The organism is Actinomadura hibisca NBRC 15177, from assembly GCF_001552635.1.
GTDB classification, from domain to species: domain Bacteria; phylum Actinomycetota; class Actinomycetes; order Streptosporangiales; family Streptosporangiaceae; genus Spirillospora; species Spirillospora hibisca.
In genome coordinates, this window is the sequence record NZ_BCRO01000037.1 from 1 (window position 1) to 56901 (window position 56901).

Below are 56901 nucleotides of genomic sequence, written 5' to 3' on the forward strand. Positions count from 1 at the left end.
GCCGGGACAGTTAGTCACTCGCGCGACGGCTGAGGTCTTTGAGACAGGCCCTAGACCTCCACAAGCAGGCCCTCCAGGCCGCGCAGGACGTAGCCGGGCTTCCACCTGGGCTCCTCGACCAGCCGCAGCGACGGGGCCTGGCGCAGCAGCGCGCCGTAGGACTCGGCCAGCTCGATGCGGGCCAGCGGCGCGCCCAGGCAGTAGTGGATGCCCAGGCCGAAGGTGATGTGCGGGTTGGGGTCGCGCGCCACGTCGAGCCGGTCGGGGTTCACGAAGATCTCCGGATCGCGGTTGGCCGAGGCGAACTGGAGCGCCACCTCCGCGCCCTTGGGGATGACCACGCCGCCGACCTCGATGTCGGCGAGCACCCAGCGCTCGAACATCGGGGCCGGGGTGTCGTAGCGCATCAGCTCCTCGGCGGCGGTGGGGATCAGCGCGTGGTCGGCGCGCAGGCGGGCCAGCTCGCCGGGGTTGCGGAACAACGACCACCAGCCGTTGCCGGTCGCGTTGACGGTGGCCTCGTGCCCGGCGTTCAGCAGCAGCACGCAGGTGCCGATCAGCTCGTCCTCGGTGAGCCGGTCCCCTTCGTCCATGACGTGGGCCAGCGCGCTGATCAGGTCGTCGCGCGGTTCGGCCCGGCGGGCGCGCGCCAGCCCGCGCAGGTAGTCGGAGAACTCGGTGGCCGCGCGGACGGCGGTGCGCTGCGCCTCCTGCGACGGGTTCAGCTCGTACATGCCGCAGATGTCGGCCGACCAGGGCCGCAGCAGGGGCCGGTCGGCGGCGGGCACGCCCAGCATCTCGGCGATCACGTTCACCGGCAGCGGCTCGGCGACCTCGGCCAGCAGGTCGCCGCCGCCCCGGGCCACCAGCCCCGCCACCAGCTCCCCGGCCAGCGAGGCGACCAGCGGGCGCAGGCCCTCGACCCGGCGCGCGGTGAACGCCCGCGACACCAGGCGGCGCAACCGGGTGTGGACCGGCGGCTCCACGTCCAGCATCCCGGCCCGGACCAGGTCCCAGAACGGCCGCAGGAACTCCGGCTCGGCCGCCTGCCCGAACTCCTCGTGGGTGGCCAGGTGCAGGTAGGAGCGGCCGAGACGGCGGTCTCGCAGCAGGGCGTCCACGTCGGCGTACCGCGACACCACCCACTGGCCGGTGGGCTCGTCGAAGAACACCGGACGCTCGGCCCGCAGCCGCACGAACGCCGGGTAGGGGTCGGCCACGAAGGCGGGGGACCAGGGGTCGTAGGTCACTTCACTCATGACCGGACGATATGCCCTGACCGGAATGCCCTGATCAGCGTGCCCAGCGCGCCTTGTCCCCGCCCCTGGCGCGGGCGGCCTGCGCGCGGTGCGCGGTGGACTCCAGGATCGCGCGCGCCTCGCCCAGCTCCCGGTCGGCGGCGGCGACGCGCACCACGCCGGGCGGCGCGTCCACGTGCACCGTCCCCAGCCTGAGGAAACGTTGCAACGGGTTGACGGTCAGGCGCACGCTCTGCGCGCGCGCGTGCGCGATCACGTCGGTGTTGCGGCAGAGCCAGCCGTGCCGGGACACGAACACCGTCTCGTCGGTGCCCGCACCGTCGGCGCGGTCGAGGGTGAGGCCCTTGGCCGACGCGGGGTGCAGCGCGACGGCGTCCACGTGGGCGCCGGGGAAGACCTGCGCCACCAGCATCATGCACACCTGGCGGGGCGCGGCCGGGAGCAGCACCGACGACAGCGCCTGCCGGTCCCCGGCGTACCCGGCGACGGTGACGTCCAGCCGGGCCCAGCCGAGCCCGCGCCAGATCGCGGGCTCCACGATCCGCACGGCCTGGACGCGGCCCGGCGGCAACGTCTGCATCCGGGTCTCCAGCAGGCCGTACCGCAGGCGCACGCCGTCCGGCGACGTCGCCACGCTGTACCCCGCGTACATCACCAGCGGCGCGACCACGCCCCGCAGCAGCCCCAGCAGCGCCGGGACGGCGACGGCGAGCATCGCGCCCTCGGCGTAGACCAGCAGGAACAGCAGCGAGGACAGGAACAGCAGGATCGTGCCGAGGACCGGCAGCTTCAGCACCAGCGAACCGAACAACATCCCGAACGAGACCCGCCAGAACGGGCGCTCCGGCGCTTCGGGGGTGTGGCCGGGCAGCCCGGCGGCGTGCGCGAGGAGTTCGGCGCGCAGTTGCTGGGCGCTCTGCCGTCCCAGGTAGCTCAGCGCGATCTCGCTGTGCGCGTCACCGGCCAGCTCGACGCGGACCTCGGCCAGCGCCAGCATCCGGGTGATCAGGGGGCGCACCACGTCGATGGCCTGGACGCGCGACAGCGGGATGCGGCGGACGTTCCTGCGCAGCACGCCACGCTCGACCACCAGGTCGTCGCCGTCGATGCGGAACCGCAACGACAACCAGCCCCACACCCCCGCGACGACCATGACGATGGCGGCGACCCCGCTGACCGCCATGAAGATCCCGATGACCTCGGGCGTCAGCCGGAACCCCTCGCCGCGCCTGCCCAGCGCGACCAGCAGCGGGAAGCCGAGCAGCACGAAGTAGACGACCATCCCGGCCATCGCGCGCAGCGGCGCGGTCGCCCAGTGCAAACGGTGCGTGCCCTGGGAGAAGCGGATGGGCGGGCTCTGCGGATAGGCGTAGGGCGGAGGGCCATAAGGGGGCCGAGGTCCGTAGGGGCCGGAAACGGGCGGCTGGCCGTATACGGGCGGCTGCCCCCTATAAGGAGAGCCGCCGTTCGGAGGCGGTCCTTGGGGCGGCCCGTAGGGACCGTAAGGGCCGCTCATAGGCCCATGCTCCGTTCCTCGCCCTTTTGGGCCAGACGGTCGCGCAGCAGCGCGGCTTCAGTCGCCGGTAGACCGGGGACGCGCGCGTCGGTAGCGGCAGCGGCGGTGTGCAGCCGTACGGTCGCGATCCCCATCCAGCGCTCCAGCAGACCCGCGCTCACGTCCACGAACTGCATCCGGCCGTAGGGGACGACGATGAGCCGCTTGACGAACACGCCGTAGGTGACGATGAAGTCGTCCGCACGTTCGGCGTAGCCGTAGGAGCGGTACGCGAGCTGCGCCACGACCCATCCCAGAACGGCCACGAGCAGCAGCGCCACCACCCACAGGATCGCGCTGAGCGTGCCGCCGCCGAACCACATCAGCAATCCGCCGCCCGCCGCGGCCACCACCGACCACACCACGGCCGTGACGCGGCGCTGCCAGACGTAGCGCGGCGAGATGGGCGCCCACGGCATCCCGCCGCCGGGGGCGAAGGCGTGGTCGGCGGGATAGCGGGCGTCCTGCGGGTAGGGCGCGGCGGCCTGCGGCGGCCCGCCCTGCGGCATTCCCGCGTGCGGCATCCCGGCGTCGCGGCCCGGCGCGTTGGGCGTCCCGTACCCCGGCACCCCCTGTCCGGGCCCGTGCCCGGACGCGGGGGGACCCGGCGGCGGCAGGTGACCGCCACCCGGCGACGACGGGCCCGGGACGCCGGCCGGCGGCTGGCCGGGCGGCGTCGACGGCTGGGGATGGGGCGGTTCGCCATGGGATGCGTTCATTGCCACCTAGTCAACCGGAAAAAGCGCGTCCTGCGCCATGCGGACCGCTACGGGCACCGGCCCGGACCGGCGCGCCCGCGCCATGGGAGCATGGGGGCGTGACCACCGAACGGATCGTCGGGATCGGGGCGGGGGCCAAGGAGCTGGCCACCGAGGACATGATCCTCAACATCGGCCCGCAACATCCGTCCACGCACGGCGTGCTGCGGCTGCGCCTCGCCCTGGACGGCGAGCGCATCACCTCCGCCGAGCCGATCGTCGGCTACATGCACCGCGGCGCGGAGAAGTTGTTCGAGGTGCGCGACTTCCGGCAGATCATCATGCTGGCCAACCGGCACGACTGGCTCTCGGCGTTCTCCAGCGAGCTCGGCGTCGTGCTGGCCGTCGAGCGCATGCTCGGCATGGAGGTGCCCGCCCGCGCGGTGTGGACGCGCACGCTGCTGGCCGAGCTGAACCGCGTGCTGAACCACCTGATGTTCCTGGGCTCCTACCCCCTCGAAGTCGGCGCGATCACGCCGATCTTCTACGCGTTCCGCGAGCGCGAGACCCTCCAGCGCGTCATGGAGGAGATCTCCGGCGGGCGCATGCACTACATGTTCAACCGCGTCGGCGGCCTCAAGGAGGAACTGCCCGCCGGGTGGACCGGCCGCGTCCGCGCCGCCGTCGCCGACGTGCGCGCCCGCGTGCCCGACCTCGCCGACCTCATCATGGGCAACGAGATCTTCCGCGCCCGCACCCGCGGCGTGGGCGTGCTGACCCGCGAGCAGATCACCCAGTACGGCGTGTCCGGCCCCATCGCCCGCGCCTCCGGCGTCGACTTCGACCTGCGCCGCGACGAGCCCTACCTCGCCTACGGCGAGCTGGACGTGCGCGTGGTCACCCGCGCCGAGGGCGACTGCCTGGCCCGCTTCGAGTGCCTGCTCGACCAGCTGCACGCCTCGCTGGACCTCGCCGACGCGTGCCTGGACCGCATGGCCGAGCTGCCGCCCGGCCCGATCAACCAGCGGCTGCCCAAGGTCCTGAAGGTGCCCGAGGGCCACACCTACGCCTGGACCGAGAACCCGCTCGGCATCAACGGCTACTACCTGGTGTCGCGCGGCGAGAAGACGCCGTGGCGGCTCAAGCTGCGCTCGGCGTCGTTCAACAACATCCAGGTCCTGGCCGAGATGTTGCCGGGCACGCTGGTCGCCGACATGGTGGCGATCCTGGGGTCGATGTTCTTCGTGGTCGGCGACATCGACAAATGATCTGCCATCATCGTCATGTGGCGGTCACCATCCGTGGTGGCCGAGGATCGTAACGTCGTCGGCGACATCGACAAGTAGCCGCCGGGCGGCCGGGGATCAGGCGCGCGACGCGCCCCGGTCGCGCGCCTCGTCCTCGGGGTTCCGGGGCACGCGGCAGGCGTACTCCAGGAAGAACGCGGCGCCGACCAGCACCACGGCCGCCACGAATGTCCCGCCGCTGACGAAGAAGTCCGCGCGCGGCGTCGGCTTGTCCAGGGCGTCGGCGAGGCTCGCGGCGAAGCCCGCGAACACGCCCGCCAGGACGGCGGCGGCGTGCGCGCTGGCCTTGCCGAAGGCGGCCATCCGGGCGACCACCAGCGGCTCCACCGGCTTGGTGTTCGGGCGGCGGCGGATCCGGCGCAGGATGTTCACGCCGGTGAACGCCTCGCCCAGCGCGAGGAGCAGCAGGGTCGGGACGGCCGTCCACGGCAAGGGCGGCAGCGACACGTAGGCGGTCCGCAGCACCGCCCACGTGATCAGCGCGATGACGACCACGAGGGCGAGCAGGGTGACCGGGCGGCTCGGTTTCATGCAGGCGGTTGCAGGGTCAGGTCGTCACGGCGGCGCACGGCGGAAGGGCCCCCTTCGGCGAGTTTGGCGGCGGCCAGGTCGCCGACCCGGCCGTGGCCGGCCAGCAGGACGTCCGGCTCGATGTCGGCCCACGGCACGAGCACGAACGCCCGCTCGTGCGCGCGGGGGTGCGGGAGGGTGAGGTCGGGGTCGTCGGACGAGACGTTGCCGAAGACGACGATGTCGATGTCGAGGGTGCGCGGGCCCCAGCGGACCTCGCGCACGCGGCGCAGGGAGTTCTCGATGTTGAGCACGCGCTCCAGCAGGTTCTCCGGGGGGAGCCGGGTGTCGGCGACCAGAACGATGTTCAGGTAGTCGCCCTGCTCGGGGAGGGACTCGCCGGGGGGCGCGTAGGGGGCGGTCTCGTAGACCGGGGAGAACGCCACGAACTGCAAGCCGGGCGCGTCGAACAGCGCGTCCACGGCCTCCTGGATGTTGTCCAGGCGGTCGCCGAGGTTGCTGCCGAGGGAGAACACGACGCGGTGCTGGACCAGCATGTGGCCACCGGTCGCGGTGCGGTCGGGCATGCGGTCGGACGCTGTCATGGGCGACTCCTCCTGATCTTCACGGCGACGTCCGTGAAGGGGTGCGGCACCGGGGCGGCCGGCTTGTGCACGGTGACCTCCACCGCCGCCACGGTCGGGTCTTCCAGACAGATCTTCGCGAGCCGGTCGGCCAGCGTTTCGATGAGGTTGACCGGTTCCCCCTCGATGACGGCGACCAGGCGGCTCGCGAGTGATCCGTAGTCGACGGTACGCGACAGATCATCTTCCGCGGCGGCGGGAGCGGTGTCGAGTCCGAGCGCGACGTCCACCACGAACTCCTGGCCCAGTTCGCGCTCGGCGGGCAGGCAGCCGTGCCGGCCGCGGGCCCGCAGCCCGCGCAGTTCGATCAGGTCGAGAGTCATTCTTCCTCTACGGGGTTGAGGATGGGCGAGCCGTGGTGGAGCAGCAGGCGCCACTCGCCGCCGTCCCGGACGAAGATCTTGGTCGCGACGATGCTGCCCGCGGCCAGGAAGCCGGTCTCGGTGTCCTCGTCGGCGGTGAGGACGTTCTCCTTGCACGTGACCACGGCGTGGTCGCCGTAAACGTCGGTTTCCACGTCGGTCAGGACGAACTGGATGTACGTCGTGTTCGCCATGATCAGGGCCCAGGAGCGCAACACCTCCTCGCGGCCGCGCAACATGTCCCAGCCCGGGTGCACGCAGCTCACCGCGGCGGCGTGCGGACCGCCGGCCCACACCGCCGACATCCGGTCCAGGTCCCCGGCCTCGAACGCGGCGTAGAACTCGGCGTGGGTCTCGTCCAGGTCCTTGCTCATGCACGCCCTTCCGGGGGGTCGGCTGCGGGGGTCGTCGGTCCGGCGGCCGGTCCGGCGGCGGCGGTCACCGCCGCCGCGACCCGGACGGCGTCGGCGTTGGGCCGCACCCGGTGCACCCGCGCGCACCACGCGCCCGCCGCGGCCGCCAGCGCGGTGATCGCCACGGTCGCGTCGTCGCTGCCGGCGAACGGCCGCGGCGTCCCGTCCGGGGCGGCCAGCAGCCGGCCCAGGAACCGCTTGCGGGACGCGCCCACCAGCACCGGGTACCCGGTCGCCGCGAACGCCGCCAGGTGCGCCAGCAGCGCCCAGTTGTGCCCGGCCTCGGGGCTCTTGGCGAAGCCCAGCCCGGGGTCCAGCACGATCATCGACGGGTCCACGCCCTCGGCCAGCACGGCGTCCACCCGGCGCAGCAGCTCCTCGCGGACCTCGGCGACGACGTCGGCGTAGACCGCGCGGCTGTGCATGTCGTGGCTGTGCCCGCGCCAGTGCATCACCACGTAGGGCACCCCGGCCGCCGCGACGACGCGGGGCATCCCGGGGTCGGCGAGCCCGCCGCTGACGTCGTTGACCAGCCGGGCCCCCGCCGCGACGGCGGCCTCGGCGACCTCGGCGCGCATGGTGTCGACGCTGACCGGCACCCCGCCGGCGGCCAGCGCCTCGATGACGGGCACGACCCGGCGCAGCTCCTCCTCGCGCGAGACGCGCTGCGCGCCGGGCCGGGTGGACTCCCCGCCCACGTCGACGATGTCGGCGCCCTCGGCGACCAGGTCGAAGCCGTGCCGGACGGCCTTCTCCGGGTCGAACCAGGCGCCCCCGTCGGAGAAGGAGTCGGGGGTCACGTTGACCACGCCCATGACGAGGCACCGCCCCGGCTGGGGCAGCCCCGGAACGACGGCACTGGTCATACGGACAACCCTATGCCTTGATCGCGCCGGCCCGTTCCAGCGGCCCCGTCGGCCCCTCAGGGCTCCTCAAGGCTCCTCAGGCCCCCGGAAACACCGAGACCGCCCCCGCCGGCCCTCTGCGGGCCGCCGGGGGCGGTCTCGTCGCGTGCGTGCGGGCGGGGTCAGCCGCCCAGGATCAGGCTCATCGCCTCCGCGCGGGTCTCCGGGTGCTCCCGGAAGTCGCCGCGGACGGCCGAGGTGACCGTCTTGGCGCCGGGCTTGCGCACCCCCCGCATCGTCATGCACAGGTGCTCGGCCTCGATCACCACGATCACCCCGCGCGGTTCCAGGATGCGCATCATGGCGTCGGCGACCTGGCTGGTCAGCCGCTCCTGCACCTGCGGACGCCGGGCGTACACGTCCACCAGCCGCGCCAGCTTGGACAGCCCGGTCACCTGGCCGGTCTTGTTCGGCGTGTAGCCGACGTGCGCCACGCCGTGGAAGGGGACCAGGTGGTGTTCGCAGACCGAGTAGACCTCGATGTCCTTGACCAGCACCATTTCGTCATGGTCGGCCTCGAACATCTTGTTGAGGACGTCCTCGGGCCGCTGGCGGAGGCCGGCGAACTGCTCGGCGTAGGCCCGCGCGACCCGGGCGGGGGTGTCGAGCAGCCCGTCGCGGTCGGGGTCCTCCCCGATCGCGAGCAGGATCTCGCGCACCGCCCGCTCGATCCGCGCGTGATCGAAGCGACCGCCGTACACCGACGGCTCCGCGGGGTCACCGGTCATCGGAGTGTCGGGGTACGGCGGGTCGTCGTCGTGGGGAAGAGCCAAGTCGATCAGCTCTTGCCCAGGTCCGGGTCGGTGGCCGGGTCGGCGGTCGCGCCGCTCTGGCCGTTGCCCTGCGGCAGGGCGTCCTTGGTCAGGTCGGCGACGTCCTGCGGCCCCATCAGCGCCAGCTCCTTGGGCGTCAGCACCGGCGGGCGGTCCGACGGGAGGCGCTTGCCGTACCCGGTGTAGGACTTCTGGAGCGGCCGCTTGGTGATCGGCGCGAAGATCTCCAGCACCTGGTCCTTGGACAGGGTCTCCTTCTCCATCAGGTTGACCACCAGGTCGTCCAGGACGTCCCGGTACTCGACCAGGATCTCCCAGGCGGCGTCGTGGGCGGCCTCGATGTAGCGGCGGACCTCGTCGTCGATCGCCGAGGCGATGTCCTCGGAGTAGTCGCGCTCGTGGCCCACGTCGCGGCCGAGGAAGACCTCGCCCGCGCCGGTCCCGAACTTGCGGGCGCCGAGGCGCTCGCTCATGCCGTACTCGGTGACCATGTTGCGCGCGATCGAGGTGGCCTTCTCGATGTCGTTGGCCGCGCCGGTGGTCGGCTCGTGGAACACCAGCTCCTCGGCGGTGCGCCCGCCCAGCAGCATGGCGAGCTGGTCGGTCATCTCCGAGCGGGTGGTGAGGAACTTGTCCTCCATCGGCAGGGTCATGGTGTAACCCAGGGCCCGGCCGCGCGGCAGGATCGTCACCTTGTGCACGGGGTCGGCGTTCGGCAGCGCGTGCGCCACCAGAGCGTGCCCGCCCTCGTGGTAGGCGATGATCTTCTTTTCCTTCTCCGACATCACCCGGGTCTTGCGCTCGGGGCCGGCCATCACGCGGTCGATGGACTCCTCAAGGGTGTCCATGTCGATCAGCTTGCGGTCGAACCGCGCGGTGAGCAGCGCCGCCTCGTTGATCACGTTGGCCAGGTCGGCGCCGGTGAAGCCGGGCGTGCGGCGGGCGATGACGTCGAGGTCGACGTCGGGCGCGAACGGCTTGCCGCGGCCGTGCACCCGGAGGATGCCCTTGCGGCCCTCCAGGTCCGGGCGGTCGACGGTGACCTGCCGGTCGAAGCGGCCCGGACGCAGCAGCGCCGGGTCCAGGATGTCGGGCCGGTTGGTGGCGGCGATCAGGATGACGCCGCCCTTGACGTCGAAGCCGTCCATCTCGACCAGCAGCTGGTTGAGCGTCTGCTCGCGCTCGTCGTGGCCGCCGCCGAGCCCCGCGCCGCGGTGCCGGCCGACGGCGTCGATCTCGTCGATGAAGATGATCGACGGGGCGTTGGCCTTGGCCTGCTCGAACAGGTCGCGGACGCGCGAGGCGCCCACGCCGACGAACATCTCGACGAAGTCGGAGCCGGAGATCGAGTAGAACGGCACCCCGGCCTCGCCGGCGACCGCGCGGGCCAGCAGCGTCTTGCCGGTGCCGGGCGGGCCGTACAGCAGCACGCCCTTGGGGATCTTGGCGCCGATCGACTGGAACTTGGCGGGGTTCTGCAGGAAGTCCTTGATCTCCTCAAGTTCCTCCAGCGCCTCGTCGGCGCCCGCCACGTCGGCGAAGGTGGTCTTGGGAGTGTCCTTGGTGATCAGCTTGGCCTTGGACTTCCCGAAGTTCATCACCCGCGAGCCGCCGCCCTGCATCTGGTTCATGATGAACAGGAAGATCAGCACGATGACCACGATGGGCAGCAGGCTGAACAGCAGGTTCATGAAGAGGCTCTGCTTGGGAACCTCGACGTTGTAGCCGCCGGGCAGCTTGCCGGCGGCGGCCTGCTGCTGGAGCTGGTTCTGAAGTTGGAGTCCCTGGCCGTCGACCCAGGAGGCCTGCTGCTGCTTGCCGTCGTTGAGGGTGACCTCGATCCGCTGATCCTTGTCGATGATCTTGGCGGACTTCACCTGGCCCGCGGCGATCTCCTGGACCACCTTGGAGGTGTCGGTCTTCTCAAAGGAACGACCGGGGTTGACGCCCCACATGACGAGGGCGACCAAGAGGCCGAACAGCAGGATCCACAGCAGCGGCCCGCGAAAATAGCGCTTCACGTCCATGTATGCGGTTACCCCTTCGGGGCCCGTCCCTCCCGACCTTGCGATCCTCGCCCGTCCCGGCGGGACGGGCGCCACTGTGAACCAGCACCGTGCCCGGCCGGGCCGGCGCCAGGGCGCTCGCACCGGCCGAGGCGGCCGCCGTCATGACTCCCGGTTCATGGCCCGGGATATCGAAGGTACACCGCAGGACACAGGGGACGCAGCCAGCGCCGATCCCCTGATCCTCCCGATGTACCCCTCGACGACCTTTGCAACGATCCGTGACGGGTCCTTGTTCCCATGTCAAGTGGCGACGCGCGGGAAAGGGCGGTGACCGGGGCGATCGCTCCGGTCCCGGCCGGGCCGGGCGGGCCGGGCGCCCCGCCGGATCAGGAGCCCCCGCCGCCGTACACGTGCGGCGCGAGCGTGCCCACGAACGGCAGGTTGCGGTACTTCTCCGCGTAGTCCAGGCCGTACCCGATCACGAACTCGTTGGGGATGTCGAAGCCCAGGTACCGGCAGTCGATCTCGGTCTTGACGGCCTCGGGCTTGCGCAGCAGCGCGCAGATCTCCAGCGACGCCGGGCCGCGCGAGCGCAGGTTGCTGATCAGCCAGGACAGCGTGAGGCCGGAGTCGATGATGTCCTCGACGATCAGCACGTGCTTGTCGAGGATGTCGGTGTCCAGGTCCTTCAGGATGCGCACCACGCCGGAGGACTTGGTGCCCGACCCGTAGGACGACACCGCCATCCAGTCCATGGACGCCGGCGTGTGCAGCGCGCGGGCCAGGTCCGCCATGATCATGACGGCGCCCTTGAGCACGCCCACCAGCAGCAGGTCCTTGCCCGCGTAGTCGGCGTCGATCTGCGCGGCCAGCTCGCGCACCTTGGCCTGCAGCCGGTCCTCGGGGACCAGTACCTTCGCCAGGTCGGCGCCCAGGTCCTTCTCGTCCACAACCCCACCCTTTGTGACGACACGCCTACGACCCGGGGTCGGCCGGGCCGAAGAGCAGCTTTTCATACCGCCGGAAGGCGCGGAGGCCCCCCGGCAGGTCCACGTGACGTTGTCCCCGCCAGGCCGTGACCAGCCGTTCCACTGCGTCGACGTGGACGGCCGCGAGCGTACCCGGTGGGCTGCCCGCTCTGATCGCCGCGGTGCGCAGGACGCGGGTGCGGACGGCGCGGGGCAGGTCGGCCAGGGCGGCGATCCGCAGCGCCACCAGCGCCGTAGGGGCGGCGTCCGCTCCGCTCTGCGCGCCGGTCGTCCCCGTGCTCGCGGCTTCCGTGCTTGTGGCACTTTCCACAGTCGGGCCTGAAGGGCTTGACGCGGGCGGGATTACGTGGCCTTCCGCTGCGTCGGGCGGAATCTCGGCGTCGCGGTAAGCACGCGCGGCGTACATCTCCAGGGCGTCACTGTCGTCGCGCAACAGCCGGGCCGTGCGCGCCAGCGCCTCCTTCACGCCGGGGCCGAGGGTGTGTTCCAGGACCGGCAACGCCTCGTGCCTCACGCGCACGCGCGTATAGGCCGGGTCGTCGTTGTGGGGGTCGTCCCACGGATCGAGCCCCATCACCAGGCAGGCGCGTCTCGTCGTGGCCCGGTCCAGTTCCAGCAGGGGGCGCGCGTAGTGCACCTTGACGGGATCGGCGACCTCGACGGCGTCGGTGGGGTCCAGCGCCTCGTGGTCCTCCAGCGAGATGACCTCCGACCCCGGCAGGTGGCGGGTGAACGTGGCGGGCATCCCGGCCAGCGACCGCGCGCCCGATCCGCGTGCCAGGCCCAGCAGGACGGTCTCCGCCTGGTCGTCGCGCGTGTGCCCGAGCAGCACCACGGCCGCGCCCAGCCGCACGGCCGCCTCGTCCAGCGCGGCGTACCGCGCCTGACGTGCGGCGTTCTCCGGCCCGCCGCTCTCCCCGACCGTGACGGCGATCGAGCCGACCGGGTCCAGGCCGAGGCCCGCCAGCACGCGAACGACGGCGTCGGCGCGTTCGGCCGAGCCCTCCTGCAACCCGTGGTCGATCGTCACCGCACCCGCCGGACGGCCACCGGCCGGGTCACCGGACGTGCCCTCCGCCGAACGTCCCGAGCGCGGCGCCTCGAACGCCAGCGCCCCCGCCAACGCCAGGGAGTCCGCACCGCCGCTGACCGCCGCCAGCACCATCGCACCCGGCGGCGACCCGGCGAGCACGCGCCGGACCGCCAGCCGCACCGCCGCCACGGCGGGATCAGGGCCCATGCGGTAACCCTTACCGCATGGATGCCCGCCCGGTCATGTCCCGGCGCCGTCGGTGCCCGTCGCCGTGCCCGGCGCGGGCCCCGGGCCGAGGCCCGGATCGGCCGGGGCGTCCAGGTGGCGCGGGCCGACCACGCGGTCGATCCACAACGCCGGTTCCTTGATCTCCGGCAGCGTGGGCAACGTCTCGGGCGACTGCCAGATCTTGTTGAAGTCGGCCATGCCGACCTCGGTGACGACCCGGCGCACGAACCGCGAGCCCTCGGCGTACTGCTTCATCTTCAGGTCGATGCCGAGCAGCCGCCGGATCGCCTTGTCCAGCCGCGACCCGCCCTCGCGCCGCCCCTGGAAGCGGGAGCGGATCTGCTGCACCGACGGCACGACCTCGGGGCCGACCGCGTCCATGACGTAGTCGCCGTGCCCCTCGGCCAGCGTCATCACGGCGGTGAGCCGGTCCAGGATGACGCGCTGCTCGGGGGTCTGGATGGCGTCGATCAGGTTGCCCTCGCCGCCGCGCACCGCGTCGGCGAGCACGTCGGCGGCGTCGCGCAGCCGGTCCATCAGCGCGCCCGGGTCGAGGTCGGAGGCCAGCAGGAACTGCGTCATCTGGTCCTGCACGTACTCGCGCAGCCACGGCACGCCGGTGAACTGGGCGCGGTGGGTCTCCTCGTGCAGGCACACCCACAGCCGGAAGTCGTGCGGGTCGACCTCCAGGTCCTGCTCGACGTGCACGATGTTGGGCGCGACCAGCGTCAGCCGCCCGGTGGGGGCGCGGCCGGACGGGTCGGGCGGCAGGAACAGCTCGTACTGGCCCAGCACCCGGCTGGCCATGTACGACAGGATCACGCCGACCTGCATCCCGGTGACGCGGGAGCCGACCGCCTGCACCATCACGCCGCCGGGCCCGCCGCCGAGCAGGCCGGGGCCGCGGCGCGCCTCCATCTGCTCCAGCAGCGGTTCGAGCACGACGCGGAAGCCGTCGACGTTGGCGCGGATCCAGCCGGGGCGGTCCACGATCGTGGCGGGCTCGGGGTCGGCCTCGATGGCCATCCCGGTGAAGTCGCGCACGTGCCCGTGCGCGATCTTCGACAGCTCGCGCAGCTCCGCCACGACCTCGCGGGCCTCGGCGTGGCTGATCTGGGGGCCGGGCCGCACGAGCCGGGTGCCCGCCTGGACCGCGACGTTCCAGTCGATCATTGAGGCGCTCATGTACTCCACCGTAGGTCTCGGCCGCGGCGCCGTGGCGCCCTGCACGATCGTTCAACGAACAACCGTTCTGGTTATCTCCCGTACGGCCACGGCCACACACCCGCGGCGGGACGCGCGGCCGGGTGGATCAGCAGCCGCAGGTCGCCACCAGCGCGGCGAGCTGGTCGAGCTTGGCGGGGTCGGCCGCGCTCTTGCCGTCGCCCATCATGAACGCGAACGCCAGCAGCCGCCCGTCGGCGTCGCGGGCGATCCCGGCGAGCGTGCTGACGCCCGACAACGTGCCGGTCTTGGCGCGGACCATGCCCGCGGCGGCCTGGCTGGACGGCACCGTGTAGCGCGGCGGGCGCAGCGTGCCGGAGAACCCGGCGACCGGCAGCCCGGTGATCGCCGCGCTCAGTTCCGGACGTTCGGGCGAGGCGGCCAGCGCCGCGATCCGGGCCAGCGCCAGCGGGGTGATGCGGTTGCGGGTGGACAGGCCGCTGCCGTCGTTGACCAGCAGGCCGTCGGCGGCGTCCAGCCCGCGCAGCGTCTCGGTCACCGCCTGCGCCGCGCCGGCGAACGACGGCTGCCGCCCCTTCCTGATCGCCACCTGGCGGGCGACGGCCTCGGCGACGTCGTTGTCGCTGGCGGTCATCAGGTGCTCGACCAGCGCCGACAGCGGCGGCGACCGCACCTCGGCGACCTGCGCGGACCCGTCGGCGGCGCGCACGGAGCGTCCGGCCGTGGCGGGCACGCCCGCGCGGGTCAGCGCCTGCGCGAACTTGGCGGCAGCGGCGGCGGGCGGGTCGGCGACGCGCGTCTTGCGCGTGGTGTCGAGCGGCGAGACGCGGCCGCTGTCCACGGCCAGGGCGCTGACCGGCGCGGCCTCGCCGTCGGGGACGTAGTTGGGCTTCCATCCGGCCGCCGTGCGCGGGCCCTGGTAGGCGGAGGCGTCGTAGTCCACGCGCGTCCGCCGCACCCCGGCGCTCCTGAGCGCGGCGGCGGTCCTGCGCGCGAGGTCGGCGAGCGACGCGTACGGCGGATGGCCGTCTTCGGGCCGCGCGGGAAGGGCCGTCAGTGTAGGATCCCCGCCTCCGACCAGCACCACCGCGCCGCCCGGACCCCGCACGACCCGGGTGGCGATCCGGTGTCCGGGCCCCAGCGCCGCCAGCGCCGCCACCGAGGTGGCCAGCTTGGTGGTGGAGGCGGGGGTGGCGGGCTGGTCGGCGCGCTGCTGGAACAGCGGCCGCCGGGTGACCGCGTCGATCACCACCGCGTTGATCTTCGCGCCGGCGCCGCCGGCCGGTCCCGCCAGCCGCCCCGCCAGGGCGGACGGGTCGGGCGCGCGGGCCGCGCCCGGATCGGCGGCCGGCACCGTCGCGGCGGTGCGCGCCAGGTCGCGCGCGGCCACGGTGGGGGGCTGCGGCATCAGATGACGTTCCGGTGTGAGTTTCGCCACTGCGGCCCCTGCCCCGGCGGCGAAGACACTAAGGAGGGACAGCACGATCACGGAGAGGCCGCCGGCGCGTCCGGGCACGCGACCGCCCCTCTCCTGCTCAGCACTCACCAACGTGCGACATCCTTATATAAGGGAACCCAACCCTGTGGGGGTCGGCCTCACCCGCACAGACTCCCGAAAGACTATTCACTGCGACCGCGCAGGGAGCGGAGGACATCTTGGAATTCGACGTCACCATTGAGATTCCGCGTGGCAGCCGGAACAAGTACGAGGTGGACCACGAGTCCGGCCGCATCCGGCTGGACCGCATGTTGTTCACCTCCACCCAGTACCCGGCCGACTACGGCTTCGTGGAGGACACCCTGGGCGAGGACGGCGACCCGCTCGACGCCCTGGTGATCCTCCAGGAGCCGACCTTCCCGGGGTGCCTGATCAGGTGCCGCGCCGTCGGCATGTTCCGGATGACCGACGAGGCCGGTGGCGACGACAAGCTCCTGTGCGTGCCCTCGACCGACCCGCGGATGGAGCACCTGCGCGACATCCACCACGTGCCGGAGTTCGACCGCCTGGAGATCCAGCACTTCTTCGAGGTCTACAAGGACCTGGAGCCGGGCAAGTCGGTGGAGGGCGCCAACTGGGTCGGCCGGGTCGAGGCCGAGGCCGAGGTCGAGCGTTCCCGCAAGCGCTTCGCCGACACCGGCGGCCACTGAGGCCGAGCACCCGGGACGGCGCAGATCCGCTCCCCGCCGTCCGCGGCGCGACCCGCGGGAACCCCTCCGCACGATGGCGTTCGTGCGGAGGGGTTCCTGTCTGTCCGCACCCTTTCCCGGCCCCGCCTCCGGTCGGCTTCGCGGCCCCGCCTCCCGTCAGCCCGCCGGGCGGGTCGCGCCGATGAGGCCGTTGCGGTAGATGCTGGAGATGCGCACCCGGGCCCCGGTGTAGGGCGCCTCCACCATGCGCCCCTTGCCGATGAAGATCCCCACGTGGTGGATCGTGTCGGGGTCCGCGGTGTTGTTCGCGAAGAACACCAGGTCACCGGCGCGGAGCTGGTTCAGCGGCACGTGCGGCCCCGACGTCCACTGCGTGCCGGTCCAGTGGTCGAGCCGCACGCCGACCTTGCTCCAGGCGTACAGCGCCAGACCCGAGCAGTCGAAGCCGTAGATGCCCGACCCGTGCTCGATGCCGTAGCTGGGACCGCCCGCCGTGCCGCCGCCCCAGGAGTAGGGCGTGCCGAGCCACTTCAGCGCGTACCGGACGACCGTCCCGCCGCGTCCGGACTCCGATCCCAGCAGGGCGGCCGAACGTCCCGAGCCCCGGAAGTTGCGCTGCGCGGCCAACGCCTCGGCGCGTTCGAGGGCGGCCTGCCGCTGCCGTGCCAGAGCCGCCGCGCGGGCGCGCTCGCTGCCGAGCCGCTCCTCCAGCTCCCGCTTCTCGGCCTCGATGCGCTGCACGGCCTCGCGCTGGTGCGCCACCGCGTCCTGCGCGGCGCGCTTGGCGTCGGCGGCGCGCCCGGTCGCGGCGTGCTGCTCCTCGTACGCCTCCCGCGCCTGCTTGCGGAACAGCTCGGCGACGGTGCGGGCCGCCTTGACGTGCTCGGCGATCCCGGCACGGCGCTGCGCCAGCATCTCCAGCAGCCCGGCGCGGTCCATCGACCCCTGCGGGCCGCCCTGCCCCGCGACCGTCGCCGCCCAGGAGTTGTAGCCGGTGCCCGCCTGGTAGGCGTCGGCGGCGAACGCGGCCAGCTCGGCCTGCGCCTCCTGGAACCGGCGCTGCGCCTCGGCCGCGCGCCGCTGGGTCTCCTGGTAGGTGCCGCGGGCGCGCTCCAGCTTCACCAGCTCGCCGTTGTAACGCTCCACGGCCGACGCGGCGGCGACGCCGAGGCGCTCCAGCTCGCCGTCGGCCCGCGCCAGCATGGCCTTGACCTTGCCGACCTCGGCGGCCCGGTCCTGGACGCGCCGCTCGCTCTCCTTCACGTCCTGCGCGCTCGGCGCGGGCTCGGCCGCCGGGCGCGCCGACGCCGCCGGGACCAGCAGGGTCAGGGTCAGGGCCGCGCCGGAGGACAGCGCGACCAGCCGCCGGGCGGGGCGGGACCCGGACCGCCGTCCCGCGGTGGTGCTCGGTGATGGAAACACGGTCCTCCCCTGCCGCGATTCACCCAACGCAAGCAATGAGATACCGAGAGTAGTTGACCGTGGTGACATTCTGAACTTCCGTCCCGCAGACCGCAGGAATTACTCACCGCCGCGGTGGTCCGGCAGTCCCAGCAATCGCGCTATCCAGGGGCGTATCGCCGTTCCGGACGGCAGCGCGGCCCGCGGATAAGTGAAAATCGGCACCGGCGCGCCGTAGGCCGACCGCAGTTCGGCGGCCTTGCACCAGTCGGAGGCCGTGCGGGTCGCCGCCCACGCCGCCGCGAGCGGGGGCCGCGTCTCCGGGCGGCGCTCCCACAGGCGCAGCAGCGCCATGGTCGCGTGCGCGGCGGAGTAGCCGTCCTCGGGGTAGGCGACGCCCGCCAGGAACGCGGCGGTGGCGGGGCCGCCGTGGGGCGAGCCGAGGGCCCAGGTCCAGTTGGCGACGACCAGTTCCCGCACGGGCGCGGGCAGGAGGGCGGCCGCGGCGTACATGCGCTCCTGGCGGGCGCCGGTCAGGCGGCCGGTGGCCAGGAGCCAGGCCAGGTCATCGGGCGGCCCGGCGTCCGCGCCACCGCCACCGTCCTGCGCGCCGAGCGCCAGCCAGGACAGGACGGTGAGGCCGCGGGCGGTCTGGAGGCGGCACAGTTCGGCGACCTCGCGGCGGGCGCGGGCGGCCGGTTCGAGCCAGAGCGGCCACGCGGCCCGCTGGACCTCGGTGACGAGGCGGAGCAGCGCGGCCGTGACCGGTGGCGGGGTCACCCGGGCGTCCGGCCGTGGCAGGAACGCGGGCTCGCCCACGCTCAGCCGCCCGGCCCCGGCGGCTCCGGGTCGTGCCGGTCGGCGGGCGGGCCGCCCGACGCGCCGGGAGACGTCCGGCTGGGCGAGGGGCCGCTGGGCGGATCGTTCGGCGACGGATCGACCGGGGGTTCGCTCGACGGCGGGGGCTCGCTCGGCGGCGGAGGCTCGCTGCTGGGCGGAGGCGGCGAAGAGGGCGGTTCAGAGCTGCCGGGCGGCGTACTGGGCGACGGCGGTTGCGACGTGGGCGGCTGAGATGTCGTGGGCTGTTCGGTGGGAGGCCGAGGCGTCGTAGGCCGTTCGGTGGGCGAGGCGCCAGGGGGCGGATTCGTCGGCGACACGCCAGAGGGCAGCGGCGCAACGGGACTTTCACCGGGAGCCGACTGGTAGTCCCGGCGAGGCGGCGGAGAGGACAGCGCCGTAGGCGGGGCGGCCGAGTTCGTCGCTCCCAACGGGTAGATGGCCGAAACCGGAACGGTGGCCTGGCTCTCGACGGTCCGCTCCCCCGCGTGCGCGGGAGGGGCGACCGAAGGCGGCACGGAGGGCCGACGCTGGTTGTCCGAGACCGGCCCACCGTCCTTGCTCTGCTGACCAGTCAGGTGGACGGCTCCCGCCCCGCCCATCAATAGAACACTGACACTGAGCGCGACACCGAGCCGCACCGTCGCCGCACCGTGCCTGTGGGAGTCCTTCCGTCCGCGCCATGTGAATTCGGCGCGCCGGGGCATCGCGGGAAACCCGTCCGGTCGGAAAGCGCTCAGCCGCGTCGCGACGAACAGCCGGTATCCCACCAGCTCGGGGTCCATGAAACAGGCGACGACCCGCGCGCGCAGAGCGTCGGGCGGAACGGCCTGCGGCAGCAGCCCGTACACCTTGGCGGGCGAGACGGGATCGGGCCGGAACGGGCCGCACTCAGGGCACATACGAGCGTGGCGCAACAGCCGGGCACTCGACTCCGGACACGGTCCGCCGCGCCGTTCGCGCAGCAGCACGCCGCGTTCGAGACACCCGTACGGCCCCTGCACGGCCAGCAGCTCGGAGGTCAACGCCGCCTCCAGACCGGTGTGCGCCTCCTCCAGGGCCGCCTGCGTCTCCCGTACCGTCAGCCCCAGCACGGCCGCCAGCTCGGGCACCGGCAGCCCGTGCCGCACCCACAGGTCGAGGATCTCCCGGCCGGCGGCGGGCATGCCGAGCACCGCCTGCCACGCCGTGATGCGCCGATCGACGTCGTCCTGGTCGTGGCGGGCCACGGCGATGTCGGGCGCCCGGTCGGTGGCGACGGGCCGGCGGGCGCACTCCAGCCGCGCGATGGCGTAGAGCCAGGGCCCGAACCGCGCGGGGTCGCGCAGCCGGTCGATGTGCGCCTCGGCCACGATGAACGTGTCGCGCAACGCCACCTGGGCCGCGTCCCGACCGCGCAGCCGGAACCAGCAGTACGCGTAGAGCCGGTCGGCATAGGCGGCGTACACCGCGTCCGGCGCACCGGGCTCCCGGGCGCGCAGAGCCGCGACCAGGTGATGGTCGTTCATGACGAGAAAGGTAAAGGCTCGGCGCGCGTCTCACCGCCGTTTTCCCAAGTTCGGGAGAAGCCGTTCGAGAGCCAATCCCGATGCTTCCCCATCATCACATTAGCCGGAAATGCCTAACTCGCCCCACTTGTTGAGCAGCGGCGCGAACAGGCACGAATCGCCTAACGCATCCGATCACACACCGTACGTAAACAGAATCGAGGCACCACGAAAAGCGGTCTCACTCGTCCGGCGATTCCTCCAGCATGGGCGGCAGGAGCCGTTCCGCAGCCGCCGCGATCGTGGCGACCTGGGCACTGGTGAAGATCACCGCGCGCGCCGTGATCACCTGCGGCACCTCCCGGACGGCGTGCACGAGCACCTCCCCGTGCGCCAGCCCGCCGCGCGGCACCCGCGCCCCGTGCACGGCGACCATCGGCGTGACCACGACCTGGTGGTCGAGCTCGGCCGACAGCAGCTCGGCGACCGTCCGGGCCGCCCGCCCGGCCGCGCCGACGCTCCCCACCGGACGCCGCCCCGTCCACAACCGCCGCCCCTCGACCCGGACGCGGGCGCCCCGCGCCCAGCGTCGGCTGGCGATCGCGTAGACCCCGGTCAGACCGACCACCAGATGGTCGAGATTGGTGGTCGCCCCCGGCAGCGCCCGGTCATGGAACACGTGGTGACCGGCCGGGTCGAGCCGCGCGAGCCGCCGCCCGGTCCGGCGCTCGGCCACGGCCCCCTGACGCCAGTCGGCCATCGGCCCGGACCGCGTCCACCCGTACAACACGCATCCGGCGAAGACCACGACGGCGACCGCGGGCCCCGCCCACCACACGGCGACCCCCGCGGCGACCACACCGGTCCCGGCCGCCAGCACGCCCTGGACCAGCAGCCGCTCCCGGCGATGCTCGGCGGCGAGCGCGCGGTACCGCGCCCACGCGGAGGCGCCGGCGTTGGACGCACCCCCACTGCTGCGCACCTCAGGCCCCTCTCCCGTGCCTTGAAGGAGCAAGCGTGCGCCAGCCGACCCCAACCTTCAAGGAGTTTGACCTTCTCGTGCTCCCATCGCGAGAAAGCTTTATTGACACTGTCATGATTACAGTGTCATCATGGGGTCATGGACGGTACCTGGACCATCGGCGAACTGGCCGAGCGAGCCGCGGCGGCACTGCTCGCCGTCGAGCCCGTGCAGGCCAACGGCCGGGTGCGCGACCTGCCCAACGCCCGGCTGATCCGCTGGTACACCACGATCGGCCTGGTCGACCCGCCGCTGGGCCGCCGGGGCCGCGTCGCGCTCTACGGCCCGCGCCACCTGCTGCAGATCGTCGCCGTCAAACGCCGCCAGTCGGCGGGCCGGACGATCGCCGAGATCCAGGTGGAGCTGGCCGCCGCGACCGACACGATGCTCGAACGGATCGCGGCCCTCCCGGCCTCACCCCACCCCGGCGCCTTCGGCACTCCGAGCGCCGACGGGCCTGCGCCCCACCCGCCTCGGCCACCCGCTCCGACAACCGGACCACCCCGGTCACCCGCTCCTGCGGCCGACGTCTCCCATCCCGAGGTGGCCGACCCCACTCCCGACACCGAGGCCGAGCACCAGACCCCCGACACCGACCAGGCCGAGGTCACCCCACCATCTCCGTCACCTGCCGACACTTCTGAGCCCGCTTCTCACGCCAGCACCCCGGGCCCCACCCCCAGCGCCCAGGAAGCCGACACTCCCCACACGGACACGCCCCGCTCCCGCTTCTGGTCCACCCGCCCCGGCACAGCACCTCCTTCGGTCCTCCCCGCACCACCCCCCGAAAGCGCCGCCTCCGGAGCCACCTCCGAAACCGCCCCCCCTCCCCCCGCCGCTCCGCCCTCCAGCACCGCGCCGAAGCCGACCTTCGACATCGCCACTCCCTCGCACCTCCAGGTCGAGGTGGTCCCCACCCCGCCGGCCGTCGTGCAGGCGGTACGGCTGGCACCCGACCTGACCGTCCTCCTCGACGTCGCCTCGCTGACCCCGGACGACGTCGCCGCGATCCAGGACGCGGCCCGTCCCCTGCTGGACGAGCTGCGCAGGCGCGGCCTGATCTCCGCACCCCCCACCCAACTCTCCGGGAGGTCCACGTGACCGTGCGCATCACCTCTCTGCCCGAGCCCGAGACCGTCCCGGCCCCCGACGGCGGGCTGGGCGCCCTCATCACCAACAGGGGCAACCTTCCGCTGGACACGGTGGACGTGCGCGCCGCCATCACCGGCCTCGCCGCGAGCGTCGAGGTCACCCAGGGCTTCCGCAACCCCTTCGACGTCCCGCTGGAGGCCACCTACGTCTTCCCGCTGCCCGACCGCGCCGCCGTCACGGGCCTGCGGATGGAGGCCGCCGACCGGATCGTCGAGGGCGTCCTGAAGGAGCGCGGCCAGGCCCGGCAGGACTACGACACCGCCATCGCGGCGGGCAAGCGCGCCGCCATCGCCGAGGAGGACCGGCCCGACGTCTTCTCCATGCGGGTCGGCAACATCCTGCCGGGCGAGCGGGTGACGGTCCGCCTGACGCTCGACCAGCCGCTTCCCTACGAGACCGACGACGGCGCCGCGACGTTCCGCTTCCCCCTGGTGGTCGCGCCCCGCTACATCCCCGGGGCGCCGCTGGACGGCGCCCCCGCGGGCCCCGGCACCGCCCCCGACACCGACGCGGCCCCCGACGCCTCCCGCATCACGCCGCCGGTCCTGCTGCCGGGCTTCCCCAACCCCGTGCGCCTGTCGATCACGGCGGAGATCGATCCGGCCGGGCTCCCCCTCGCCGAGATCCGCTCCGCGCTGCACGTCACCTCCGAGGAGGACGGCACGAGCGGCACGACCGTCCGCCTCCTCCCCGGCGAGCGCCTGGACCGGGACTTCCTCCTGCGCCTGGCCTACACACCGCAGGAGGACCGCCCGGCCGCCGCGCTCGCCCTCACCCCGGACACCGGCACCCCGGCCGGAAGCAGCCTGGGAAACAGGGACGACTCAACTGGCGACGACGCGAACCCACACCCGGCCAGCGACGCAGTGAGCCCCCACTCGTCCGGCGGCACCTTCACCCTCACCGTCCTGCCCTCGGGCACGGGTCGCCCGCGCCCGCGCGACGTCGTGCTGGTCCTCGACCGGTCCGGCAGCATGCACGGCTGGAAGATGATCGCGGCCCGCCGCGCCGCCTCCCGGATCGTCGACACCCTCACCGGCGCCGACCGGTTCGCGGTCCTGTCGTTCGACAACACCGTCGAGCGGCCCCGCGCCCTCGGTCCCGGCCTGGCCGACGGCACCGACCGCAACCGGTTCCGCGCCGTGGAGCACCTGGCCGCGCTGGACGCGCGCGGCGGCACCGAGATGCTCGCCCCCCTGGAAGAGGCGTGCGGCATGCTCTTCGACTCCGCCCGCGACCGCGTCCTGGTCCTCATCACCGACGGGCAGGTGGGCAACGAGGACCAGATCCTCGCCCGCCTCACCCCCCGCCTGCGCGGAGTGCGCGTCCACACCGTCGGCATCGACCGCGCCGTCAACGCCGGGTTCCTGACCAGGCTCGCCGAGGCGGGCCAGGGCCGCTGCGAGCTGGTCGAGTCCGAGGACCGCCTGGACGAGGTGATGGACCACATCCACCACCGCATCGGCGCCCCGCTGGTCACCGACCTCTCCCTGCACCCGGAGGGCCTGACCCTCGTCCCCGGCACCGTCGCCCCCGGCCGCCTCGGCGCCCTGTTCCCCGGCGTGCCGCTGGTCATCTCGGGCCGCTACGAGGGCGCTCCCACCGGCAGCCTGACCGTGCGCGGCACCACCCCCGACGGCGCCCCCTGGGCGCAACAGGCGCACGCCACCCGCACCGACGGCTCCCCGGCCACCTCCATCTGGGCCCGCGCCCACCTGCGCGACCTGGAGGACCGCTACGCCGTCGCCGACTCGCCCGAGCTGGAGAAGCGCATCGTCGACACGTCCCTGCGCTTCAACGTGCTGTGCCGGTTCACCGCCTTCGTGGCGGTCGACGACCAGGTGGCGACCGGCGGCGAGATCCCGCACCAGGTCGTCCAGCCGGTGGAGCTCCCCCAGGGCTGGGGCGCGGCCCCGATGATGGCGGCCATGCCCCGCCCCATGGCCCCGGGCGCGACGGCGGCCGCACCCGCCATGGCCCCGCCCCCGGCGCCCGCTCCCGGCTCGCCCCCGCCCCCCATGCCCCCCATGCCCCGTGGCAGCGGCCGCCCGCCCGCCGGAGGCACCGGCTACGGCTCGGCGGACCTCGGCTCCGACGACATGGACGTGCCGGACTTCCTCGCCGACGGACCCAAGATCGAACGCCGCAGCCGCAGGAACCACTGGAGCCGCCGCTCCAACCCCGCCGCGTCCACCGAACTCACCCAGGCCCGCCAGCGCCTCACCGAGGAGCTCACCCGCCTGAGGGAGCTGCAGTCCGCGCCTCAGGACCAGCGCCGCGACCACCTGCTGGCCCACCTGCTGCCGGTCCTCCAGCAGGTGATCGACGACCTGTCCGCCCAGACCCCGGAGTCCCTGACGCTCCTGCTGGACGCCCTCCAGGCCGCCGCCACGGCCGCCCCGCTCCCGCCCCACCTGGACGAGCTCTGGGCCCAGGCCGTCGACACCTTGCAGAGCTTCACCGGCAGCGCCCCCGCACGCCCCTTCTGGAAGCGCCGCCCCTGACCCTGCTCGAACCCCACCACCCGCGACCAACAACACGCCCCGCCGTGCACACCAAAGCCACACGCCCGCGCACGGCGGGGCACATCCCCTACGAATCTGCGGCCCTGCCCTACCCGCCCTACCTGTGGGCCTGCCCCACCTACCCCACCTACGGCCTGGGGACCAGCGGACCAGCGGCCAGCCTAAGGAGCCATCCAAGAAGCACACCTCAAGGAACGCCGCCCAAGCGGGGCACACCACAGCGGGGCACACCACAGCGTGACGCACTCCCAAGGGGCGTCAAGAGGTGCTGGTCTTGCTGCGCGCCCGCTCCAGCAACCACAACACCAGCACCGCAGCCGCGAAGGTCGCGCCCAGTATCGACACCCCCGTCCAGCCCGCCCGCACCCAGGCGACCGAGGTCAGGAAGGAGCCCGCCGCGCCGCCCGCGAAGTTGGAGGTCATGAACGCCGAGTTCAGGCGGTTCCGCGCCTCCGGGCGCAGGGCGTACACCACGTTCTGGTTCGCGATCAGCAGGCCCTGCTGGGCCAGGGCCAGCAGGATCAGGCCGCCCAGCAGCAGCGGCAACGAGTGCGCGCCGAACGCCAGCGGCACCCAGGAGACCAGCATCCCGGTCGCGCCCACGGCGGTCACCAGCTGCACCCGGCCCCGGTCGGTCTGCCGGCCCGCGACCGACGCGGCGATCGGACCGCCGATGCCCACCAGGCCGAACAGTCCGATCGCCGCCTCCGACCAGCCGTAGGGCGGGCGGGCCAGCAGGAAGGCCAGTGCCACCCACACACCGTTGAAGCCCGCGAACGACAGCGCGCCCATCCCCGCGCGCCACCGCAGCACGGGCTCCTCCTTGAACAACATGACCGTCGAGCGGATCAGCGCCGGGTAGGACAGGCCCACGTTGTTCTTCATGCGCGGCAGGAACCGCCACAACAGCGCCGCCATCGCGGCCATCAGCAGCGCGTTCACCCAGTAGACCGTCCGCCAGCCGCCCAGCTCCGACAGGCCGCCCGAGACGGTCCGCGACAACAGCGCGCCCAGCAGCAGGCCCGTCATGACCGTGCCCACGACCCGGCCCCGCTCGGCGGGCGCCGCCAGCGCCGCCGCGAACGGCACCAGGACCTGCGCGGCCACCGACGCGAACGCCGTCAGGATCGTGCCCGCCATCAGCACCGTGCCGTTGGGGGCGGCCGCCGACACCAGCAACGACAGCGCCGTCACCCCGAACAGCCCCACCGCGAGCCCCCGCCGCTCCAGCAGGTCGCCCAGCGGCACCAGGAGCAGCAGCCCGACGCCGTACCCGATCTGCGCGGCGGTGACGATCATCGCGGCCATCGACGTGCCGAGCTGGAGCTCCCGGCTGAACAGGTCCAGCAGCGGGTGCGCGAAGTAGTTGCTGGCCACCGACAACCCGGTGGCGGCCGACATGAGCAGCAGCAGTCCACGCCCCAGCCCGGCCTTCCCCTCGGCGGCCGGAACGTCCGAAGAGACCGGGGGAACAGAGGAAACGGGAGCGGCGGGCGAGACCGGCCCCGCAGGAACCGGCGCAACAGGAACCGGCGCAGCGGGGATTGACGCAGTGGGGACCGACGCGGCAGGGGCCGTCGCGGGCCTTGCGTTCAGGGGGAACGTCGTCATGCCCTCAGCTTGGCGCGCGGAGATCCATGAGTCCAACACATGCTTGTCATCTCAACGATCACGATCCACGATAGGTGCGTGGAACTGCAGCAGATGCGCTACGTCGTCGCCGTCGCCGAGACCGGCTCGTTCACCCGCGCCGCCGAGCGGTGCCTGGTCGTCCAGTCGGCGCTGAGCCACCAGATCGCCAAGCTGGAACGCGAGCTGGGCGCGCGCCTGTTCGACCGCACCAGCCGCCGCGTCCGGCTCACCCCCGCGGGTTCGGCCTTCCTGCCCGCCGCCCGGCAGGCCCTGGACGCCGCCGAGCGCGCCCGCGCCGAGGTCTCCGCCGCCACCGGCGAGATCCGCGGGCGGCTGGCGATCGGCGCCATCCCCACCCTGGCCGCCGTGGACCTGCCCACCGTCCTGAAGGAGTACCACCAGAGCCATCCCCACGTGCGGATCAGCCTGCGCACCATGGCCAGCGAGCTGCTGATCGAGCAGGTGCGCGACGGTTCGATGGACGCGGCGTTCCTCGGCGTCCTGCCGGGCACCGCGCCGCCCGGCGTCGAGCACCGCGAGCTGATCCACGACCGGCTGATGGCGGTGGTGTGGCCCGGTCACCCGCTGGCCGGCGAGACGGAGATCGAGCTGCGGCAGCTGGCCGGCGAGACGTTCATCGACTTCCCGGCGGGCACGGTGGGCCGCGCCCAGTCCGACCACGCCTTCGCCGCCTCCGGCGTCCGGCGCGAGGTGCCCTTCGAGGTGTCGGCCGGCGACCTGATGATCCGCATGGTGCGCACCGGCTTGGGCGTCACCATGCTGCCCGCCGCGTTCACCCCGCAGATCGAGGGCGTGCGCACCCTCTGCGTCCGGGACGCCCCGGCCCGCGTGGAGATGCTCATCTGGAGCCGTTTCACCCCGTCGCCCGCCGCGGCCGCCTTCCTCGACGCCCTCGGCGCACGCACAGACCCCTGACGCCCGCAGACCCCCGGCGCGAACAGCCGGGGGTCTGCGGGTCGATCGAGTCGCGGATCGGACGGCGTCAGGCGGTCACCGTCTCCGCACGCCGCCGCAACACCAGCGGGACCACGTTGAGGAGCAGGCCGACCACACCGACCCCGGTCACCAGATTGACGCCCGGGTGGAACTGGCCGAAGTCGTTCCCGGCGTGCCCGCCCCCGGCGACCAGCGCCGTGACCGCGGCCAGCACCAGGGCGGCGCCCACCTGCCCTGACGTCTGGACCAGGCCGGAGGCCAGGCCCTGCTCGGAGTCGTCGATGCCGTCGGTGGCCTGCGCCATGATCGAGCTGAACCCGAACGCGAACCCGCCGCCGAGCAGCAGCATGGTCGGCAGGACCGTGAACGCGTAGTGCGGGGTGTTCCCGGCGGTGGCCAGGAACCAGACGTAGCCGAGGCTGAGCGAGCCCATCGAGGCCAGGATCAGCCGCGGGGTGCCGTACCGGTCGATCAGCCGGCCCATGAACGGGGACACGACCGCGACCAGCAGGCCCGCCGGCAGCAGGGCCATCGCCATCTTCAGCGGCGACCAGCGCAGCACGTCCTGCAGGTAGAGCGTCATCATGAACTGGAAGCTCAGGTAGGAGCCGAACAGCGCGATCATGCTGAGGTTGGCGCGGACGATGCTGCCGACCCGCAGGATGCCGAGCCGGATCAGCGGGTGCCGCACCTTGTTCTCGGTGATCACGAAGGCGACCAGCAGCGCCACCGCCAGCACGACCGAGCCGACCGTCAGCGGGTCCAGCCAGCCGCGCTCGGGCGCCGACACCACCGTGTAGACCGCCAGCAGCATGCCGCCGGTGAGGGTGACCGCGCCGACCACGTCGTGCCCACCGCCGGCGGCGGGCTTGTCGCGGGGGATCAGCGCGATGCCCGCGACCAGGGCCAGGATCGCGAGCGGCACCGGCGTGAGGAACGTCCAGCGCCAGCCGAAGCTGGTCAGCAGCCCGCCCAGGATGAGGCCCGAGGAGTAGCCGCTGGCGCCGAAGACCGAGAACACCGACAGGGCCCGGTTGCGCGCCGGTCCCTCGTGGAAGGTCGTGGTCAGGATGGACAGGGCGGTCGGCGCGGTGAACGCGGCGGCCAGTCCCTTGACGAAGCGGGTGACGATGAGCAGCGGGCCGCTGTCGACCAGCCCGCCCACCAGGGACGCCGCGGCGAACACGCCGAGCGCGATCAGGAAAACCCGGCGGCGGCCCAGCAGGTCGGCGGTGCGGCCGCCGAGCAGCAGCAGCCCGCCGTAGCCGAGCACGTAGCCGTTGACGATCCACTGCAACGAGGTGGTGGACAGGCCGAGCTCGGTGCCGATGGAGGGCAGCGCGACGCCCACCATCGAGACGTCCAGGCCGTCCAGGAACAACACGGCGCACAACACCGCGAGGACGCCCCACAACCTGGGGGTCCACGCCTGCTGCGCCGGTTCGGCGGCACCGCCCGGCTCACGGGTGACGGAAACGGGGGAGGTTTCGGTGATGGTCACGTCGGAGGACAGTACATGCACACGCATCAAATGTCTAAGCACTAATTTCGGCAGAATCTAATTCGGACGCATCTATTGCGCGCGCATGGTATGATGCGCGCATGAAGTCCGAGGCTGAGCTGATCGGCCAGTGGCGGTCGCTGCTGACCAGCTACAACACCATCGCCTGCCATCTGGACCGCGAGCTGCAGGAGTCGTCCGGCCTGAGCATGAGCGAGTACGAGACGCTCGACCGCCTCGTCAGCGCCGGCTGCGACAAGCTCCGCATGCAGGAGGTCGCCGCCGACATGTACCTCAGCCAGAGCGCCCTGTCCCGGACCGTGGCCCGCCTGGAGAAGCACGGCCTAGTCGAGCGCGCCCTGTGCGAGGCCGACCGGCGCGGCATCTTCGTCAAGGTCACCGAGGCGGGCCTGCGCGTCCACGCCGAGGCCCGCAAGGTCCACCTGGACGTCCTCGCCGAGCATCTGGACCGGGCCCCCGCCGCCACCGGCTGACGCGCCCCCGCTCACTCCACGCGACATACCGCGGCAGACCGTCCATACTCCGGCGGCGTTACGCACTCCCAGGTCAGCACCCTGCCAATCCCAGGCAAGCGACCACAACTCCCCGAACCGATGTGCCACCGGCAGCACCGCAGTCACACTGAGTTTCCACAACATGACCGGACGCACCCCCGTGGAGACTCACATGCGCAGCACCCCCGTGCTCGCCGGCACCATCGCCCTTCTCACCGCCCTCCCCGCACAGGCCACCGTCGCCCCACCCGGCGCGGAGCTCAACCTGAAGGTGACCGGACAGTCCAAACCCGACCGTGGGGCCTTCCTCGCGTGTCCCGGCGGCCTCGGCAACCACCCGCACGGCGAGCAGGCCTGCGCCGACCTCGCCACCGCCCGCGGGGACTTCGAGGCGCTGCCCGGCGACCCGCACGGCTGCACCAAGGAGTACGCCCCGGTCACCGCCGTCGCGACCGGCGCCTGGTACGGCCGACCGGTCCGGTGGAGCCGCACCTACGCCAACGCCTGCGTGATGGACGCCGCGACCGGACCGGTCTTCCGGTTCTGGAGATGAGCGGCCGCTAGTCCCAGAACGAGGGCTCGGCAGCGGGCGCCCGGCGCGGCCTCTCCGGCTTCACTTCCTCGACGACCTCGGCCTCGGCCTCGCGGTTCCGCGTGCGGGCGAGGGCCGCCAGCGCCGTGGTGATCGGGACGGCCGCGATCAGCCCCAGCGTCCCGGCGACGCTGCGGACGATCTCCTGCGCGACCACCGAGCCGGTGAGCACCTCGCCCAGCGGCTGCCGGCCGATGCTGAACAGCAGCAGCAGCGGCAGCGAGGCCCCCGCGTACGCCAGGATGATGGTGTTGATCACAGAGGCGATGTGCGCCCGCCCGACCCGCGCCCCCGCCCGGTACAGCTCCGCGAAGCGGTAGGCCGGGTTGGCGTGCGCGAGCTCGCCGACGGTCACCGCCTGGGTCACGGTGACGTCGTCCAGCACGCCGAGCGACCCGATGATGATGCTCGCCAGCAGCAGGCCCTGCGTGCTGATCTGGTAGCTGAGGTCCAGGTTGAACGAGCTCTCGTCGGTGATCCCGCTGAGGTGGGTCAGCCCGATCGCCGCCCAGGCCAGCAGGCCCGTCAGCGTCAGGCTGGCCAGGGTGCCGATCACCGCGATCGAGGTCGGCACCGTGAAGCCGTGCGTGAGGTACAACACCGCCAGCATGATCGCGGCGGCGCAGACGATCGCGGCCGCCAGCGGCGGCTCCCCGGCCAGCACCGCCGGGATCAGGAACTTCAGCAGCAGCACGAACGTGACGGCCAGCCCCACCAGTGCGGTCAGCCCGCGCCACCGCCCGAACGCGACCACCGCCAGCACGAAAGCCGCTCCCACCAGCCACAACGGCCCGGAACGGTCGTGGTCCGACAGCTGGTACGGGTTGTCCCCGGGAGCGTCGGCCAGGTGCAGCACGATCACCTTGTCGCCGGTCTCGAAGCGCTGGCTGCCCGGCCCGGACGGCAGCGGCGTGGTGATGACCCGGCCCTTCTCCAACCCCTCGGTCAGCTCGATCTGGGCATCCCCGCACTTGCGCGGGTCCGGCGGCGGGGCCGTGCCGCCCGTGCCGTTCGGCTCCCCCTCCGCGCCCAGGCCCACCTGCTTGGGGCAGGGCTTGAGGACGATCCCGACGACCTTGCCGTGGATCTTGCTCATGCCCGGGGACGGCGCGCCGGCCGCCTTCGGCGCGTCCGGCCACATCCACACCAGCGCGGCGAGCGTCACCACGGCGAGCGGGACGATCACCGCCAGGCAGGCCCGCACCGCCCCGGGCGAACCGGGCCTCCGCACCCCATGATCATGCCCGGCGCCCACGCCGCACCATCCTCGTCATCCCGTGACCGCCTCGAACAACGACCAGACCGCCAGGGCAATCATGACGACCCCGCCGACCCGCTGCACCGTCTTGAGCGGAACCCGGTCGGCGATGAAGCGCCCGGCCACCAGCGCCAGCGCCGACACCGCCATCAGCGCCAGCAACGACCCCAGCGCCACCGACAGCGGCCCGCGCGTGGCGGCCAGGTTGGCGGTGGTGATCTGCGTCAGATCGCCCCACTCCCCCACGAAAACGACCATGAACGCCGTGAGATAGGTGGGCCAGAACCCGGTGACCTTACGCCCCGCGTCCACGTCCTCACCTTCATCATCACCACCGCGCAACAAGGTATAAGCCCCAAAGGCGAACAAGACCGCCGCAACGATCTGGACCAAGGGCTTGGGCAGCAACGAGAACACACTGCCAGCCGCGACGGCGATCGCGACGTGCACCACGAAGGCGCTGGAAGTGCCGAACCAGACCCACAGCGGACGCATGCGGGTGCCCATCGCCAGCGAGGCGAACATGGTCTTGTCCGGCAGCTCGGCCAGGAAGATCACCGCGAAGGCGGTGGCGAACGTGGCGAGATCGAACGACATGAAAGGACGGCCCTCCCCCAGGTGCCCGACCGCACCGTCGCACCCGGAAGGCTGGGAGGACCGCTCGGCCCGGCACGACGAATGCACCCGGCCGAAGAGCCGAGCACGCCTACCAGACCGAAGGTCTCGTCCACCGCCCCTAGGGACGGCCCGAGGACCGGGCCACCCCTAGGGGCAGCCAGCATGTCGGCCACTCGGCAGTTCGGGACTACTCCCCTTCGCCAAGGACCAGCGTACCGGAACCACCACTCGGGCCAGGTGTATCGCAGGCATATCGAAATTCGCATACATCACCGCAACACTCCTCGGCCTTCAGTGGAGGCATGGTCCATGCCAACGAAAGAGGGAAACCATGGCCGTAGACGGGAGCTGGAACCGGCGTTCGTTGTTGCGGGGCGCAGCCGTGGTGGCAGGTGCCGCCGCAACCACACCCCTGCTGGGCAAGACGGCACGAGCCAACGGCGGTGACGCGGACGCACTGTTCAAAGCCGGAAAGTTCGAGCAGGCCGGCCGCGCATACGAGGAGATCCTGAAGAAGGACCCCACGAACCTGCGCGCGGCACGCCAGCGCGGCTACGTCGGGCTGCTGGCCAACAAGTTCCCCGAGGCCGAGAAGTACCTCACGATGGCCCTCGATCTGGCGCCCGACGACAAGGAGACCAACAGCCTGCTGGGCGACTACTACATCCGGCAGGACAAATTCGCCCTCTCCGCGCCGCGCTGGCAAGCGGCCGGCGAAACCGGCTACGCCAAATGGTTCGCGGCGATCAGCGGCAGGCCGTACCAAATCCACGGCGACATCGGCCGCGTGAAATGGCTGCAAACGGACCCGATGCCGCTGGTAGAAGCCTCGGTCAACGGCGGGCCACCGAAGCGCTTCACGTTCTACACCGGCGCCCCGAACCTGGGCGTGACCGCGAAGACAGCCAAGGAAGCGGGACTGCAACCCGTCTACAAGGAAAAGACCGAGTTCGAAGGCCAGTCCCTCTGGGTGTATTACGGGGTGCTGGACTCCTTCAAGCTGGGCGGCATCGAGCTGCGCAACGTCCCCGTGAGCTGGTCGGCGCCGGAGTCGGGCGAAGCCACCGACACCGGCAACGACGGCATGATCGGCACGTGGGTCTTCTACCACCTGCTGACCACCTTCGACTACGCGGACCGGTCCCTGATCCTGCGCCGCCCGACCCCCGAAGCAGCCGCCAAGGTACGCGCCGACGCCGCACGATCGGGAACCAGGCCCCTACCGCTATGGCTGTCCCGCGACCACGACGTCAACAGCATCGGCAACATCGCCACCTCTGGCCCACGGGTGATGGGTGTGAACTTCGGCGGAGCCGGCGAGAACACGGCGGGCATGCCCGGGGAGGTGGCCAAGCAGCTGCGGATCCGCACCGACTACGACCGCCCGCTCGAAACCGCCGCCCACAGCCACGCAACGGTCACCTACCCCTGCTACCCGAAGGAGATCCGCATCGGCGACGCCGTCGCCAACGAGGTCTACTGCGAGATGGACCCGACCATGCCGCTGAACGTGCCCTGGCCCTACGGCCCCGGCTTCGACACGATCGGCCACTTCGCCCACAGCTTCTGGAAGCCCTACAACATCACCCTCGACTTCACCGGCATGAACCTGTACATCACCCGAGGCAAAGCCACCTGACCACCGCCAACAAGAAGGCCCCTCCCGAGTACTCGGGAGGGGCCTCTTTGGTGGAGCCGCCTATCGGAATCGAACCGATGACCTATTCATTACGAGTGAATCGCTCTGCCGACTGAGCTAAGGCGGCCGGCCGCACGTGTGTGCGTGCGGCGGGCAGCAGTCTACCGGGTCTTGGGGGGTGCGTGCATCAGCCGCAGCGGGTGCCGTCCTTCGGGGGCTCGCCGGTGGTCAGGTAGTGGTCGGTCGCCTTCGTGATGCAGGGGTCTCCCTGCAGGTAGGCGGTGTGGCCGTCGCCGTCGAGGGTCAGCAGGACGCCCGAGTCGAGCTGGGAGGACAGCGCTTCGGCCCAGGCGTAGGGGGTGGCGGGGTCGCGGGTCGTGCCGATCACCAGGATCGGGGCGGCGCCCTTGGCGGTCACGGCCTTCGGCTCGGCCTTGGGCTGGACGGGCCAGTACACGCACGGCAGGCCGCCCCAGACCACGAACTCGCCGAAGCGGGGCGCCGCCTTCTTGGCCTCGTCGGCGGACTTGCCGTAGGTGGCGGCGTCCGGCGGATTGGGCTTGTCCACGCAGTTGACGGCCATGTTGGCGGCGGCCTGGTTGCTGTAGGAGCCGTCGGGCTTGCGTTCGACCATGAAGTCGGCGATCGCCAGCAGTTGGGTGCCGTCGCCTCGTTGGATCGCTTGGGTCAGGGCCTGGCGCAGGAGGGGCCAGGACTCCTTGTTGTAGAGGGCCGTCGCTATGCCCATCGTGGTCCACGACTCGGTCACCTTGCGGGCGTCGCGGCTGTTGCTCAGGGGTTTCTGGTCCGCCTGGCGCAGCAGGTCGGAGACCTTGGTCAGGGCCGCTTCGGTGTTCGTTCCCAGGGGGCAGGTCGGGGTCTTGACGCAGTCGTCGGCGAACGCGCGCAGCGCCGTCTCGAAGCCCTTGGCCTGTTCCACCAGGAGGCCGGTGGACGACTGCTTGGGGTCCACCGCGCCGTCCAGGACCAGTGCGCGGACGTTCTTGGGGAACTGCTCGGCGTAGAACGCGCCCAGGTAGGTGCCGTACGAAGCGCCGTAGTAGGTCATCTTCTGGTCGCCCACGGCGGCGCGCAGGACGTCCATGTCGCGGGCGGCGTTCTGGGTGCCGACGTACGGCAGGCGGGCGGCGGAGTTGGTCTGGCAGGACTGCGCGAACGTCTTGCTCTCCGCTGCCAAAGCGTCCTTCTCGGCCTGGTCGTCGGGCGAGGAGTCGGTGCTGAAGAACTTGTCGAAGCCCGGGCCGTCCAGGCAGCGGACGGGCGAGCTGGCGCCGACGCCGCGCGGGTCGAACCCCACGATGTCGAAGCGTTTGCGCAGGTCGGAACCGAAGGTGCGGGCCGCCTGGCGGGTGAACTCCACGCCCGACGCACCCGGGCCGCCCGGGTTGGTGAACAGCGAGCCGACGCGGTCCTTCTTGTCTTCGGCGGGCAGCCGGATCAGCGAGATGTCCAGGTCTTCGCCCGGTTTGGTGTAGTCGAGCGGGGCCTTGGCCGTGGCGCACTGGAAGCCGCCGCCGCAGTCCTTCCAGGTGAGCTTCTGCCCGTAGTAGCGCTCCAGCCCGGCCGGTGACCGCCCATCGGGCTTGCCGGTCGCTGGGGATGGCGGTTCTGCCTCGGTGTTGCAGGCCGTGGTCAACGCCAGTGCCAGCAGCACCGCTCCGGTGATCCTTGTCGCCCGCACCCTGGGCCCCCGTCTCTGCATCGCGCCTTGTACGCCCCCGCCTACGCTACGTCCGCGCGCGGTGCGGGGGCCACCTGGTCAGCTACCCCGGTACTGGCACTCGATGCCGTCGAGCGGTCGGTTCGGTTCTTTCTCGGAGTCGTCCCCGGCTTCGGTGAGGGGCGTTACTGGTTGTTCGCGTTCTGTTCGGGGCCGCCAGGGCCGCCGCCTCGGCCGTTGCGTTGGGGGGCCAGGGACGAGCATGCCTGCATGGCCTTCTGCTGCTCGGCTGACATCGACGGGCGGTTGCTCGGGCGTTGGCGGGGAGCGTCGGTGGGGCGTGCGGTTGGCGCGTCGCTCGGGCGGCCGGACGGCCTGTTGCCCCGGCCCTGCGGCATCGTGACGCCCTGCTTTTCCATGCAGGAGCGGAAGGCCACCATCGGGTCGCCAGCGGTGTTGGGCGCGCTCTTGTCGCCTTCGTCTTTTGCTCCTCCGCAGGCGCCGGTGAACAGCAGCGCGCAGGCCAGTGCTGCGCCGCCCAGCCTGCGGCCGGAGCGGGTGAGTGCCTTCATGTGCTGGTCCCCTGTTCTCAGTTGCCGCGGCGCATGCCGCCGGCCTCGCTGACGGTGGTGGCGGTGACGGTGCCGTCGGAGCCGGCGGTGCCGCGCACCATGACCGTCGTGCCCGAGCCGAGGTCGGCCACCGTGCCGTTCTTCGTGACGGTGATCTTGGTCTTGCCGCTGGTGCGGATCTTGACGGTGCGGCCGTCGGCGGTGCGGAGGGTCAGGCTGTTCTTGCCCACGGCGGTCACGGTGCCGAGGGTCATGTCTCCGTTGCTGTTCTGGGGGCCCATTCCGCCTCCTGGAGGCATCCCGTTCTGGCCGCCGTACGGTCTCCCGCCTGGGGCGTTGTTCGGCATGTTGCGGCCGTAGCCTCCGGTCGTTCGGTTGCCTGGGCCTGCGGCGTTCGGGGCGGTGTCGTCCGCGCGCCATTTCTGGGCCTGGCTGCCGCCGATGAACCCGGCCACCAGCAGCAGGCCGGACGCCAGCACGAGGGTCGGCACGGGCAGCGACCTGCGGCTCTGTGGCGCCGTGAGTCCGTCGTCTTCGGGGAACGGGGACGTCGCCAGCAGTTCGGCGTCGCTCATCGGCTTGTCGGGCTTGGCGTGCACGCCGTCCTCCTTATTCCGGGCCGTCCTGCGGCCGGGGTCACTCATGGCGCAGCGCCTCGATCGGGCGCAGCTTGGCCGCGCGGTTGGCGGGGTAGCCGCCGAAGAACAGGCCGATCGCCACCGAGACGCCGAGGGCCAGCACGATCGACGACGGCACCAGCACCGGCTTGACCCCCACGATCGTGAACCGGCTCCCCACCACCCCGACCAGCACCCCGAGCACGCCGCCGATCAGGCTCAGCACCGTCGCCTCGGCCACGAACTGGCCGAGGATCGCGCCGCGCGGCGCGCCGATGGCCTTGCGGATGCCGATCTCCCGGGTCCGCTCGGTGACGGTGACCAGCATGATGTTGGTGATCCCGATGCCGCCCACCAGCAGGCTGATCGCGGCGACGGCCGCCAGCAGCACGGTGAACGTCCTGGTCGACTCCCCGACCGCGCTCTGCACGCTGGCCTGGCTGGAGACGGTGAAGTCGGCCGCCGCCGAGCCGGTGATCCCGTGCCGCTGGTTCAGGATCTCGGTGACCTCCGACTGCGCGGCGTCCACCGTGTCGGCGCCGGTCGCCTGCACGATGACCTGGTTGAGGCCGCCGTAGCCGGTGAGGGTCGCCTGGACGGCCGACAGCGGGGCGACCACGATGCTGTCGGGGTCGTTGAAGCTCGACGAGGACGATCCGCTCGCCTTCAGCACCCCGGCCACGGTGAACCGGATGCCGCCGACGTCGATGCGTTTGCCGAGCGGGTCCACCTGCCCGAACAGTTCCTCGGCGACGGTGCTGCCGAGCACGGCGGTCTTGGTTCCCGCGGTGACGTCGGCGTCAGTGAACGGTGTCCCGGAGGCGACGGTTTTGTTGGCCGCCGCGAAGTAGGACGGCGTCGTTCCCACGAACTGGTTGATCGTGACGCTGGTGCCGGAGTACCCGGCCGTCACCGACTGGCTCGTCACCACCGGCGACGCGCTCTTCACCGACGGCGCGGCCTTCCCCACCAGCGCGGACGCGTCGGCGGCCGTCAGGTCGCGGGCCTGCGTGCGCGGCCCGGTCCGTTGCTGCTGCGACTGGCCGCCCATGCCGGGCGGCCCGCCGAACCCGCCGCCGCGTCCCCCGCCCCCGCCGCTGGTGGACGGGCTGACGGTCAGCGAGTCCGCGCCGAGCCGCTGGATGCTCTTCTTGACCTGCTCGGCCGAGCCGTTGCCCACCGCGACCAGCAGGATCACCGCGCCGACCCCGATGAGGATGCCGAGCGTCGTCAGCCCGCTCCGTAGCTTGTCGGCGGCCAGGCCGCGCAGCGCGAAGCGCAACACCTCCAGCGGGTTCACCGCGCCACCTCCGGGACGCGGCGGACGTCCTCGACGACCCGGCCGTCGCGCAGCCGCACGACCCGGCGGGCGTGCGCCGCCACCTCGTCCTCGTGGGTGATCACCACGATGGTGCGGCCGGTCTCGCTGAGCCGGTCGAACACCCCGAGGATGTCGGCGGTGGAGGCGCTGTCCAGCGCGCCGGTGGGCTCGTCGGCCAGCAGCAGCGTCGGGGCGGTGACCAGGGCCCGCGCCACCGCGACGCGCTGCTGCTGCCCGCCCGACAGCTCGTTGGGCTCGTGCCGGGCGCGGTCGGCGAGCCCGACCTCGCGCAGCGCGGCCTGGGCGCGGCGTCGACGCTCGGCGGCGCGGACGCCGCCGTAGGCGAGCGGCAGTTCCACGTTGGCCTGCGCGCTCATCCGTGGGATCAGGTTGAACGACTGGAACACGAACCCGATGCGCCGGTTGCGCAGGATCGCCAGCCGCCGCTCGTCCAGCCGCCCGACGTCGGTGCCCGCGAGCAGGTACCGACCGCCGGTGGGCACGTCGAGGCAGCCGAGGATGTTCATCAGCGTGGACTTGCCGGACCCCGACGCCCCCATGACCGCCACGTAGTCGCCCTGCGCGACGGTGAGGGAGACGCCGCGCAGCGCGTGCACGGCGGTGTCGCCCGCGCCGTAGACCTTGGTGACGTCCCGCACGTCCAGGACGGGCGGCCGTGCGCCTTCCGCCGTCACGGACGGCCCCCGCCCCGCCCGGCACCGCCGCCGGCGGGGAAGCCGCCCCCGCTGCCCGGCATCCGGCCGCCCGGCACCATCCCGCCGTTGCCGGACGTCCCGCCGGTGCTCGCGGAGGTGACCACGACCTGGTCGCCCTCTTCCAGACCCGAGGTGATCTCGGTGCCCTGGTCGCCCTTGACGCCGACCTTCACCCGCACGCTGCTGCGCTGCCCGTTCCGCAGGACGGTGACGGTGCTCTGCCCACCCGCCGTCCGGACCGCCGCGCTCGGCACGTACAGCGCGTCCGCGGCCTTGCCGACGGTGATCTCGGCGGTGGCGGTCTGCCCCAGCCGCACCCCGGACGGCCGCTCGTCCAGCGTGATCGTCGCCGGGTACTTCACCACGTTGTCGCTGGTGGTCGGGGACGGCCCGATCGCGGTGACCTTGCCGGTCGCGGTCGTCCCCGGCAGCGCGTCGAAGGTGACGGTCGCGCTCTGCCCCGCCTTCAGCCGGGTCGTGTCGGCCTCGGTGAACTGCCCCTCGATCTGGAGCTTGCCGATGTCGGCGAGCTCGATGAAGCCCGAGCCGCTCGACGAGGAGGAGGACGTCGAACCACCGCTCGACGGTGACGAGGACGAGGACGATCCGGACGTCGAGCCTCCCGTGCCGCTCGACGAGCCGCCGACCGTCCCGTTGACCGCCGTCACCGTCCCCGCGAACGGCGCCTTCAGCACGGTCCCGGCCAGCTTCCGCGCCGCCGCGTTGTAGCTGTTCTTGACCTGGAGGTAGCTGGCGTACCCCTTCTCGGTCGAGGTGTCGGTGTCGTCGGCGACCGCGAGGTTCGCCTTGGCCGCGTTGTAGGACTCCAGGGCCTCGGTCTGGTCGAGCCGGGCGAGCGTCTCGCCCGCGCTGACCTTCTCGCCCGGCTTGACGTAGATCTTGGCGACCGTGCCGGACCCGGCGAACGACAACGAGCGCGCCCGCGCGCTCTCCACCGCGCCGGACGCCGACACCGTGGCGGTCACGGTGCCCCGGGACACCGGGACGGTCCGGGATGCGGCGACCGCCTCGCCGTCGCCGGAGCCGAGGGTGAGGTACGCGACGCCGGCGCCACCGGCCAGCAGCACGCCGAGCGCGCCGTTGACCAGGAGAGACCGGCGTGGAATCCGCCGTTTCATGGAGCCGAGACTGCCGCCGCCGTCTGGGAGCCCGCTGGAGCGAAGATGAGATCTTCATGAGAAAAGCGGGACGGGTGTTTCGCGAGTGGCGTCCGCTCCCGGCCAGCGGCGGCGCGGCGAAATATCGTCCGGCGGCGGGCGGTTGCCCCGGCATGAGCACCAAAACACGCGTGCGCGTCGAGCAGGGGCACAAGCGGGTCCGTGCCTACCTCGGCGGGCGGCTGGTCGCCGACACCGTCTGTCCCGTTCTGGTCTGGGAAGTCCCCTACTACCCCGCCTACTACATCCCGCTCGACGATGTCCGGGCCGAGCTGATCTCCGAGGGGCCGGGGCGACGGTCGCCCAGCCGCGGGGACGCCACCGCCTACACCGTGAAGGTCGACGGCGCCGAGGCCCCGGGCGCCGCCTCGCGGTACGTCGAGTCGCCCGTGGCGGAACTGCGCGGGCTCGTCCGGCTCGACTGGGACGCCATGGACTCCTGGTTCGAGGAGGACCAGGAGGTGTTCGTCCATCCCCGCAGCCCGTACACGCGGGTCGACGTGCTGCCCAGCTCGCGGCACGTCCGCGTCGAGGTGGACGGCGTCACAGTCGCCGAGTCGGGCAGCCCCCGCCTGCTGTTCGAGACTGGCCTTCCCACCCGCTACTACCTGCCCAAGACGCACGTCCGGATGGACCTGCTGGAGCCGTCCGAAACAGTCACCCACTGCCCCTACAAGGGGACGGCCGAGTACTGGTCGGTCCGGGCCGGTGGAAAGGCGCACCGGGATCTCGCCTGGTCCTACCCCACGCCGCTGCCCGAGAGCGGGGGCGTCGAAGGGCTCGTCGCCTTCTACGACGAGGAGGTCGACGTGTTCGTGGACGGCGTCCGGCAGGAGCGGCCGCGCACCAAGTTCCGCTCCGCGGAGTAGCCGCAGGAGTCTTCCGGGCCCCGCTGGTCACCGACCGGCGGGGCCTTTCGCGTTCCCAAACAACGGGTTCTGCGTTTGGGCGCAGGTTTTCCGTGAACCGGGCACAAACGGCAGGGCCCCCTTTGTCACTCGACCTTACAGCGGTTGATGTCTCATCGTGCGATGGTGTGATGCCCGTCGCTTTCGCCCGCCCACCCTTGCCATCTCCGTAGACCTACGCAAGCGTAGGTTACGCAAGCGTAAGTTTGAAGCGCCCGGGGAGGCCCGCTTTGACCGCTCCGCACGCGACACCGCCGCGTGGTCCCGTCCGCCGGCTGGCGGACGCCGCCCGCTGGCTGTCCACCCCCCTGCTGCCCGAGGACTACCTCGCGCTGCTCAACCCCCTGTGGTCCACCGCCGAGCTGCGCGGCCGCGTCGAGGCCGTGCGGCGCGAGGCGCCCGGCGCCGCGACCGTCGAGATCCGGCCCGGCCGCGACTGGGCCGGGCACGCGCCCGGCCAGTGGATCAGGATCGGCGTGGACATCGACGGGGTCCGCCACTGGCGCACCTTCTCGTTGTCGTCCCCGCCCCGGCCCGACGGCCGGATCACCATCACCGTCAAGGCCACCGAGGACGGGAAGGTCTCCCGTCACCTGGTGCACGACGTCCGGCCCGGCGCCATCGTCCGGCTGGAGGAGGCCGACGGCGAGTTCGTCCTGCCGTCGCAGGTCCCCGACCGGCTGCTGTTCCTGACCGCGGGCAGCGGCATCACGCCCGTCATGGCCATGCTGCGCGGGCTCGCCGAGCGCGGCCGGGTCCCCGACGTGGTGCTGGTCCACTCGGCCCGCACCGCCGGGGACGTCATCTTCGGCGCCGAGCTGCGCGAGCTGGCCGCCCGGTTCGACGGTCTGACGCTCGTGGAGCGGCACACCTCGGCCGACGGCCGGTTCAAGCCCGCCGACCTACCTGAACTGTGCCCCGACTGGGCCGACCGCGAGACCTGGGCCTGCGGCCCCGCCGACCTGCTGGACGAGCTGGCGGCCCACTGGCTCGCCGAGGGCGTGCCCGAGCGGCTGCGCATCGAGCGTTTCCGGCCCGTGCTGGCCGGGGCCGGCGGCGAGGGCGGGCGCGTCAGCTTCACCAGGAGCGGCGTCGAGGTGGACGCCGACGGCTCCACTCCCCTGCTGGAGGCGGGCGAGGGCGCCGGGGCGCTGCTGCCCAGCGGCTGCCGCATGGGCATCTGTTACAGCTGCGTCGGCCGCCTGTGCTCCGGCCAGGTCCGCGACCTGCGGACCGGCGAGGTGCACGGCGAGGAGGGCCACCTGATCCAGACCTGCGTGTCGGCCGCCGCCGGGCCCGTCGAGATCGAACTCTGAGAACGAGAGGAGCACGCCATGGCCACCACCGACCATCTCACCCCCGCCGACTACGAGGCGATCGCCGTCGAGCTGGACGCCCTGCGCGAGGAGATCACCGCCGAGCTCGGTGACGACGACGCCGCCTACATCCACAAGATCATCCGCCTCCAGCGCGGGCTGGAGATCGCCGGGCGCGCGCTGCTGATGGCCTCGTCGCTGCCGCCCGCCTGGATCGCCGGGACCGCGACGTTGTCGGTCGCCAAGATCCTGGAGAACATGGAGATCGGGCACAACGTCATGCACGGCCAGTGGGACTGGATGCGCGACCCCAAGATCCATTCAACGACCTGGGAGTGGGACAACGTCTCCCCGGCCGAGCAGTGGAAGCACTCGCACAACTTCGTGCACCACACCTTCACCAACGTCATCGGCAAGGACAACGACGTCGGCTACGGCATCCTGCGCGTCACCCCCGAGCAGCCCTGGCACCCGGCCAACCTGCCCCAGCCGGTCTACAACGCGCTGCTGGCGATGTTCTTCGAGTACGGCGTGGCGCTGCACGACCTGGAGATCGACAAGATCCGCGAGGGGACCGCCGACCTGGAGGTCACCAAGGCCAAGCTGCGCGCCATCGGCCGCAAGATCCGCCGCCAGTGGGGCAAGGACTACCTGGCGTTTCCGCTGCTCAGCGGCCCGCAGTTCCTGACGACGCTGGGCGCGAACTTCACCGCCAACATCATCCGCAACGTCTGGGCGCACTCGATCATCTTCTGCGGACACTTCCCCGGCGAGGTCGAGGTGTTCGAGGTCGGCGAGGAGCAGCTCGAAGGCGAGACCAAGGGCGAGTGGTACGTCCGCCAGCTCCTGGGCTCGGCCAACATCAGCGGCGGGAGGCTGTTCCACCTGATGACCGGCAACCTGTCGCACCAGATCGAGCACCACCTGTTCCCCGACCTGCCCAGCAACCGGTACGCCGAGATCGCGCCGCGCATCCGCGCCCTGTGCGAGAAGTACGACCTGCCGTACCACACCGGCCCGTTCACCAAGCAGATCGGCAGCACCTGGAAGAAGATCTTCCGCTACGCGCTGCCGGGGCCCAAGGTGCCCGCGCCCGCCCGCGCGCCGCTGGCCAAGCAGCCGGTCGCGGCCGCCTGAGCGCTCGCGAAGGGCCGCCGCGTCCGGCGGCCCTTCGGTGCGGGTCACCTGCTCCAGCGGTGCGAGCGGATCGCGATGTCGGCCGCGTTCAGCGGACGGGGCGTGGCCGGGAGGGGATCGGTGATCTGCCCCCGGTAGTTCGCCGAGGCGTAGAAGGTGACCTGGCCGCGCCCACGGTTCCAGATCGAGTTGACGCGGAACCCGCAGCGCCGCTTGCCGCCGCGCCAGTTCCGGTCATCGCCCCGCCAGCTGCAGAACGCGCCGGTGGTCCCCTGGCCGCTCCACGCGCACACCCGTCCCCGCGCGCACCGGCCCGGCCCCGCCGCCTGCGCGACCGGCGCGGCGGACACCGCCAGCACGGCGGCCGCCACGACCACCGCCCCGGCCGCCCGCCCGTTCCCGACCCTGCCCATGCTCATCCCCGTTCTGCCGTGCCGCTGCACAGCAGACGTTAGGGACGGGCGCGGCCGGGGTCGGGCGGTCCGCTGTTCTCTCGCCCAAGCGATTGCCATGCCTCTACCCGAGCGGCTGCTCCTCGGTCCCATAACGGGCGTCGTGCTGGCGGCGCGGCGAGCACACCGAGGCCGACGGGCACGAGCAGCGCCCGCCCCCGTTCAGCCGGACGGTCACGGTGTCGGACGGGACGTTCCGCCCGACGACCTGACCGGCCCCCTCGGGCGTCTCGACGCGCTCGCCGAGGGCGGGCATCTCCTGGTGGGCCTGCACGTACAGGGGGTGCTCGTACTTCAGGCAGCACATCAGCCGCCCGCACGCGCCCGCGATGCGCAGCGGGTTGACCGGCAGGTCCTGGTCCTTGGCCATGCGGACCGAGACCGGCTCGAAGTCCTTCAGGAACGTCGCGCAGCACAGGTCGCGGCCGCACGGCCCGATCCCGCCCTGGAGGCGCGCCTCGTCGCGCGGGCCGACCTGCCGCAGCTCGACGCGGGCCCGGATCGTGCGGGCCAGGTCGCGCACCAGCGCGCGGAAGTCCACCCGGTGCGGCGCGGTGAAGTAGATCGTGAAGACGTTCTCGGCGTCCAGGAAGTCCACGCCGATGACCTTCATGGGCAGGCCGTGCTTGCGGACCAGCCGCTTGGCGACGCCGCGGCCCTCGGCGCGCCGCCGCCGGTTGGCCTCGTCGCGGGCCAGGTGCTCGGCGGTGGCCGGGCCCGCGCAGACCGGCAGGCCGCCGATGTCGTCCGACACCCACTGCGGCGCCCACACGCACTCGGCGACCTCGGGGCCGGAGTCGGTCGGGACCAGGACCTTGTCGCCGACGGCGGGCGAGTGCGGGCCGGGGTCGAGGTAGTACAGCCGCCCGTACCGGGTGAAGCTGACGGCCATCACCATGCCCATGGTTTCGCTCCGTTCGCCCGACGACGCGCCTCCAACCCTACGCGGCGGCGCGCGGGACGATCACCGGGCGCGGGCGGGAAGATCGCGGAGCGGGGTCACCAGGCGACGTCGGCGAGGTCGGCGGCGGGCACGGTGCCGCCCGCCTTCACGTAGAGCAGGCCGTCGCCGCCCGCGGCCAGCAGGTGGCCGCCGGTGCCGTCCGAGGAGATGCGGGCGGGCGGGGCCGGGGCGTCGCGCTGCCACAACACCTTGGTGGGCTTGCCCGTGTCGGCCGAGTACGCCTGCATCTCGATCGTGGAGTCCTTGCCGACGCCCGCCACGACGGTGCGGCCGTCGCTGCTGAGAACGGCGGCGAGGCTGCCCTTGGGCAGGAGCATGACGGCCTTGCTGAGCTTGAGATCGCCTCCGGCGCCCGCGGTGTCGAGGGTGCGGAGCTGGCGCTTGACGACGGCGGGCCTGCCGTTGACGGTGCGGACCGGGTTCCAGACGAACGAGAGCGTCGGGCCCGTCCACGACAGGTTCGTGAGGCGGGCGGGGAGCCTGCTCGTCCAGGTCACGCGCTTGCGGGTGTCGCGGGACACCACGTCCAGGCGGGCGGCCATGCCCTGGTAGGTGACGTAGGCGATCTGCTTGCCGTCGGGGCTGACGGCCAGGTCCGACCAGTCGGTGGACGCGCCCGCGATCGTGACGCCGGGCACCTCGTTGAGGTCCTTGGGGTGGCCGTTCTTCTCCAGCCGCAACCGCTGGAAGACGACCTTGCCGGGACCGGCCGTGGCCGACACCACGTAGGAGCCGTCGCGCTCGGCGGCGATGCGCTGGAAGCGGCGGCCCTGGGGGGCGGCGACGGGCAGGCCCACGTCCTTGCCGGTGCGCACGTCGCGGACGATCAGCGCGGTGCCGGTGCGGCGCACGCCCACGACGTAGCGGGGCACGCCGCCGGTGCGCTCCTTGCCCGCGGCCTGCTTGGCGGCGGGCTTGGGCTCGTGGTGGGAGCGGTCCTTCTGGACGCGGTGGACGAGGTCGGTGCCACCGCCGATGGCGAGCGCGGCGCACGTGGCGACGCCGACCGGGATGATGGCGCGCCAGTGCCTGGCGAGCAGCCCTTTCGGCGCCGGATCCGTGTGCTTGCCGTCCATGGGGTTCCCGCCTGCCCGCCCTCTCACCGTTATCGCCTGCCCGACGTTTCTATCTCATTCGCCTCACGACAAACAGCCATGATTACGGAGTCAACCGTCCTAAGCGAACCCTGAACGCCCCCTGAAGGTACCCGGCCGCCGGGAGGCGTTCGTTCCAGCATGGCGTCCGAAGTGCGGTGATTCAGCGCTTTTCCCAACTCCGGACCCGCTATTGGACCACGGTTGCAACGGGCGGTGCGCGCCGGGGTGTCAGCGCGCGGTGGCGAAGGCGGCGCGGGCCGCGTCCGTCGCAGACGCCCGGTAGGAGCTGCCGAAGAGCACGACGTGCACGAGCAGCGGGTGCAGCTGGTGCAGCGGCACGCGCTCCCGCCAGCCGTCCGCCAAGGGCGCGGCCTCGTCATAGGCGGCGATGATGCGGTCCAGTTGCGGGGTTCCGAACAGCGCCAGCATGGCCAGGTCCGTCTCGCGGTGGCCGCCGTGGGCGGCGGGGTCGATGAGCTGGACGCGGCCGCCGGTCCACTGGAGGTTGCCGGACCAGAGGTCGCCGTGGATGCGGGCGGGCGGCTCGGGCGGCCCGGCGAGGGCGTCGATCTTCTCGATGACCTGCTCGAACAGGCGGACCTCGTCGGGCGCCAGGTGTGACGCGGCACGGCGCAGGAACGGGGCGAGGCGGCGTTCGGCGTACCAGCGCGGCCAGGGACCGTCGTCGAGGGTGTTGTCGAGCGGGAGATCGGCGATGAAGCCGTCCCAGGGCGCGCCGTAGGAGCCGGGCGACGCGGCGTGCAGGGCGGCCAGCTCGCGGCCGAAGCGCTCGGCGGCCTGTGGAGTAGGGGATTCCGACGACAGCCACGGCAGGACCAGCATCCGATCACCGGCGGCCAGCACTTCGGGAACGGGAGCGTCCGGCCCCGCCTCACCCAGCCAGCGCAGCCCCTTGCTCTCAGCCTCGAACACCCCGGGCAGCCCGTCCCCGGCGACGGCCTTGACGAACACCTCGCGTCCGTCGGCGAGGCCGACCCGGTGGAGCGTCCAGGAGTGGCTGGAGCCGAGGTCGGCGACGTGCTCGACCGGGACGCCCAGCAGCTCCCGCATCGTCAGCGGTCCTTCATGTCGGCGCGGATGCGGTCAAGCAGCCCCGGCATGGCGGCCTCCACCAGTTCCAGCACGTGGTCGAAGTCGGCGCGGCCGCCGTAGTAGGGGTCGGGCACGTCGAGGTCGTCCCCGGCGTTCGGGTCGAACTCGCGGAGCAGATGGACCTTGTCGCGGGCCTCGTCGTCGGGAGCCATGGCCCGGAGCGCGCGCAGATGGCCGTCGTCCAGCGCGAGGATGAGGTCGTACCGGTCGAACCAGTCCTCCTCGAACCGGCGCGCGGTGTGCGCCGACCGGTACCCGGCCCGCCGCAACGTCGCGACCGTGCGGGAGTCGGCCGCGTCACCGGCGTGCCAGCCGTCGGTACCGGAACTGTCCACCTCGACGTCGAGCCCCTCCTCCTCGACGTGGTGGCGGAGCACGCCCTCGGCCATCGGCGAGCGGCAGATGTTGCCCGTGCAAACGAAGGTGACGCGATAGGACATGCCTCCATCCTGCCCCAGCGACCCCGCCCGCTCACTCGGCCAGAACAGGCATGGGGATCACCCCGTCCGCCGGTTCGCGTTCCGCCCGCCCGTCCGTCCGCCTGTCCGCCGCGCGTTGTGCCGTCGATGCTCGCCTCGTCGTCAACGATCCCGCTCACGTCCATCGCCTCGGCGATCTCCTCCTCCGACAGCTCGGCGAAGTAGCGCAACACCAGCGCCTCCCGCTGCCGCGCGGGCAGCCGGTGCAGCGCCGCCAGCACCTCGCGCTGCTCCTCCCCGGCGAGCGCGGCGGCCTCGGCCGACCACACCGGCGGCACGTGCTCGGCGCGGAACGGCCTCCGGCGCCGGCGCACGGCGTGCCGGCATCCGTTCAGCACCGCCGAGCGGACATAGGTGAGCGCCTTGTCCCTGTCGCGCAGCGCGGACCAGCGACGGTAGAGCCCGGTGAACGCCTCCTGCACGACGTCCTCGGCGGTGGGCTTGTCGCCGACCGTCACCAGGGCCAGGCGCATCAGGCCCAGCGCATGGCCCCAGTAAAGCTCGGTGACCGCCGTGGACGCGTCGTCACGCACGCGCTCCATCATGGCCGTATCGGCTTTCATGCATCAGAGACCCCAGAGGACCCTTGAGGTTGCTCCAGGACCCCAGGAAGTTCTCACCGGGGGCCTCTCCAAGGGCTCAGGAAGCTTTCACCAGGCGACCGACGCGAAGGTGCCGTCACTCTTGAAGATCCGCCGCACCTGACCGTCCTGCACGGCGTACAACCTGATGGGGAGCGAGCAGGCCGCGGCGTCGCGGCCCAGCAGCAGGGTCCGGCCATCGCCCGCACGGGTGAACATCGCCACTCCGCCGCAGCCGGGTATCGTCACCAGCGGCTTGCTCCACCGGCCGCCGCGGTACTGGAACAGCCGCACCCTCTTCCCGTTCACAACGGCCACGGTCAGGCCGTCCGCATCAGGCACGGCGGAGTCGATCCCTCCCGGAGCCTTCGTTGCGGGGACCAGCGTCCGCTCGCGTCCGGTCGCGGGATCGAGCCCGCGCACCGTACCTCGGCGCGTGAAGACCACCTCAAGACCGTCCGCCCGCCACGCCAGGCTCTTCGTGGTGTCCGGAATGCCCGCCGTTCGCACCGGCCACTCGCGGTGCCGCTTGGACGCCAGGTCCAGCACGCCCAGCTTGGGGCCTTCGTCCATCGCACGGAGATAGGCCAGGCGGCGGCCGTCCGGCGAAAGCGCCATCTCCCGCAGTACGCCCGGGATCGTCCAGTCCAACGGCGCTCCGATTTCGGCCCGGCCGTCCCCTGTCACGGTCACTCGATACACACGGCTGCTGGACTTCGGCGGAGTTCGACGCGTCGGCGCTCGGACCAGGGTGCTGATGCTCGCCAGGTACTCGCCCGCTCCAGCGCCGCGAGTGACGGCGTTGTAGGCCGCCTTGGCACCGCCGGCCTTTTCGGGCGGAGGTACCGGCGCATGTGGAACGAGACCCGTACGGCTGTCCACCACGCTGAGTCCCCTGCTGACCGTCATCAGCACATAGGGCGTGGCGGCCGGCGCCACCGGGCCCGGAGGTGTTCGCTCCGGCTCCCCGACACCGGCGACCACGGCTCCCGCCACCACCGCGCCCACGGCGACGGCCGCGCCCAGTGGTGCCAGCACCCGCACGCGCCGTCGAGGACGTGGAGCGGCGGGCAGCGGCGGCGGCACGTCCGGCCCCCACGAGTCGGCGGCCCGGTAGGCGTCGCGCACACGTTCTTCCAGGGTGCTCATGAGTCCGCTCCGAGGATCCGCTCCAGGGACCGCAGCGCCCGGGAGGTGGTGGAGGAGACCGTCCCGCGGCTGATGTGCAGCGTACGGGCGATCTCCTCCTCGGGAAGGTCGCAGTAGAAGCGCAGCGCCAGCACCTCGCGCTGGCGTCGGGGCAGCCGGGCGATCGCGGCCAGCACGGCGCGGCGCTCGTCCCCCGCGATCGCGCCGTCCTCGGCCGACCAGGCAGGCGGCTCGTAGGAGCGGGCGAACCGGCCCGCCACCGCGCGCCGCCGCAGCGCCGACCGGCAGCGGTTGAGGACCGCCGACCGCACGTAGGCGAGCGCCCCGCCTGGATCGCGTAACGCGTCATGGTGGCGGTGCAGGCCCAGGAAGGCGTCCTGCACGACGTCCTCGGCGGTCGGAGCGTCCCCCACCATGAGCATCGCCAGACGGATCAGCCCGGCGGCGTGCTCCCGGTAGAGGGTGCCGACGTCGATGGGGGCCGCGTGCGGCGGCACGGCGGCGGTCAACGGAAGGTCCACGGCACAGAGACGCGCCGCGCGCCGGAATGCTGCCTCGCGCGCCGGACGGATGTCAGCGGGTGCGTAGGGCCAGGGTCATCGCTTCCACCGCCAGCAGCGGGTTCACGTTCGCGCCCAGTTGCCCGCGGCAGTGCATGATCGCGTCGAGTCTCCGCAGTGTCGCCTCGGGCGTGCCGTCCTCGGCCGCCGAGCGCAGTTCGGCGCTCAGTTCCGTGTTCACCAGTTCGCTGCCCGCGCCCAGCTGCAACGTCAGGACGTCCCGGTAGTACGACGCCAGGTCCAGCAGCGCCCGGTCCAGAGCGTCGCGCTTTACGCGTGTTGCCCGGGACTTCTGCCGGTCCTCCAGCTCCTTCAGCGCGCCCGCCGTGCCACGCGGCATCCGGCCCTTCGTGCTCTCGCCCAGGGCTTGGCGTAGGGCCGACGTCTCCGACTCGTTCAGCTCCTCCACCGTCGCCTTCGCCTCGGCCTCGGCCGCCTTCACCAGCGCCTCGGCCGCCACCACCGCCGGGCCCACCGACGTCAGCCGGCGCGGCACCGCCAGCACCTCGTTGCGCCGCTTGCGCGCCTCCGGGTCGGTCGCCAGGCGGCGGGCCCGGCTGATGTGGCCCTGCGCCGCGCGCGCCACGGTCTCGGCCGTGTCCGCGTCCACGCCGTCGCGCAGCCGCAACACCTCCGCGACCGCGCCGACCGGCGGCGTCCGCAACGTCACCAGGCGGCACCGCGACCGGATCGTCACCAGCAGGTCCTCCGGCGACGGCGTGCACAACAACCACACCGTCCGCGGCGGCGGCTCCTCGATCGCCTTCAGCAGCGCGTTGGCGGCGGCCTCGGTGGCGCGGTCGGCGTCCTCGAACAGCACCACTTGCCAGCGGCCCCCGCTCGGCGACGACGCGGCGCGCAGCACCAGCTCGCGGGTCTCCTTCACACCGAACGACAACCCGGCGGGCCGGATCACCTCGACGTCGGCGTGCGTGCCCTGCAACACCTGGTGGCAGGACGCGCAGTGCCCGCAGCCGCGCGGCGTCTCGTTGCACTGCAACGCCGCCGCGAACGCGCGGGCGGCGGCCGTGCGGCCCGATCCGGGCGGCCCGGTGAACAACCACGCGTGCGCCGGCTTGCCCGCGCCCTCGGCGGCCGAGCGCAGCTGTTCGACGACCGGCTCCTGCCCCACCAGGTCATGCCACACGCTCATGCCGACAGGCTACCGGCGGCCGCGCGCGTCAGGCGTCGGTGATGGCGGGGAAGGTGCTGGTGATGTCCTCGGTCCCGGCCGGGACGGGGTCGGGCAGCAGCTCGCCGATGCGCTCCTGGATCTCGCGGCTGATCTCGGTCTGCGAGCGGTCGCGGTCGGCCGACACGATCAGGTAGCGCTCCGGGTGCGCCTCGGCCAGCGCGCGGAAGCCCGCCAGCACCCGGTCGTGGAAGTCGCGCGGCTCGGACTCCATGCGGTCGGGCTCGGTGGTCAGCCGGTTCAGGCCGGTCTCCGGCGGGACCTCCAGCAGCACCGTCAGGTCCGGGACCAGGCCGCCGGTCGCCCAGGCGTTCACCTCGGCGATCTCCTCGACCGGCTGCCGCCGCCCGTAGCCCTGGTAGGCCAGCGAGGAGTCGACGTAGCGGTCGCTGACGACGATCGCGCCGCGCTCCATCGCCGGGCGGATCACGTTGGCGACGTGGTCGGCGCGGTCGGCGGCGTACAGCAGGGTCTCGGCGCGGGACGACAGGCCGGTGGTCTCCTTGTCCAGCAGCAGCGCGCGCAGCCGCATGCCGGTCTTGGTCGCGCCGGGCTCGTTGGTGGAGACCACGTCGTAGCCGTGGTCGCGCAGCCAGATCGCCGCCAGCCGCGCCTGGGTGGTCTTGCCCGCGCCCTCGCCGCCCTCGAACGCGATGAACACGCCGCGCTCGGGCTTGGCGCGCGGGACCTCCAGCTCGACCGGGACGGGCGGGGCGTAGACCTCGCCGCGCAGCGCGGCGGCCAGGTCGAGCGACAGCGGAATGCCGCGCCGGTCGTCCAGTCGGCGGTAGGCGAGCAGGCCCGCGACCAGCGTCACCACCGCCGCGATCAGCAGCACCGCGCCGACGCCGGTGAAGTCGTAGACGGCCCCGGCGACCTTGAGGCGGTGGACGCCCAGCGCCCCGGCCAGCGGCGGCGCGACGGCCGCGGCCAGCAGCGTCACGACGGCGGCGGCCGCGCGCGGGCGGACGGCCGGAGCGGCGGTCAGCGTCGCCGCCGCCCAGACGATCCCGGCGGCGACGCCGAGGAAAGCGGTGACGAACACCACCACGACCAGGTTCTGCACCAGCGCGATCACCAGCAGCGCGAGCGCGGCGGCGACCACGGCCAGGCCGAGCAGGCGACGGCGGCTGAACGGGCCGAGCACGCGCGGCCCCAGGAAGACGCCGAACGCGATCCCGGCCGCCAGCGCTACCAGGACCATGCCGTAACCAGGGTCACCGCCGCCCAGTTCGCGGGCGTGCACCTTGGCGAGCGCGAGCAGCGAACCGGTGGCCAGGGCCGTCGCGGCGACCGCGAACAGCAGGCCCGGCGCGCCCGCCTCCCCCGACCGGCGGACCAGCGCCACGACCGGGGCCTCGACGGCGGCGGCCGGCGCGGGCCCGGCGGGCAGGTCCCGCGTCAGCCCGCTCAGCAGCGCCGTCACCGCGAAGATCGCGAAGGTGGCGTAGAGCGCCAGGTGCGCGCGGTCGGGGACGTCCAGCACCCCGTCGGCGACCAGCGCGAGGAAGGTGAACAGCAGCGCCGCGAACGGGGCCATGGCGAACACCGACCGCCACAACGAGCGGCGCTCGGCGTCGCCGTCCCCGGCGGGCGGCGCGCAGCCGTCGGCCGCCGCCGCCCACACCAGGCCCGCCAGCGACACCAGCACCGCCGCGACCCCCGTCCACAACAACGGGTTGATCGCGGGGATCAGCAGGTCCACCAGCGGCACCGACAACACCAGCACGGCCCGCGCCGCGTCCGCCGACAGCAGCGCGATCCGCCGGTCCAGCCGGGCCGCGACCGCCGCGCCGGCGGGCGGCAGCACCACCAGCGGCAGCAGCCAGGCCGCCAGCACCAGGCCGACGGCCTGCGCGCGGACCGCCAGGTCGTCGTCGCGGGTCAGCACGCCCGCCATCGCGGTCAGCGCCGGGAGCGTCAGCCAGTGGCCGAGGCCCGACAACGACAGGGTGGTGCGCAGCCGTTCGGCACGGGCGTTCGACGTGACGTCCCGCGACACGGCGGGGTGCTGCCGGGTGGCGTCCGTTCTGGTCATGTCGGTCAGGGTATCGGCGTCGTTGTCCTTAGGAGCCGGACTTGGCGGAGGTGCGGCGCCGGGTCGTCGTCGTCTTCTTCTTGCCCCCGCCCGCGGCCACCTTCTCACGCCGCTCGGCGAGCAGTTCGGCGGCGCGCTGGATGGTGATCGCCTCGACCTCGTCGCCCTTGCGCAGGCTCGCGTTGGTCTCGCCGTCGGTGACGTACGGGCCGAACCGGCCCTCCTTCACCACCACCGGCTTGCCGCTGGCCGGGTCGTTGCCGAGCTCGCGCAGCGGCGGCGCGGCGGCCGCGCGGCCCCGGCCCCGCTGCTTGGGCTGGGCCAGCAGCTCCTTGGCCTGGTCCAGCGTGACGGTGAACAGCTCGTCCTCCGACGCCAGCGACCGGCTGTCGGTGCCGCGCTTGATGTACGGACCGAACCGGCCGTTCTGCGCGGTGACCGGCTCGCCGTCCAGCTCGCCCAGCACGCGCGGCAGCGACAGCAGCTTCAACGCGTCGTCCAGCGTGACGGTGTCGAGCGACATCGTCTTGAACAACGATCCGGTGCGGGGCTTGGTGTCGGCCTTCTTGGTCCGCTTCTTCTTCTCGCCCTCCGCCGGAGCCGGGGGCTCGGGCAGGATCTCGGTCACGTACGGGCCGAAACGCCCCGACTTCGCGACGATCGTGTGCCCGGTCGCCGGGTCGACGCCCAGCTCTCGGTCGCCGGACGGCTGCGCGAACAGCTCCTCGGCCTTCTCCGCCGTCAGCTCGTCGGGCGCCAGGTCCTCGGGGATGTTGACGCGCTCGCCGTCGCGGTCGAGGTAGGGCCCGTAGCGGCCGACGCGCACCATGATGTCGGTGTTCTTGATCGGGAACGAGCTGACGCCCTTGGCGTCGATGTCCCCGATGTCGCCGGTCAGCTCCTTCAGGCCCTCCTCGCCGTTGTCGCCGAAGTAGAACCGGGTGAGCCAGCGCACCCGCTCGGCCTCACCGCGGGCGATCTCGTCGAGACCGTCCTCCATGTGCGCGGTGAAGTCGTAGTCGACCAGGTTGCCGAAGTGCCGCTCCAGCAGGTTGATCACCGCGAACGCCAGGAAGGACGGCACCAGCGCGGTGCCCTTCTTGAAGACGTAGCCGCGGTCCAGGATCGTGCCGATGATCGAGGCGTAGGTGGAGGGCCGGCCGATCTCGCGGTCCTCCAGCTCCTTGACCAGGCTGGCCTCGGTGTAGCGGGCGGGCGGCTTGGTCGAGTGGCCCGTCGCCTCCACCGAGCGCGCCGACAGCGGGTCGCTCTCGGCCAGGTTCGGCAGCCGCCGCTCGGCGTCGTCGCGGTCGGTCGACGGGTCGTCGGCGCCCTCGACGTAGGCCTTCAGGAAGCCGTGGAAGGTGATCGTCTTACCGGTCGCGCCGAACTCGGCGACCTCGCCCTGCGTCGACTCGCCGGTCACCCGGATCGACACCGACTGGCCGACCGCATCCTTCATCTGCGAGGCGATCGTGCGCTTCCAGATCAGCTCGTACAGCCGGAACTGGTCGCCGCCCAGGGCCGTCTCGGCGGGGGTGCGAAACACCTCGCCCGCCGGGCGGATCGCCTCGTGCGCCTCCTGGGCGTTCTTGACCTTGGAGGCGTACACGCGCGGCTTGTCCGGCACGTACTGCGCGCCGAACAGCGCCGACGCCTGCCGCCGGGCCGCGGTGATCGCGGTCTCCGACAGGGTGATGGAGTCGGTGCGCATGTAGGTGATGAAGCCGTTCTCGTACAACTTCTGCGCGACCGACATCGTGTACTTGGCGGAGAAGCCCAGCTTGCGGCTGGCCTCCTGCTGCAGCGTGGTGGTGCGGAACGGCGGGTAGGGCTTGCGCGTGTACGGCTTGGACTCGACCGACTTGACCGCGTAGGGGCGGTCGGCCAGCCGCTGCGCCAGGCCGCGCGCCGCCTGCTCGTCGAGGTGGAGCACGTTCGCGCTGGCGGTCTTGAGGACGCCCTCGGAGGAGAAGTCGCGGCCCTGCGCGACGCGCCTGCCGTCGACGGCGACCAGGCCCGCCTTGAACGCGGTGGGCTCCTCCTCGCGGCCGGTGTCGAACTCGGCCTGGATGTCCCAGTAGTCGGCCGGGACGAACGCGATGCGGTCGCGCTCGCGCTCCACCACCAGCCGGGTCGCCACCGACTGCACGCGGCCCGCCGACAGCTTCGGCATGATCTTCTTCCACAGGACCGGGCTGACCTCGTAGCCGTACAGCCGGTCGAGGATGCGCCGGGTCTCCTGGGCGTCCACCAGGCGCAGGTTGAGCTCGCGCGGGTTGGCGGCGGCCTGCTGGATGGCGTCCTTGGTGATCTCGTTGAAGGTCATCCGGTGCACCGGGACCTTGGGCTTGAGGACCTCCTGCAGGTGCCAGGCGATCGCCTCGCCCTCGCGGTCCTCGTCGGTGGCCAGGAAGAGTTCGTCGGCCTCGGCCAGCAGCTTCCTGAGCTTGGCGACCTGCGCCTTCTTGTCGGAGTTGATCACGTAGAGCGGCTCGAAGCCGTGCTCGACGTTCACGCCGAGCTTGGCCCACGGCTCGCCCTCGTACTTGGCCGGCACCTCCGAGGCGCTCCCGGGCAGGTCCCGGATGTGGCCGATACTGGACTCCACGATGTAGCCACGGCCCAGGTACCCCGCGATCGTCTTCGCCTTCGCCGGCGACTCGACGATCACCAGGCGGGTACCGCCCCCGGCCCGGCCGCTCTTCGCGGTGCCGTTCTTGGCTGGCACAGTCGCTCCAACCTCGCTGTCTGGTCTCACTAGTACGGGCTTGCTACAACGTTGCTCGACGCCGCCTTCATGCCCGCCCGCCCCCGCCGGTCGAACCGGGGGCGGCGGCCGCGGCTCCGGCGGTCGGGCGCCGGGCCCGGTGCGGCACGGGCCTCCGACAGGATGACACGTCCCCGTCGGAGGTGCCGACCGCGGTCGGCACCGGAGGAGCCCCTCCGTTCACCGACGGGCCATAATGGTCGCGATGGTGGAGTACACCTACCTCGTCCTGCGACTGCCGCGCGGCACCACCCGAGACACCGCCCGGCAGATCCTCACCGAGCACGCCGAGCGCGGCGGCTGGGAGATCGATCGGTTGCGCCTCTACCCCGACGGTAGCCGCCGAATCCAACTCCGGCGAAAGATCATCCGTCAGGTCCGTACGTTCTGACCGGTCCCGCCCGGAGCGTAGCACTACGTACGAATCCTATGACGTGCGGTAACCATACTGTCCCGGACAGGGCTCCGCCCGTCCCGGACCGCGCCTCCGGGACGGGCGAAGCGGCTGCGGCGACCTCCTGGAGATCAACGGGACCTTGGCGGCCGGTTGACCGTTTCCGGGGCTTTTCTCCAGGTCGCCGCCCTCGCGGGGATGATCCTCGCGAGGGCGGCGGTCCGGCGGTCCCGCCCAGCGTCCGCGTCAGGTCGACGCGTCCGTGCCACCCGGGCGGGTGCCGCCGTCGGTCGTGCCGTGCGACCTCCTCGTGCGGGCCGATCCGGCTGATCGGCGTCCGCGGGGAGGACGGTTATGCGTGGTTCGCGGCGGTATCACCGTGAACCGGCGGCCGTCAGGTGGTCCGGTGGCGGCCGGGGCCTCCGTGACCGTCGAGCCGCTCGACGGCCGGAAGGCCCGTGGCCACCGGGGTCACCCGGACGGCCGGTGGATCAGCGGCGGCCGAGGCGGAAGCGGCGGGACAGGGCCGCCGCGCCCGACATGGCCGTCATCATCGCGGCGGCGGCCAGCACCCACAGGGAGCCGCCGCGCTCGTCGCCGCCGCCGACGGGGGCGATCGCCGCGACCGGCTTGATCGCGCCGAGGTCGCCGGTCGCGCCCTCGGCGACGCCGGTCACGCCGGCGGTCTTGTCGGTGACGCCGCCGACCTCGGGGGCCTTGATGTCACCGGAGACGGGCAGCGCGCCCAGGCCGGGCAGCTTGACGCCCTCCAGCGCGGGGACGCCGGTGGCGGGCAGCGGGGTGTTCGGCAGCCCGGCGGCGGGCAGACCCTGGGTGCGGGCGGCCGGGGCCGGGGCCATCGGCGTGACCGGGACGGCGGGGACGGTGCGCAGCACGCCGTTGCCGGGCAGGCCCGGGATCTTGGGCAGGCCGACCGGGGACTTGGCGGCGTCCACCGGGGGCTTGGCGGTGTCGACCGGCGCGTTCACCGGCAGCGACTTGGACTTCGGCTTGGGCACCAGGCCGCCGAGCACCGGCAGCGACTCCGGCTTGGGCGGCAGCGTGCCGACCATGGGGAGGCTCCCGATGGGGGGCTTCGGCTTCGCGGCGCGCGCCCGCTCGTCGAGGGCGGGGGCGACGGGGAGCTGGCCGGTGACCTGCTGGACGCCGGGCAGGGCGGGCAGGCCCGCCACCGGGACGCCGGGCAGCGCGTTGCCGGGCAGCGCCTCGCCGGACAGGGCGCTGGCGGGCAGCGCGTTGGCGGGGAGGACGTTGCTGGACAGAGCGTCGGTGGGCAGGGCGCTGGCGGGCAGCACGTTGCCGGGCAGCACGTTGCCCGCCGACGCCTGGCGGGAGGCGGCGGGCGCCTGGGCGAGGCCGGTGGGCGCGGCGGGCAGCTTCGGCAGCGCGGGCATCGCCGCGGCCGGGCTCACCGGCAGCGCCTTGGCCAGCTCGGGGACGGCGGGCAGGGCGGGCACGCCCGCGGCCCCGGTCCCCGGGACGGCGGGCAGGC

At 72.6% G+C, this 56901-nt stretch carries 51 protein-coding genes, 1 tRNA gene and 1 pseudogene (1 of these 53 only partly in view); 12 read left to right on the forward strand and 41 right to left on the reverse strand.

The window, feature by feature from the left end; genetic code table 11:
- Nucleotides 1-50: 50 nt before the first annotated feature.
- The 3 genes from AH6_RS17715 to AH6_RS17725 all read right to left on the reverse strand — a co-directional run bounded on the left by AH6_RS17715 (nucleotide 51) and on the right by AH6_RS17725 (nucleotide 3383).
- Nucleotides 51-1259 carry a cytochrome P450 gene (locus tag AH6_RS17715; RefSeq protein WP_067481147.1) on the reverse strand — a complete coding sequence of 403 codons (1209 nt, stop codon included), beginning with the start codon at nucleotides 1257-1259 and terminating at the stop codon, nucleotides 51-53.
- Between the two features lie 34 nt (nucleotides 1260-1293).
- Entirely contained in the window at nucleotides 1294-2580 is a 1287-nt protein-coding gene (locus tag AH6_RS17720; RefSeq protein WP_245679356.1) for a PH domain-containing protein, read from the reverse strand.
- A gap of 191 nt (nucleotides 2581-2771) precedes the next feature.
- Nucleotides 2772-3383 carry a PH domain-containing protein gene (locus tag AH6_RS17725; protein ID WP_245679357.1) on the reverse strand — a complete coding sequence of 204 codons (612 nt, stop codon included), beginning with the start codon at nucleotides 3381-3383 and terminating at the stop codon, nucleotides 2772-2774.
- Nucleotides 3384-3631: 248 nt separating this feature from the next.
- Between AH6_RS17725 and AH6_RS17730 the strand changes: the two genes are divergently transcribed.
- A complete protein-coding gene (locus tag AH6_RS17730) occupies nucleotides 3632-4780 on the forward strand; it encodes an NADH-quinone oxidoreductase subunit D (RefSeq protein WP_067481150.1) in 1149 nt (382 codons plus the stop codon).
- 96 nt (nucleotides 4781-4876) lie between these two features.
- On the opposite strand, the gene AH6_RS17735 is transcribed toward AH6_RS17730, so the two are convergent.
- The 11 genes from AH6_RS17735 to dacB form a co-directional block, all read right to left on the reverse strand.
- Complete coding sequence (locus AH6_RS17735; RefSeq protein WP_067481153.1) at nucleotides 4877-5350, reverse strand: DUF3180 domain-containing protein; 474 nt, start codon at nucleotides 5348-5350, stop codon at nucleotides 4877-4879.
- Nucleotides 5347-5934 (reverse strand): 2-amino-4-hydroxy-6-hydroxymethyldihydropteridine diphosphokinase, encoded by a 588-nt coding sequence (gene folK / locus AH6_RS17740; protein WP_083983048.1) that lies wholly within the window; start codon nucleotides 5932-5934, stop codon nucleotides 5347-5349. The genes AH6_RS17735 and folK overlap by 4 nt, the downstream gene beginning before the upstream one ends.
- Nucleotides 5931-6296 (reverse strand): dihydroneopterin aldolase, encoded by a 366-nt coding sequence (folB, locus tag AH6_RS17745; protein ID WP_067481156.1) that lies wholly within the window; start codon nucleotides 6294-6296, stop codon nucleotides 5931-5933. The genes folK and folB overlap by 4 nt, the downstream gene beginning before the upstream one ends.
- A complete protein-coding gene (locus tag AH6_RS17750) occupies nucleotides 6293-6709 on the reverse strand; it encodes a nuclear transport factor 2 family protein (protein WP_067481159.1) in 417 nt (138 codons plus the stop codon). The genes folB and AH6_RS17750 overlap by 4 nt, the downstream gene beginning before the upstream one ends.
- Complete coding sequence (folP, locus tag AH6_RS17755) at nucleotides 6706-7614, reverse strand: dihydropteroate synthase (RefSeq protein ID WP_067481162.1); 909 nt, start codon at nucleotides 7612-7614, stop codon at nucleotides 6706-6708. Before folP ends, AH6_RS17750 begins: the two co-directional genes overlap by 4 nt.
- Nucleotides 7615-7775: 161 nt before the next feature.
- Entirely contained in the window at nucleotides 7776-8381 is a 606-nt protein-coding gene (gene folE / locus AH6_RS17760; RefSeq protein WP_067481165.1) for a GTP cyclohydrolase I FolE, read from the reverse strand.
- 50 nt (nucleotides 8382-8431) lie between these two features.
- Nucleotides 8432-10453, reverse strand: a complete 2022-nt coding sequence (gene ftsH, locus AH6_RS17765) for an ATP-dependent zinc metalloprotease FtsH (RefSeq protein WP_067481168.1) — start codon at nucleotides 10451-10453, stop codon at nucleotides 8432-8434.
- 368 nt (nucleotides 10454-10821) lie between these two features.
- Nucleotides 10822-11385 (reverse strand): hypoxanthine phosphoribosyltransferase, encoded by a 564-nt coding sequence (gene hpt / locus AH6_RS17770; RefSeq protein WP_067481171.1) that lies wholly within the window; start codon nucleotides 11383-11385, stop codon nucleotides 10822-10824.
- Between the two features lie 25 nt (nucleotides 11386-11410).
- Complete coding sequence (gene tilS, locus AH6_RS17775; protein ID WP_067481174.1) at nucleotides 11411-12664, reverse strand: tRNA lysidine(34) synthetase TilS; 1254 nt, start codon at nucleotides 12662-12664, stop codon at nucleotides 11411-11413.
- 33 nt (nucleotides 12665-12697) lie between these two features.
- Nucleotides 12698-13858, reverse strand: coding sequence for an Rv3626c family coenzyme F420 biosynthesis-associated protein (locus AH6_RS17780; RefSeq protein ID WP_067481177.1), 1161 nt, complete (start codon nucleotides 13856-13858; stop codon nucleotides 12698-12700).
- A 139-nt stretch (nucleotides 13859-13997) separates the two neighbouring features.
- The gene (gene dacB / locus AH6_RS17785) at nucleotides 13998-15278 is read right to left on the reverse strand and encodes a D-alanyl-D-alanine carboxypeptidase/D-alanyl-D-alanine endopeptidase (protein WP_169807869.1); all 1281 of its coding nucleotides are present in this window, start codon (nucleotides 15276-15278) and stop codon (nucleotides 13998-14000) included.
- Nucleotides 15279-15526: 248 nt separating this feature from the next.
- Between dacB and AH6_RS17790 the strand changes: the two genes are divergently transcribed.
- A complete protein-coding gene (locus AH6_RS17790; RefSeq protein WP_067481184.1) occupies nucleotides 15527-16018 on the forward strand; it encodes an inorganic diphosphatase in 492 nt (163 codons plus the stop codon).
- 156 nt (nucleotides 16019-16174) lie between these two features.
- On the opposite strand, the gene AH6_RS17795 is transcribed toward AH6_RS17790, so the two are convergent.
- The 4 genes from AH6_RS17795 to AH6_RS17810 form a co-directional block, all read right to left on the reverse strand.
- Nucleotides 16175-17440 carry an NlpC/P60 family protein gene (locus tag AH6_RS17795; RefSeq protein ID WP_245679358.1) on the reverse strand — a complete coding sequence of 422 codons (1266 nt, stop codon included), beginning with the start codon at nucleotides 17438-17440 and terminating at the stop codon, nucleotides 16175-16177.
- A gap of 99 nt (nucleotides 17441-17539) precedes the next feature.
- A complete protein-coding gene (locus AH6_RS17800) occupies nucleotides 17540-18199 on the reverse strand; it encodes a hypothetical protein (RefSeq protein WP_157431542.1) in 660 nt (219 codons plus the stop codon).
- Between the two features lie 41 nt (nucleotides 18200-18240).
- A complete protein-coding gene (locus tag AH6_RS17805) occupies nucleotides 18241-19764 on the reverse strand; it encodes an RNA polymerase sigma factor (RefSeq protein WP_067481191.1) in 1524 nt (507 codons plus the stop codon).
- A gap of 220 nt (nucleotides 19765-19984) precedes the next feature.
- On the reverse strand, nucleotides 19985-20725 hold the full coding sequence (locus AH6_RS17810) for a nuclease-related domain-containing protein (RefSeq protein WP_067481194.1): 741 nt from the start codon (nucleotides 20723-20725) through the stop codon (nucleotides 19985-19987).
- A 138-nt stretch (nucleotides 20726-20863) separates the two neighbouring features.
- Here AH6_RS17810 and AH6_RS46645 point away from each other — a divergent pair, with 138 nt between their 5' ends.
- The gene (locus AH6_RS46645; RefSeq protein WP_281180251.1) at nucleotides 20864-21865 is read left to right on the forward strand and encodes a helix-turn-helix domain-containing protein; all 1002 of its coding nucleotides are present in this window, start codon (nucleotides 20864-20866) and stop codon (nucleotides 21863-21865) included.
- Nucleotides 21862-24420 (forward strand): VIT domain-containing protein, encoded by a 2559-nt coding sequence (locus AH6_RS17820; RefSeq protein ID WP_067481196.1) that lies wholly within the window; start codon nucleotides 21862-21864, stop codon nucleotides 24418-24420. The genes AH6_RS46645 and AH6_RS17820 overlap by 4 nt, the downstream gene beginning before the upstream one ends.
- A gap of 279 nt (nucleotides 24421-24699) precedes the next feature.
- Here the strand turns inward: AH6_RS17820 and AH6_RS17825 are convergent, their stop codons facing one another.
- Nucleotides 24700-25842, reverse strand: a complete 1143-nt coding sequence (locus AH6_RS17825; protein ID WP_245679359.1) for an MFS transporter — start codon at nucleotides 25840-25842, stop codon at nucleotides 24700-24702.
- A gap of 288 nt (nucleotides 25843-26130) precedes the next feature.
- Here AH6_RS17825 and AH6_RS17830 point away from each other — a divergent pair, with 288 nt between their 5' ends.
- Nucleotides 26131-27009 (forward strand): LysR family transcriptional regulator, encoded by an 879-nt coding sequence (locus AH6_RS17830; RefSeq protein ID WP_067481198.1) that lies wholly within the window; start codon nucleotides 26131-26133, stop codon nucleotides 27007-27009.
- A gap of 67 nt (nucleotides 27010-27076) precedes the next feature.
- Here AH6_RS17830 and AH6_RS17835 read toward each other — a convergent pair whose 3' ends face one another.
- Nucleotides 27077-28531 carry an MFS transporter gene (locus tag AH6_RS17835; RefSeq protein ID WP_067481200.1) on the reverse strand — a complete coding sequence of 485 codons (1455 nt, stop codon included), beginning with the start codon at nucleotides 28529-28531 and terminating at the stop codon, nucleotides 27077-27079.
- A gap of 101 nt (nucleotides 28532-28632) precedes the next feature.
- Between AH6_RS17835 and AH6_RS17840 the strand changes: the two genes are divergently transcribed.
- Together AH6_RS17840 and AH6_RS17845 are read left to right on the forward strand one after the other, a co-directional pair.
- On the forward strand, nucleotides 28633-29025 hold the full coding sequence (locus tag AH6_RS17840) for a MarR family winged helix-turn-helix transcriptional regulator (RefSeq protein ID WP_067481202.1): 393 nt from the start codon (nucleotides 28633-28635) through the stop codon (nucleotides 29023-29025).
- Between the two features lie 193 nt (nucleotides 29026-29218).
- Nucleotides 29219-29599: an SSI family serine proteinase inhibitor gene (locus AH6_RS17845; protein WP_157431544.1), complete on the forward strand. Its 381-nt coding sequence runs from the start codon at nucleotides 29219-29221 to the stop codon at nucleotides 29597-29599.
- A 7-nt stretch (nucleotides 29600-29606) separates the two neighbouring features.
- Here AH6_RS17845 and AH6_RS17850 read toward each other — a convergent pair whose 3' ends face one another.
- Both AH6_RS17850 and AH6_RS17855 read right to left on the reverse strand, forming a co-directional pair.
- Nucleotides 29607-30869, reverse strand: a complete 1263-nt coding sequence (locus tag AH6_RS17850; protein WP_245679360.1) for a YibE/F family protein — start codon at nucleotides 30867-30869, stop codon at nucleotides 29607-29609.
- 39 nt (nucleotides 30870-30908) lie between these two features.
- A complete protein-coding gene (locus AH6_RS17855) occupies nucleotides 30909-31493 on the reverse strand; it encodes a TMEM165/GDT1 family protein (RefSeq protein ID WP_067481207.1) in 585 nt (194 codons plus the stop codon).
- A gap of 352 nt (nucleotides 31494-31845) precedes the next feature.
- Here AH6_RS17855 and AH6_RS17860 point away from each other — a divergent pair, with 352 nt between their 5' ends.
- Nucleotides 31846-33153, forward strand: a complete 1308-nt coding sequence (locus AH6_RS17860) for an aspartyl protease family protein (RefSeq protein ID WP_083983060.1) — start codon at nucleotides 31846-31848, stop codon at nucleotides 33151-33153.
- Nucleotides 33154-33204: 51 nt separating this feature from the next.
- On the opposite strand, the gene AH6_RS17865 is transcribed toward AH6_RS17860, so the two are convergent.
- The 7 genes from AH6_RS17865 to AH6_RS17895 form a co-directional block, all read right to left on the reverse strand.
- Nucleotides 33205-33280 (reverse strand) — tRNA-Thr (locus AH6_RS17865).
- Nucleotides 33281-33340: 60 nt separating this feature from the next.
- Complete coding sequence (locus tag AH6_RS17870; RefSeq protein WP_245679361.1) at nucleotides 33341-34828, reverse strand: alpha/beta hydrolase; 1488 nt, start codon at nucleotides 34826-34828, stop codon at nucleotides 33341-33343.
- Nucleotides 34829-35019: 191 nt separating this feature from the next.
- On the reverse strand, nucleotides 35020-35406 hold the full coding sequence (locus AH6_RS17875; RefSeq protein WP_067481214.1) for a hypothetical protein: 387 nt from the start codon (nucleotides 35404-35406) through the stop codon (nucleotides 35020-35022).
- A 17-nt stretch (nucleotides 35407-35423) separates the two neighbouring features.
- Nucleotides 35424-36050, reverse strand: coding sequence for a hypothetical protein (locus tag AH6_RS46650; protein ID WP_157431545.1), 627 nt, complete (start codon nucleotides 36048-36050; stop codon nucleotides 35424-35426).
- On the reverse strand, nucleotides 36043-37323 hold the full coding sequence (locus AH6_RS17885) for an ABC transporter permease (RefSeq protein ID WP_067481218.1): 1281 nt from the start codon (nucleotides 37321-37323) through the stop codon (nucleotides 36043-36045). Before AH6_RS17885 ends, AH6_RS46650 begins: the two co-directional genes overlap by 8 nt.
- Nucleotides 37320-38039, reverse strand: coding sequence for an ABC transporter ATP-binding protein (locus AH6_RS17890; RefSeq protein ID WP_067481220.1), 720 nt, complete (start codon nucleotides 38037-38039; stop codon nucleotides 37320-37322). Before AH6_RS17890 ends, AH6_RS17885 begins: the two co-directional genes overlap by 4 nt.
- On the reverse strand, nucleotides 38036-39199 hold the full coding sequence (locus AH6_RS17895; RefSeq protein ID WP_067481222.1) for an efflux RND transporter periplasmic adaptor subunit: 1164 nt from the start codon (nucleotides 39197-39199) through the stop codon (nucleotides 38036-38038). The genes AH6_RS17890 and AH6_RS17895 overlap by 4 nt, the downstream gene beginning before the upstream one ends.
- Before the next feature lie 152 nt (nucleotides 39200-39351).
- On the opposite strand from AH6_RS17895, the gene AH6_RS17900 reads away from it, so the two are divergent.
- The 3 genes from AH6_RS17900 to AH6_RS17910 all read left to right on the forward strand — a co-directional run bounded on the left by AH6_RS17900 (nucleotide 39352) and on the right by AH6_RS17910 (nucleotide 42599).
- Nucleotides 39352-40107 (forward strand): DUF427 domain-containing protein, encoded by a 756-nt coding sequence (locus AH6_RS17900; RefSeq protein WP_067481224.1) that lies wholly within the window; start codon nucleotides 39352-39354, stop codon nucleotides 40105-40107.
- A gap of 269 nt (nucleotides 40108-40376) precedes the next feature.
- Entirely contained in the window at nucleotides 40377-41462 is a 1086-nt protein-coding gene (locus AH6_RS17905; RefSeq protein ID WP_083983065.1) for a ferredoxin reductase, read from the forward strand.
- Between the two features lie 18 nt (nucleotides 41463-41480).
- Nucleotides 41481-42599 carry a fatty acid desaturase family protein gene (locus tag AH6_RS17910; protein WP_067481226.1) on the forward strand — a complete coding sequence of 373 codons (1119 nt, stop codon included), beginning with the start codon at nucleotides 41481-41483 and terminating at the stop codon, nucleotides 42597-42599.
- A 44-nt stretch (nucleotides 42600-42643) separates the two neighbouring features.
- Here the strand turns inward: AH6_RS17910 and AH6_RS17915 are convergent, their stop codons facing one another.
- From AH6_RS17915 to topA, 11 genes and pseudogenes are all read right to left on the reverse strand, one after another.
- Nucleotides 42644-43012 carry a peptidase inhibitor family I36 protein gene (locus AH6_RS17915; protein WP_067481228.1) on the reverse strand — a complete coding sequence of 123 codons (369 nt, stop codon included), beginning with the start codon at nucleotides 43010-43012 and terminating at the stop codon, nucleotides 42644-42646.
- Between the two features lie 103 nt (nucleotides 43013-43115).
- Nucleotides 43116-43955, reverse strand: a complete 840-nt coding sequence (locus tag AH6_RS17920; protein ID WP_218005874.1) for a PSP1 domain-containing protein — start codon at nucleotides 43953-43955, stop codon at nucleotides 43116-43118.
- A gap of 95 nt (nucleotides 43956-44050) precedes the next feature.
- The gene (locus AH6_RS17925; protein ID WP_067481231.1) at nucleotides 44051-45091 is read right to left on the reverse strand and encodes a TolB-like translocation protein; all 1041 of its coding nucleotides are present in this window, start codon (nucleotides 45089-45091) and stop codon (nucleotides 44051-44053) included.
- A gap of 249 nt (nucleotides 45092-45340) precedes the next feature.
- On the reverse strand, nucleotides 45341-46183 hold the full coding sequence (locus AH6_RS17930; protein ID WP_067481232.1) for a fructosamine kinase family protein: 843 nt from the start codon (nucleotides 46181-46183) through the stop codon (nucleotides 45341-45343).
- A gap of 2 nt (nucleotides 46184-46185) precedes the next feature.
- The gene (locus tag AH6_RS17935) at nucleotides 46186-46665 is read right to left on the reverse strand and encodes a low molecular weight protein-tyrosine-phosphatase (RefSeq protein WP_067481234.1); all 480 of its coding nucleotides are present in this window, start codon (nucleotides 46663-46665) and stop codon (nucleotides 46186-46188) included.
- A gap of 164 nt (nucleotides 46666-46829) precedes the next feature.
- Nucleotides 46830-47267, reverse strand: a pseudogene (locus AH6_RS42540) (RNA polymerase sigma factor); the annotation flags it as partial.
- 87 nt (nucleotides 47268-47354) lie between these two features.
- A complete protein-coding gene (locus AH6_RS43815) occupies nucleotides 47355-48413 on the reverse strand; it encodes a WD40 repeat domain-containing protein (protein ID WP_157431546.1) in 1059 nt (352 codons plus the stop codon).
- A 17-nt stretch (nucleotides 48414-48430) separates the two neighbouring features.
- The gene (locus tag AH6_RS17945; protein ID WP_067481238.1) at nucleotides 48431-48955 is read right to left on the reverse strand and encodes a SigE family RNA polymerase sigma factor; all 525 of its coding nucleotides are present in this window, start codon (nucleotides 48953-48955) and stop codon (nucleotides 48431-48433) included.
- Nucleotides 48956-49007: 52 nt separating this feature from the next.
- Nucleotides 49008-50147 (reverse strand): DNA polymerase III subunit delta', encoded by a 1140-nt coding sequence (locus AH6_RS17950; protein WP_067481240.1) that lies wholly within the window; start codon nucleotides 50145-50147, stop codon nucleotides 49008-49010.
- A 28-nt stretch (nucleotides 50148-50175) separates the two neighbouring features.
- The gene (tmk, locus tag AH6_RS17955) at nucleotides 50176-52224 is read right to left on the reverse strand and encodes a dTMP kinase (protein WP_067481242.1); all 2049 of its coding nucleotides are present in this window, start codon (nucleotides 52222-52224) and stop codon (nucleotides 50176-50178) included.
- Nucleotides 52225-52252: 28 nt separating this feature from the next.
- Nucleotides 52253-54955, reverse strand: a complete 2703-nt coding sequence (gene topA / locus AH6_RS17960; protein ID WP_067481244.1) for a type I DNA topoisomerase — start codon at nucleotides 54953-54955, stop codon at nucleotides 52253-52255.
- A gap of 244 nt (nucleotides 54956-55199) precedes the next feature.
- Between topA and AH6_RS17965 the strand changes: the two genes are divergently transcribed.
- The gene (locus AH6_RS17965; protein WP_067481347.1) at nucleotides 55200-55385 is read left to right on the forward strand and encodes a DUF5703 family protein; all 186 of its coding nucleotides are present in this window, start codon (nucleotides 55200-55202) and stop codon (nucleotides 55383-55385) included.
- A gap of 494 nt (nucleotides 55386-55879) precedes the next feature.
- Here the strand turns inward: AH6_RS17965 and AH6_RS17970 are convergent, their stop codons facing one another.
- Nucleotides 55880-56901: the 3' end of a chaplin family protein gene (locus AH6_RS17970; protein WP_067481246.1), read on the reverse strand. It continues 1375 nt past the right edge of the window; the window shows 1022 of its 2397 coding nt (coding positions 1376-2397); its start codon lies beyond the right edge, outside the window; its stop codon occupies nucleotides 55880-55882.

What these genes read in the sequence shown, in the direction of transcription:
- AH6_RS17715 (WP_067481147.1), bottom strand. Translation starts at nt 1,259, where the DNA reads ATGAGTGAAGTGACCTACGACCCCTGGTCCCCCGCCTTCGTGGCCGAC.
- AH6_RS17735 (WP_067481153.1), bottom strand. Translation starts at nt 5,350, where the DNA reads ATGAAACCGAGCCGCCCGGTCACCCTGCTCGCCCTCGTGGTCGTCATC.
- folK (WP_083983048.1), bottom strand. Translation starts at nt 5,934, where the DNA reads ATGACAGCGTCCGACCGCATGCCCGACCGCACCGCGACCGGTGGCCAC.
- folB (WP_067481156.1), bottom strand. Translation starts at nt 6,296, where the DNA reads ATGACTCTCGACCTGATCGAACTGCGCGGGCTGCGGGCCCGCGGCCGG.
- AH6_RS17750 (WP_067481159.1), bottom strand. Translation starts at nt 6,709, where the DNA reads ATGAGCAAGGACCTGGACGAGACCCACGCCGAGTTCTACGCCGCGTTC.
- folP (WP_067481162.1), bottom strand. Translation starts at nt 7,614, where the DNA reads ATGACCAGTGCCGTCGTTCCGGGGCTGCCCCAGCCGGGGCGGTGCCTC.
- folE (WP_067481165.1), bottom strand. Translation starts at nt 8,381, where the DNA reads ATGACCGGTGACCCCGCGGAGCCGTCGGTGTACGGCGGTCGCTTCGAT.
- ftsH (WP_067481168.1), bottom strand. Translation starts at nt 10,453, where the DNA reads ATGGACGTGAAGCGCTATTTTCGCGGGCCGCTGCTGTGGATCCTGCTG.
- tilS (WP_067481174.1), bottom strand. Translation starts at nt 12,664, where the DNA reads ATGGGCCCTGATCCCGCCGTGGCGGCGGTGCGGCTGGCGGTCCGGCGC.
- AH6_RS17780 (WP_067481177.1), bottom strand. Translation starts at nt 13,858, where the DNA reads ATGATCGACTGGAACGTCGCGGTCCAGGCGGGCACCCGGCTCGTGCGG.
- dacB (WP_169807869.1), bottom strand. Translation starts at nt 15,278, where the DNA reads ATGCCGCAGCCCCCCACCGTGGCCGCGCGCGACCTGGCGCGCACCGCC.
- AH6_RS17805 (WP_067481191.1), bottom strand. Translation starts at nt 19,764, where the DNA reads ATGAACGACCATCACCTGGTCGCGGCTCTGCGCGCCCGGGAGCCCGGT.
- AH6_RS46645 (WP_281180251.1), top strand. Translation starts at nt 20,864, where the DNA reads ATGGACGGTACCTGGACCATCGGCGAACTGGCCGAGCGAGCCGCGGCG.
- AH6_RS17825 (WP_245679359.1), bottom strand. Translation starts at nt 25,842, where the DNA reads ATGTCGGCCGCCACCGGGTTGTCGGTGGCCAGCAACTACTTCGCGCAC.
- AH6_RS17840 (WP_067481202.1), top strand. Translation starts at nt 28,633, where the DNA reads ATGAAGTCCGAGGCTGAGCTGATCGGCCAGTGGCGGTCGCTGCTGACC.
- AH6_RS17845 (WP_157431544.1), top strand. Translation starts at nt 29,219, where the DNA reads ATGCGCAGCACCCCCGTGCTCGCCGGCACCATCGCCCTTCTCACCGCC.
- AH6_RS17855 (WP_067481207.1), bottom strand. Translation starts at nt 31,493, where the DNA reads ATGTCGTTCGATCTCGCCACGTTCGCCACCGCCTTCGCGGTGATCTTC.
- AH6_RS17860 (WP_083983060.1), top strand. Translation starts at nt 31,846, where the DNA reads ATGGCCGTAGACGGGAGCTGGAACCGGCGTTCGTTGTTGCGGGGCGCA.
- AH6_RS17875 (WP_067481214.1), bottom strand. Translation starts at nt 35,406, where the DNA reads ATGAAGGCACTCACCCGCTCCGGCCGCAGGCTGGGCGGCGCAGCACTG.
- AH6_RS46650 (WP_157431545.1), bottom strand. Translation starts at nt 36,050, where the DNA reads ATGAGTGACCCCGGCCGCAGGACGGCCCGGAATAAGGAGGACGGCGTG.
- AH6_RS17895 (WP_067481222.1), bottom strand. Translation starts at nt 39,199, where the DNA reads ATGAAACGGCGGATTCCACGCCGGTCTCTCCTGGTCAACGGCGCGCTC.
- AH6_RS17900 (WP_067481224.1), top strand. Translation starts at nt 39,352, where the DNA reads ATGAGCACCAAAACACGCGTGCGCGTCGAGCAGGGGCACAAGCGGGTC.
- AH6_RS17910 (WP_067481226.1), top strand. Translation starts at nt 41,481, where the DNA reads ATGGCCACCACCGACCATCTCACCCCCGCCGACTACGAGGCGATCGCC.
- AH6_RS17915 (WP_067481228.1), bottom strand. Translation starts at nt 43,012, where the DNA reads ATGGGCAGGGTCGGGAACGGGCGGGCGGCCGGGGCGGTGGTCGTGGCG.
- AH6_RS17920 (WP_218005874.1), bottom strand. Translation starts at nt 43,955, where the DNA reads ATGGGCATGGTGATGGCCGTCAGCTTCACCCGGTACGGGCGGCTGTAC.
- AH6_RS17925 (WP_067481231.1), bottom strand. Translation starts at nt 45,091, where the DNA reads ATGGACGGCAAGCACACGGATCCGGCGCCGAAAGGGCTGCTCGCCAGG.
- AH6_RS17930 (WP_067481232.1), bottom strand. Translation starts at nt 46,183, where the DNA reads ATGCGGGAGCTGCTGGGCGTCCCGGTCGAGCACGTCGCCGACCTCGGC.
- AH6_RS17935 (WP_067481234.1), bottom strand. Translation starts at nt 46,665, where the DNA reads ATGTCCTATCGCGTCACCTTCGTTTGCACGGGCAACATCTGCCGCTCG.
- AH6_RS17950 (WP_067481240.1), bottom strand. Translation starts at nt 50,147, where the DNA reads ATGAGCGTGTGGCATGACCTGGTGGGGCAGGAGCCGGTCGTCGAACAG.
- tmk (WP_067481242.1), bottom strand. Translation starts at nt 52,224, where the DNA reads ATGACCAGAACGGACGCCACCCGGCAGCACCCCGCCGTGTCGCGGGAC.
- AH6_RS17965 (WP_067481347.1), top strand. Translation starts at nt 55,200, where the DNA reads ATGGTGGAGTACACCTACCTCGTCCTGCGACTGCCGCGCGGCACCACC.